The sequence below is a fragment of the Microbacterium hydrocarbonoxydans genome (assembly GCF_011752045.1).
In the GTDB taxonomy this organism is placed as follows: Bacteria; Actinomycetota; Actinomycetes; order Actinomycetales; family Microbacteriaceae; genus Microbacterium.
Genome location: NZ_JAAKXW010000001.1, coordinates 736,006 through 791,630, shown reverse-complemented (window position 1 = coordinate 791,630; position 55,625 = coordinate 736,006). Strand labels below are relative to the sequence as shown.

The 55,625-nt window shown below is 69.8% G+C and carries 56 protein-coding genes (2 of these 56 only partly in view); 38 read left to right on the top strand and 18 right to left on the bottom strand.

Annotated features, from left to right (window positions below):
* Together G6G98_RS03770 and G6G98_RS03765 are read left to right on the top strand one after the other, a co-directional pair.
* On the top strand, positions 1 to 596 hold the 3' portion of the coding sequence (locus G6G98_RS03770) for a phosphodiesterase (protein WP_067351069.1). The gene continues 328 nt to the left of window position 1, outside the view; the window shows 596 of its 924 coding nt (coding positions 329–924); the start codon falls outside the window, past its left edge; it ends in the stop codon at positions 594 to 596.
* Between the two features lie 81 nt (positions 597 to 677).
* On the top strand, positions 678 to 2,138 hold the full coding sequence (locus tag G6G98_RS03765; RefSeq protein ID WP_067351072.1) for an aspartate ammonia-lyase: 1,461 nt from the start codon (positions 678 to 680) through the stop codon (positions 2,136 to 2,138).
* A 70-nt stretch (positions 2,139 to 2,208) separates the two neighbouring features.
* Here G6G98_RS03765 and G6G98_RS03760 read toward each other — a convergent pair whose 3' ends face one another.
* Positions 2,209 to 3,078, bottom strand: a complete 870-nt coding sequence (locus tag G6G98_RS03760; RefSeq protein WP_164233662.1) for a fumarylacetoacetate hydrolase family protein — start codon at positions 3,076 to 3,078, stop codon at positions 2,209 to 2,211.
* An 88-nt stretch (positions 3,079 to 3,166) separates the two neighbouring features.
* Between G6G98_RS03760 and G6G98_RS03755 the strand changes: the two genes are divergently transcribed.
* The 3 genes from G6G98_RS03755 to G6G98_RS03745 all read left to right on the top strand — a co-directional run bounded on the left by G6G98_RS03755 (position 3,167) and on the right by G6G98_RS03745 (position 5,847).
* On the top strand, positions 3,167 to 4,525 hold the full coding sequence (locus tag G6G98_RS03755; protein ID WP_243841991.1) for a PrsW family intramembrane metalloprotease: 1,359 nt from the start codon (positions 3,167 to 3,169) through the stop codon (positions 4,523 to 4,525).
* 223 nt (positions 4,526 to 4,748) lie between these two features.
* Positions 4,749 to 5,117, top strand: a complete 369-nt coding sequence (locus G6G98_RS03750) for an FKBP-type peptidyl-prolyl cis-trans isomerase (RefSeq protein ID WP_067351080.1) — start codon at positions 4,749 to 4,751, stop codon at positions 5,115 to 5,117.
* A gap of 178 nt (positions 5,118 to 5,295) precedes the next feature.
* Entirely contained in the window at positions 5,296 to 5,847 is a 552-nt protein-coding gene (locus G6G98_RS03745) for a YceI family protein (protein WP_067351083.1), read from the top strand.
* Positions 5,848 to 5,877: 30 nt separating this feature from the next.
* On the opposite strand, the gene G6G98_RS03740 is transcribed toward G6G98_RS03745, so the two are convergent.
* Positions 5,878 to 7,104, bottom strand: a complete 1,227-nt coding sequence (locus tag G6G98_RS03740) for an MFS transporter (RefSeq protein WP_432207059.1) — start codon at positions 7,102 to 7,104, stop codon at positions 5,878 to 5,880.
* Between the two features lie 255 nt (positions 7,105 to 7,359).
* Here G6G98_RS03740 and rpsO point away from each other — a divergent pair, with 255 nt between their 5' ends.
* Positions 7,360 to 7,629, top strand: a complete 270-nt coding sequence (gene rpsO, locus G6G98_RS03735) for a 30S ribosomal protein S15 (RefSeq protein ID WP_055993247.1) — start codon at positions 7,360 to 7,362, stop codon at positions 7,627 to 7,629.
* Between the two features lie 74 nt (positions 7,630 to 7,703).
* Here the strand turns inward: rpsO and G6G98_RS03730 are convergent, their stop codons facing one another.
* The 7 genes from G6G98_RS03730 to G6G98_RS03700 all read right to left on the bottom strand — a co-directional run bounded on the left by G6G98_RS03730 (position 7,704) and on the right by G6G98_RS03700 (position 15,977).
* Positions 7,704 to 8,963, bottom strand: a complete 1,260-nt coding sequence (locus G6G98_RS03730; protein ID WP_164233664.1) for an MFS transporter — start codon at positions 8,961 to 8,963, stop codon at positions 7,704 to 7,706.
* Positions 8,899 to 10,110 (bottom strand): amidohydrolase family protein, encoded by a 1,212-nt coding sequence (locus G6G98_RS03725; protein WP_164233665.1) that lies wholly within the window; start codon positions 10,108 to 10,110, stop codon positions 8,899 to 8,901. The genes G6G98_RS03730 and G6G98_RS03725 overlap by 65 nt, the downstream gene beginning before the upstream one ends.
* Positions 10,097 to 11,122, bottom strand: a complete 1,026-nt coding sequence (locus G6G98_RS03720; protein WP_067351093.1) for an ABC transporter ATP-binding protein — start codon at positions 11,120 to 11,122, stop codon at positions 10,097 to 10,099. The genes G6G98_RS03725 and G6G98_RS03720 overlap by 14 nt, the downstream gene beginning before the upstream one ends.
* Positions 11,119 to 12,132, bottom strand: coding sequence for an ABC transporter ATP-binding protein (locus G6G98_RS03715; RefSeq protein WP_067351097.1), 1,014 nt, complete (start codon positions 12,130 to 12,132; stop codon positions 11,119 to 11,121). Before G6G98_RS03715 ends, G6G98_RS03720 begins: the two co-directional genes overlap by 4 nt.
* Positions 12,132 to 13,133, bottom strand: coding sequence for an ABC transporter permease (locus G6G98_RS03710; RefSeq protein WP_067351098.1), 1,002 nt, complete (start codon positions 13,131 to 13,133; stop codon positions 12,132 to 12,134). Before G6G98_RS03710 ends, G6G98_RS03715 begins: the two co-directional genes overlap by 1 nt.
* 68 nt (positions 13,134 to 13,201) lie before the next feature.
* Positions 13,202 to 14,923, bottom strand: a complete 1,722-nt coding sequence (locus tag G6G98_RS03705) for an ABC transporter substrate-binding protein (RefSeq protein WP_067351101.1) — start codon at positions 14,921 to 14,923, stop codon at positions 13,202 to 13,204.
* Between the two features lie 43 nt (positions 14,924 to 14,966).
* Positions 14,967 to 15,977, bottom strand: a complete 1,011-nt coding sequence (locus G6G98_RS03700; protein ID WP_243841990.1) for an ABC transporter permease — start codon at positions 15,975 to 15,977, stop codon at positions 14,967 to 14,969.
* 240 nt (positions 15,978 to 16,217) lie between these two features.
* On the opposite strand from G6G98_RS03700, the gene G6G98_RS03695 reads away from it, so the two are divergent.
* Together G6G98_RS03695 and G6G98_RS03690 are read left to right on the top strand one after the other, a co-directional pair.
* A complete protein-coding gene (locus tag G6G98_RS03695; protein ID WP_164233666.1) occupies positions 16,218 to 17,690 on the top strand; it encodes a chlorohydrolase family protein in 1,473 nt (490 codons plus the stop codon).
* 29 nt (positions 17,691 to 17,719) lie between these two features.
* Complete coding sequence (locus tag G6G98_RS03690) at positions 17,720 to 18,388, top strand: GntR family transcriptional regulator (RefSeq protein ID WP_084788252.1); 669 nt, start codon at positions 17,720 to 17,722, stop codon at positions 18,386 to 18,388.
* Positions 18,389 to 18,395: 7 nt separating this feature from the next.
* On the opposite strand, the gene G6G98_RS03685 is transcribed toward G6G98_RS03690, so the two are convergent.
* Both G6G98_RS03685 and G6G98_RS03680 read right to left on the bottom strand, forming a co-directional pair.
* The gene (locus G6G98_RS03685; RefSeq protein WP_067353629.1) at positions 18,396 to 19,394 is read right to left on the bottom strand and encodes an isopenicillin N synthase family dioxygenase; all 999 of its coding nucleotides are present in this window, start codon (positions 19,392 to 19,394) and stop codon (positions 18,396 to 18,398) included.
* Positions 19,395 to 19,484: 90 nt separating this feature from the next.
* On the bottom strand, positions 19,485 to 20,615 hold the full coding sequence (locus tag G6G98_RS03680) for an acyltransferase family protein (RefSeq protein ID WP_067351107.1): 1,131 nt from the start codon (positions 20,613 to 20,615) through the stop codon (positions 19,485 to 19,487).
* A 110-nt stretch (positions 20,616 to 20,725) separates the two neighbouring features.
* On the opposite strand from G6G98_RS03680, the gene G6G98_RS03675 reads away from it, so the two are divergent.
* From G6G98_RS03675 to G6G98_RS03660, 4 genes are all read left to right on the top strand, one after another.
* Positions 20,726 to 21,952, top strand: coding sequence for an LLM class flavin-dependent oxidoreductase (locus tag G6G98_RS03675; RefSeq protein WP_067351110.1), 1,227 nt, complete (start codon positions 20,726 to 20,728; stop codon positions 21,950 to 21,952).
* A 1-nt stretch (position 21,953) separates the two neighbouring features.
* Positions 21,954 to 22,598: an FMN reductase gene (locus G6G98_RS03670; protein WP_164233667.1), complete on the top strand. Its 645-nt coding sequence runs from the start codon at positions 21,954 to 21,956 to the stop codon at positions 22,596 to 22,598.
* A gap of 68 nt (positions 22,599 to 22,666) precedes the next feature.
* A complete protein-coding gene (locus G6G98_RS03665; RefSeq protein WP_067351118.1) occupies positions 22,667 to 24,019 on the top strand; it encodes an FAD-binding oxidoreductase in 1,353 nt (450 codons plus the stop codon).
* Positions 24,020 to 24,078: 59 nt separating this feature from the next.
* Entirely contained in the window at positions 24,079 to 24,828 is a 750-nt protein-coding gene (locus G6G98_RS03660) for an SDR family oxidoreductase (protein WP_067351122.1), read from the top strand.
* Between the two features lie 2 nt (positions 24,829 to 24,830).
* On the opposite strand, the gene G6G98_RS03655 is transcribed toward G6G98_RS03660, so the two are convergent.
* Together G6G98_RS03655 and G6G98_RS03650 are read right to left on the bottom strand one after the other, a co-directional pair.
* Complete coding sequence (locus G6G98_RS03655) at positions 24,831 to 25,523, bottom strand: response regulator (RefSeq protein WP_067351126.1); 693 nt, start codon at positions 25,521 to 25,523, stop codon at positions 24,831 to 24,833.
* Positions 25,520 to 26,797: a sensor histidine kinase gene (locus G6G98_RS03650; protein ID WP_067351129.1), complete on the bottom strand. Its 1,278-nt coding sequence runs from the start codon at positions 26,795 to 26,797 to the stop codon at positions 25,520 to 25,522. The genes G6G98_RS03655 and G6G98_RS03650 overlap by 4 nt, the downstream gene beginning before the upstream one ends.
* Positions 26,798 to 26,981: 184 nt before the next feature.
* Between G6G98_RS03650 and G6G98_RS03645 the strand changes: the two genes are divergently transcribed.
* Entirely contained in the window at positions 26,982 to 28,421 is a 1,440-nt protein-coding gene (locus G6G98_RS03645; protein WP_067351133.1) for a cation:dicarboxylate symporter family transporter, read from the top strand.
* 54 nt (positions 28,422 to 28,475) lie between these two features.
* Here G6G98_RS03645 and G6G98_RS03640 read toward each other — a convergent pair whose 3' ends face one another.
* Positions 28,476 to 28,652 carry a DUF5302 domain-containing protein gene (locus tag G6G98_RS03640; RefSeq protein ID WP_164233668.1) on the bottom strand — a complete coding sequence of 59 codons (177 nt, stop codon included), beginning with the start codon at positions 28,650 to 28,652 and terminating at the stop codon, positions 28,476 to 28,478.
* 38 nt (positions 28,653 to 28,690) lie between these two features.
* Positions 28,691 to 29,263 (bottom strand): DedA family protein, encoded by a 573-nt coding sequence (locus G6G98_RS03635; protein ID WP_243841989.1) that lies wholly within the window; start codon positions 29,261 to 29,263, stop codon positions 28,691 to 28,693.
* 154 nt (positions 29,264 to 29,417) lie between these two features.
* On the opposite strand from G6G98_RS03635, the gene G6G98_RS03630 reads away from it, so the two are divergent.
* From G6G98_RS03630 to G6G98_RS03605, 6 genes are all read left to right on the top strand, one after another.
* Positions 29,418 to 31,343, top strand: coding sequence for a GDSL-type esterase/lipase family protein (locus G6G98_RS03630; RefSeq protein WP_243841988.1), 1,926 nt, complete (start codon positions 29,418 to 29,420; stop codon positions 31,341 to 31,343).
* A 288-nt stretch (positions 31,344 to 31,631) separates the two neighbouring features.
* On the top strand, positions 31,632 to 33,908 hold the full coding sequence (locus tag G6G98_RS03625; RefSeq protein WP_067351137.1) for a polyribonucleotide nucleotidyltransferase: 2,277 nt from the start codon (positions 31,632 to 31,634) through the stop codon (positions 33,906 to 33,908).
* A 218-nt stretch (positions 33,909 to 34,126) separates the two neighbouring features.
* A complete protein-coding gene (locus tag G6G98_RS03620; RefSeq protein WP_067351139.1) occupies positions 34,127 to 35,155 on the top strand; it encodes an aldo/keto reductase in 1,029 nt (342 codons plus the stop codon).
* A gap of 79 nt (positions 35,156 to 35,234) precedes the next feature.
* Positions 35,235 to 35,837, top strand: a complete 603-nt coding sequence (locus G6G98_RS03615; RefSeq protein ID WP_067351143.1) for a histidine phosphatase family protein — start codon at positions 35,235 to 35,237, stop codon at positions 35,835 to 35,837.
* A gap of 51 nt (positions 35,838 to 35,888) precedes the next feature.
* On the top strand, positions 35,889 to 36,629 hold the full coding sequence (gene dapB / locus G6G98_RS03610; protein WP_067351146.1) for a 4-hydroxy-tetrahydrodipicolinate reductase: 741 nt from the start codon (positions 35,889 to 35,891) through the stop codon (positions 36,627 to 36,629).
* Complete coding sequence (locus tag G6G98_RS03605) at positions 36,626 to 37,063, top strand: hypothetical protein (protein WP_067351148.1); 438 nt, start codon at positions 36,626 to 36,628, stop codon at positions 37,061 to 37,063. Before dapB ends, G6G98_RS03605 begins: the two co-directional genes overlap by 4 nt.
* Here the strand turns inward: G6G98_RS03605 and G6G98_RS03600 are convergent, their stop codons facing one another.
* The 3 genes from G6G98_RS03600 to G6G98_RS03590 all read right to left on the bottom strand — a co-directional run bounded on the left by G6G98_RS03600 (position 37,064) and on the right by G6G98_RS03590 (position 38,506).
* Positions 37,064 to 37,486 carry an OsmC family peroxiredoxin gene (locus tag G6G98_RS03600; RefSeq protein ID WP_067351151.1) on the bottom strand — a complete coding sequence of 141 codons (423 nt, stop codon included), beginning with the start codon at positions 37,484 to 37,486 and terminating at the stop codon, positions 37,064 to 37,066.
* Between the two features lie 84 nt (positions 37,487 to 37,570).
* Positions 37,571 to 38,071, bottom strand: a complete 501-nt coding sequence (locus G6G98_RS03595) for a DUF4395 family protein (RefSeq protein ID WP_067351155.1) — start codon at positions 38,069 to 38,071, stop codon at positions 37,571 to 37,573.
* A 21-nt stretch (positions 38,072 to 38,092) separates the two neighbouring features.
* Entirely contained in the window at positions 38,093 to 38,506 is a 414-nt protein-coding gene (locus G6G98_RS03590) for a thioredoxin family protein (RefSeq protein WP_067351157.1), read from the bottom strand.
* A gap of 96 nt (positions 38,507 to 38,602) precedes the next feature.
* On the opposite strand from G6G98_RS03590, the gene G6G98_RS03585 reads away from it, so the two are divergent.
* The 19 genes from G6G98_RS03585 to G6G98_RS03495 all read left to right on the top strand — a co-directional run.
* Positions 38,603 to 39,412 carry a thymidylate synthase gene (locus tag G6G98_RS03585; RefSeq protein WP_067351161.1) on the top strand — a complete coding sequence of 270 codons (810 nt, stop codon included), beginning with the start codon at positions 38,603 to 38,605 and terminating at the stop codon, positions 39,410 to 39,412.
* 14 nt (positions 39,413 to 39,426) lie between these two features.
* On the top strand, positions 39,427 to 39,903 hold the full coding sequence (locus G6G98_RS03580) for a dihydrofolate reductase (RefSeq protein ID WP_067351164.1): 477 nt from the start codon (positions 39,427 to 39,429) through the stop codon (positions 39,901 to 39,903).
* A 1-nt stretch (position 39,904) separates the two neighbouring features.
* On the top strand, positions 39,905 to 40,666 hold the full coding sequence (locus tag G6G98_RS03575; protein ID WP_067351167.1) for an SDR family NAD(P)-dependent oxidoreductase: 762 nt from the start codon (positions 39,905 to 39,907) through the stop codon (positions 40,664 to 40,666).
* A gap of 60 nt (positions 40,667 to 40,726) precedes the next feature.
* Complete coding sequence (dapA, locus tag G6G98_RS03570; RefSeq protein ID WP_067351170.1) at positions 40,727 to 41,704, top strand: 4-hydroxy-tetrahydrodipicolinate synthase; 978 nt, start codon at positions 40,727 to 40,729, stop codon at positions 41,702 to 41,704.
* Positions 41,705 to 41,771: 67 nt separating this feature from the next.
* The gene (locus G6G98_RS03565) at positions 41,772 to 43,448 is read left to right on the top strand and encodes a ribonuclease J (RefSeq protein WP_067351175.1); all 1,677 of its coding nucleotides are present in this window, start codon (positions 41,772 to 41,774) and stop codon (positions 43,446 to 43,448) included.
* A 69-nt stretch (positions 43,449 to 43,517) separates the two neighbouring features.
* The gene (locus tag G6G98_RS03560; protein WP_067351179.1) at positions 43,518 to 44,012 is read left to right on the top strand and encodes a GNAT family N-acetyltransferase; all 495 of its coding nucleotides are present in this window, start codon (positions 43,518 to 43,520) and stop codon (positions 44,010 to 44,012) included.
* Positions 44,013 to 44,093: 81 nt separating this feature from the next.
* The gene (locus tag G6G98_RS03555; protein WP_164233669.1) at positions 44,094 to 46,814 is read left to right on the top strand and encodes a DNA translocase FtsK; all 2,721 of its coding nucleotides are present in this window, start codon (positions 44,094 to 44,096) and stop codon (positions 46,812 to 46,814) included.
* Positions 46,814 to 47,386, top strand: a complete 573-nt coding sequence (gene pgsA, locus G6G98_RS17125; protein WP_067351187.1) for a CDP-diacylglycerol--glycerol-3-phosphate 3-phosphatidyltransferase — start codon at positions 46,814 to 46,816, stop codon at positions 47,384 to 47,386. The genes G6G98_RS03555 and pgsA overlap by 1 nt, the downstream gene beginning before the upstream one ends.
* Complete coding sequence (locus G6G98_RS03545; RefSeq protein WP_067351191.1) at positions 47,383 to 47,865, top strand: CinA family protein; 483 nt, start codon at positions 47,383 to 47,385, stop codon at positions 47,863 to 47,865. Before pgsA ends, G6G98_RS03545 begins: the two co-directional genes overlap by 4 nt.
* A gap of 141 nt (positions 47,866 to 48,006) precedes the next feature.
* Positions 48,007 to 48,315, top strand: coding sequence for a helix-turn-helix domain-containing protein (locus G6G98_RS03540; RefSeq protein ID WP_067351193.1), 309 nt, complete (start codon positions 48,007 to 48,009; stop codon positions 48,313 to 48,315).
* An 18-nt stretch (positions 48,316 to 48,333) separates the two neighbouring features.
* Complete coding sequence (locus G6G98_RS03535) at positions 48,334 to 48,558, top strand: DUF3046 domain-containing protein (RefSeq protein WP_067351196.1); 225 nt, start codon at positions 48,334 to 48,336, stop codon at positions 48,556 to 48,558.
* Positions 48,559 to 48,825: 267 nt separating this feature from the next.
* On the top strand, positions 48,826 to 49,872 hold the full coding sequence (gene recA, locus G6G98_RS03530; protein WP_067351199.1) for a recombinase RecA: 1,047 nt from the start codon (positions 48,826 to 48,828) through the stop codon (positions 49,870 to 49,872).
* A gap of 33 nt (positions 49,873 to 49,905) precedes the next feature.
* Positions 49,906 to 50,748, top strand: coding sequence for a regulatory protein RecX (locus G6G98_RS03525; protein ID WP_067351202.1), 843 nt, complete (start codon positions 49,906 to 49,908; stop codon positions 50,746 to 50,748).
* 59 nt (positions 50,749 to 50,807) lie between these two features.
* Entirely contained in the window at positions 50,808 to 52,355 is a 1,548-nt protein-coding gene (gene miaB, locus G6G98_RS03520) for a tRNA (N6-isopentenyl adenosine(37)-C2)-methylthiotransferase MiaB (RefSeq protein WP_067351205.1), read from the top strand.
* Complete coding sequence (gene miaA, locus G6G98_RS03515; RefSeq protein ID WP_243841987.1) at positions 52,352 to 53,287, top strand: tRNA (adenosine(37)-N6)-dimethylallyltransferase MiaA; 936 nt, start codon at positions 52,352 to 52,354, stop codon at positions 53,285 to 53,287. Before miaB ends, miaA begins: the two co-directional genes overlap by 4 nt.
* A gap of 33 nt (positions 53,288 to 53,320) precedes the next feature.
* Complete coding sequence (locus G6G98_RS03510; protein WP_067351208.1) at positions 53,321 to 53,851, top strand: dihydrofolate reductase family protein; 531 nt, start codon at positions 53,321 to 53,323, stop codon at positions 53,849 to 53,851.
* 20 nt (positions 53,852 to 53,871) lie between these two features.
* Complete coding sequence (locus G6G98_RS03505; RefSeq protein ID WP_067351211.1) at positions 53,872 to 54,309, top strand: GNAT family acetyltransferase; 438 nt, start codon at positions 53,872 to 53,874, stop codon at positions 54,307 to 54,309.
* A 35-nt stretch (positions 54,310 to 54,344) separates the two neighbouring features.
* Positions 54,345 to 55,217: a diaminopimelate epimerase gene (gene dapF / locus G6G98_RS03500; RefSeq protein ID WP_067351214.1), complete on the top strand. Its 873-nt coding sequence runs from the start codon at positions 54,345 to 54,347 to the stop codon at positions 55,215 to 55,217.
* Positions 55,217 to 55,625, top strand: partial view of an HAD family hydrolase gene (locus tag G6G98_RS03495; protein ID WP_208321415.1) — the 5' portion only. The gene runs 257 nt beyond the window's last position; the window shows 409 of its 666 coding nt (coding positions 1–409); the start codon lies at positions 55,217 to 55,219; its stop codon lies beyond the right edge, outside the window. The genes dapF and G6G98_RS03495 overlap by 1 nt, the downstream gene beginning before the upstream one ends.

Genomic DNA, 55,625 nt, shown 5'->3' with positions numbered 1-55,625 from the left:
TGCGTGCGGAGCTCCTCGGGCTCGCCCCGACCGAGGATCCGGTGACCGGTGTGTGGGACCTCCACGGTCTGCGCCTGATCGCTCTGGACACGAGCGTTCCCGGCTGGCACCACGGCGACCTCGACGACGCCCAGCTCGAGTGGCTCGCCGGCGTGCTGGCCGAGCCGGCGCCGCACGGGACGCTCCTCGCGATGCATCATCCTCCGCTGCCGAGCCACCTGCCCCTGTTCGACATCCTCGAACTCCGGCATCAGGACGAGCTGGCGGAGATCGTCCGGGGCTCCGACGTCCGCGGCATCCTCGCCGGGCACCTGCACTACTCCGCCCACGGCACCTTCGCCGGCATCCCGGTGAGCGTGGCCTCGGCCACCTGCTACACGATGAACGTCGCGCGCCCGGCGGCCGAGGTCAACGGCATGGACGCGGCGCAGGCGTTCCAGCTCGTGCACGTGCATCCTGACACCATCACCCACACCGTCGTCCCTGTGACCGGGGCGGAGACAGGGGACTACTTCTCCGAAGCGTGGCTGCGGCGCATGGCGGCGCTCACTCCGGAGGAGCGGCTCGAGGCGTTCTCGCGCAAACCTGGGCGCTGAGATCAGAACGCGCAGTCCGCACGGCGTAGACTGTTCACATCCCCCATTCCACTCACTCGCCACCACCCACAAGGATGTGACATGGCTTCTGCCGCGCCCGCCCTCACCCGTACCGAGACCGATTCCCTGGGGAGCATGGAGATTCCCGCCGACGCGTACTGGGGGATCCACACCGCTCGCGCCGATGCGAACTTCCCGATCACGAAGCGACCCATCTCGGTCTACCCCGACCTCGTCATCGCGCTCGCGATGGTCAAGCAGGCCAGCGCCCGCGCCAACAGGGAGATCGGCGTCCTCGACGCCGAGCGCGCCGACCTCATCGACCGCGCCGCGCAGCGCGTGATCGACGGCGAGTTCCACGACCAGTTCACGGTCGGCGTCATCCAGGGCGGCGCCGGCACCTCGACGAACATGAACGCGAACGAGGTCATCACCAACATCGCGCTCGAGATGGCCGGCCGCGAGAAGGGCGACTACGAGTACCTCTCGCCGATCGACCACACCAACCGGAGCCAGTCCACGAACGACGTGTACCCGACGGCCGTGAAGATCGGCCTGTCGCTCACGCTGCGCTCGCTCCTCGAGGAGCTCGACCTGCTGCGCCAGTCGTTCCTCCGCAAGGCCGCCGAGTTCCACGACGTCCTCAAGGTCGGCCGCACCCAGCTGCAGGACGCCGTGCCGATGACCCTCGGCCAGGAGTTCCACGGCTTCGCGAGCACGCTCGGCTACGACCACACGCGCCTGACCGAGAACGCGTGGCTCATGTACGAGATCAACATGGGCGCGACCGCGATCGGCACCGGCATCACCACGCACCCGGACTACGCGCCGGCGGTGCTCAAGCACCTGCGCGAGATCTCCGGACTCGACCTCGCCACCGCCACCGACCTCGTCGAGGCCACCAGCGACACCGGCTCGTTCATGTCGTTCTCCTCGTCGCTCAAGCGCAACGCGATCAAGCTCTCGAAGATCTGCAACGACCTGCGTCTGCTCTCGTCGGGTCCGCAGGCGGGTCTCGGTGAGATCAACCTGCCCGCCATGCAGGCCGGCTCCAGCATCATGCCGGGCAAGGTGAACCCGGTCATTCCCGAGGTCGTCAACCAGGTGGCGTTCGCCGTCGTCGGCGCGGACATGACGGTGACCATGGCCGTCGAGGGCGGACAGCTCCAGCTGAACGCCTTCGAGCCGGTCATCGCGCACTCGATCTTCCAGTCGATCACGTGGATGCGCCAGGCCATGTGGACGCTGCGCGTCAACTGCGTCGACGGCATCACCGCCAACCGCGACCGCCTGGGCGCGATGGTCGGCGCCTCGGTCGGCGTGATCACCGCCCTGACCCCGTTCATCGGCTACGCGGCCGCGGCGGCGCTGGCGAAGACGGCCCTGCTGACCAACCGCAACGTCGCCGACCTCGTCGTCGAGGCCGGGCTGATGTCGCGCGAAGAGGTCACCAAGCAGCTCTCGCCGGCCCGCCTCTCGGGACTGGAGACGATCACCGCGGCGATCCCGGTCGTGGCGGCCGAGGACCTGCCGCAGGTCTGAGTCTCAGAACGCGGGAAGAGGCGGATGCTGTCGCAGTATCCGCCTCTTTCCGCGTCCGGGCCGCGGGCGCTCAGCCGAGGATGCGGCAGTGCGTGGTGAGCTCGCCGATGCCGTCGATGCCGACCGTGACGGTCGAGTGGTCGCGGAGGAAGATCTGCGGGTCGCGGGAGTAGCCGGCGCCGCCCGGGCTGCCGGTCGAGATCAGCGTTCCGGGGAGCAGCGTCAGCGACTGCGAGAGGTGGGCGATGAGCTTCGCGACCGAGCGCACCATCTGACCGGTGGTCGAGTCCTGCACGGTGTGCCCGTCGACGACGGTCCAGATGTGGAGGTCCTGCGGGTCGGGGATCTCATCGGCGGTGACGGCGAACGGCCCGGTCGGGGTGAAGCCGTCGAACGACTTGCAGCGCGACCACTGCGCCTCGGCGAACTGGATGTTGCGGGCGGTAATGTCGTTCACGACGGTGTAGCCCCACACGTGGCCGAGGGCGTCCGCCTCGTCGACGTCCTTCGCGTGCGTGCCGATCAGCACGCCCAGTTCGGCCTCGTAGTCGACGGCCTCGCTGAGTGCCCGCGGCCACGACGTCGTCTGTCCGTGCCCGGTGAGCGAGTTCGGCCACAGCGTGAAGACGGTCGGCGCCGCGTCCGTCTTCAGGCCCAGCTCGCTCGAGTGCGCTGCGTAGTTGAGGCCGACGGCGAGTACCGCGGGTGGGGCGATGACGGCGGAGGAGTACTCCCAGTCGCCCAGGGGATGCCGCGGCGCGGAGCCCTCGGAGAGGGCCGCGCGCAGCTCTGCGAGGAGCTCGTCACCGCCCTCGATGAGCTGCTGAAGGCTGGCAGGGGCGTCGGACAGGAGATCAGAGACGAGGATGGCGTCGGCATGCTCCACCACGGCGAGATTCGCAACAGGTGAGTCAGCACGGCGCAGATGAGCGAACCGCATACCTCTACGGTAGCCGGTGGCGCGGGCGAAAGGCTGGAGGAAGTCGCCAGAGCCCGGTCGACGCGATTGTGCCGCATATGCTGTCGCTATGAGTTCCGGAGGACCGTCCCAGCCATCGCCGTACACGCCGCCGCCGGCGCCGCCGCAGCATCAGGCCCCGCCGGCGACCGCTCCGCATCCGCACCATGCCGCGCAGCATCCGCCGGCATTGCAGCCTCCGGCACCGCAGTACTCGGCCCAGCAGTATGCGCAGTCCGCGTACATGCCGGCGCAGTTCACGCAGCAGCCGTACGCGTCAGTCCTCGCCCAGCCGGCCCGCTATGCGCCCCCGGCCCCGCCTGCGCCCGCTCCCGCACCGGGACTCCCGGCGCTGCCGGTGCCGAAGCGCACCGGGCGGGTCGCGATGATCTGGCTCTTCGGCTTCCTCGGCTTCCTGCTCTTCGCGCTGATCGCCTACTTCGGCCTCTTCCTCGGGCCGCTCGCCTCCGTCATCGGCCTCGTGCTCGCGCTCATCCCGCTCGCGATCGTGTTCTTCGTCGTGCGGATGATCGACCGCTGGGAGCCGGAGCCGAAGAGCCTGGTCTTCTTCGCGGTGGCCTGGGGTGCGATCGCGGCGATCGGCCTCACCCTGCTCGTCGACCTCGGGCTGACCTGGCTCTTCGGGCCGCTCGGCGACGCGGCGGGCGCGGTCGTGCAGGCGCCGATCGTCGAGGAGTTCTGGAAGGGCTTCGGCGTCTTCCTCGTCTTCCTCATCGCACGACGCTCCTTCGACGGCCCCGTCGACGGGGTCGTGTACGGCGCACTGGTCGGCGCGGGTTTCGCGTTCACGGAGAACATCCAGTACTTCGCGATCAGCCTCATCGAGGGCGGAGGAGCGCAGCTCACCGTGACCTTCATCGTCCGGGCGCTGCTGTCGCCGTTCGCGCACGCGATGTTCACCTCGCTCACCGGACTCGCCATCGGCCTGGCAGCGCGCCGCCACTCCTCAGCAGGTGCGGCGCTCGGCTACGGCGTCCTCGGGATGCTCGGGGCGATGCTGCTGCACGCGCTGTGGAACGGGTCCGCGACGTTCGCCGACTTCTTCCAGCTCTACATCACGGTGCAGGTCCCTCTGTTCATCGGCTTCATCCTGGGCATCATCGCTCTCCGCCGAGAGGAGGCCCGTCTGACCAGGGCACGACTCGGCGAGTACGCCGCAGCAGGCTGGTTCACGCCGGAGGAGGTCACGATGCTGGCCACTCCCGCCGGCCGCAAGGTCGGTCTCAACTGGGCGTCGCAGCTTCGCGGAGACCGCCGCCCGCTGATGCGCGAGTTCATCAAGGACGCGACGACGCTCGCGGCCGTGCGGCAGCGGGCGATCACCGGTCGCGACCCGATGGCGGGGGCGGACGAGCAGGCGCTGCTCGCGCGCACGCGGGCCGCGCGGGCCGCTCTGCTGGCCTACTGAGAACCGCATCACGAACAAGACTCAGCGCCCGGTGCTGCGGCGATGCCTGCGAGTCTACCGGGCGCTGAGTTGATCTATGAACAGGGTGCACCAGGCCCCCGCGGGTGTCAAGACTTTTCCGGACCTCGCTCTCCCGACCCGACGGCGCATGCGCGGCGAGGTGTTCGCTGTGAGCAGGTCCTGCCGCGTTGACCGCGGCGCGGGGCTCGGGTTGTATGGAGTCATGACTGATCGTACGAAGCCTGAGTTCGACGCCCCGACCGGCCCCGCTCCCGCGGAGCTCGTGATCCGCGACATCATCGAAGGTGACGGCGCCGAGGCGAAGCCCGGCGACACCGTGACCGTGCACTACGCCGGTGTCGAGTTCGAGTCCGGCGAGGAGTTCGACTCCTCCTGGGGACGCGGCGAGACCATCCAGTTCCCGCTGCGCGGCCTGATCCAGGGCTGGCAGGACGGCATCCCCGGCATGAAGGTCGGCGGCCGCCGTGAGCTCGTCATCCCGCCGCACCTCGCGTACGGCCCGGCCGGCGGAGGCCACTTCCTCTCCGGCAAGACGCTGATCTTCATCATCGACCTGGTCGCCGTCGGCTGACGCGATCCGCAGGCCGCGGGGCGCCCCGTTCCTCCGGGAACGGGGCGCCTTCTGCATCCCGGTCACATGATTCATTCTTGGGAATACATTCAGGCGCATGTAAGTTTGATCCTCTGATGCCGCACTCGCGGCCACGGCCAGCCGCAGCCCGCGGCCCCCTGATCTCTGAGGAGAGAACATGACCAGCATCGACATCCCCGGCTACCGTCCCGGCACCTGGGTCCTGGACCCCTCGCACAGCGAGGTCACCTTCAGCGTCCGCCACATGATGATCTCGAAGGTGCGCGGTTCCTTCGGCATCAAGAGCGCCACCCTCATCGCGCCGGAGAACCCGCTCGAGGCGAAGGTCGAGGCGAGCGTCGACGTCACCTCGATCGACACCAACGACGAGGGCCGCGACAACCACCTGCGCTCCGCCGACTTCTTCGACACGGAGAACTTCCCGACCATGGAGTTCGTCTCCACGGGCGCCCGGGTCGAGGGAGGCGACTTCTACGTCGACGGAGACCTCACCATCCGCGGCATCACCAAGCCGGTGAGCTTCGAGTTCGACTTCGGCGGCTTCGGCGCCGATCCGTGGGGCAACTACAAGGCCGGCGCCTCGGCGAAGACCGTCATCAACCGCGAGGACTTCGGGCTGACGTGGAACGCCGCGCTCGAGACCGGCGGTGTGCTCGTCGGCAAGGACGTCACCATCAGCCTCGACCTGCAGGGCGCTCTGCAGGCCTGAGGCCCTCCGTCTTCGAGAACCCCGGGTCCGTCAGGGCTCGGGGTTCTCCGCGTCGTAGTCGTGGAATCGCGGGCTCCGCCTGGCGAGGACCGCCACGAGCGCGATCACGAGGATGCCGCCGAGCAGCGGCGGGAACCAGAGCGCGGTGAGCGTGGCCAGGGTGCCGGCGTAGAGCGCGCCGACCCGGGGGCCGCCGGCGACGACGACGATGAAGACCCCCTGCAGCCGCCCGCGCATGGCATCCGGCACCGCTGCCTGCATCATCGTGTTGCGGTAGATGGAACTGACGTTGTCCGCGGCGCCCGAGAGGGCGAGCGCGATGCACGCGGCGACGATGAGACCGACGTTCGGCGTGTGCTCCGTCGCAGGTCTCGAGAGCGCCCCGATCAGCAGGACGACCCCGAACGCCGCGATCGTCGCGCCGTAGCCCTCCACTGCGCGGGCGATCCCGCGTCCGTGCCACCGGTACTGCACCACGCGGCCGGAGAGCAGGCTCGAGCCGACGGTGCCGACGGCGACGGCGGCGGTCAGGATGCCGGTGGTGACGGCGCCGCCACCCAGCAGCACGGTGCCCAGCGCGGGGAACAGAGCGAGCGGCTGTCCGAAGGTCATCGCGATCACGTCGATGACGTACTGCATCCGGATGTTCCCCGCGTGGCGCAGGAAGCGCCACCCGTCGGTGAGGGAGGCGAGCCCAGGGCGCACGGTCTCGCCCTCCGGGCGAAGCGACGGCAGCGTCCACAGGCCGAGGAACATCGACAGCATGAGCACCACGTCGATGGTGTACGTCCAGCCGTACCCGGTCAGCGCGACGAGCAGACCTGCCAGTGCCGGCCCGGCCATGACGGTCAGGCCGAACGCGACGCCGTTCAGCGCGGATGCCGCGGCCAGCATGTCGCGCGGGATGAGCCGCGGCACGATCGCGGTGCGAGTGGCCATCCCCACCGAGTTCGCGGCGGAGTTGATCATGCTCAGCGCGTACAGCCACCAGATCGTCTCCAGTCCCGTCCAGGTGAGCGTGGCCAGGAGGGCGGTCGAGACGAACGCGACGGTCGCGGCGATCAGCGCGACGCGCCGGCGGTCGAACGCGTCGGCCAGCATGCCGCCGTACAGGCCGGCGAGGATCATGGGGACGAGGCCGGCCACTGCGATCATCGAGACCGCGAACGTGCTGCCGGTGAGGGCGAAGACGTGCAGCATGACCGTGACGATCGTGAGCTGTCCGCCGATCCCGGCGAGAGTCGATCCCACCCACATGCGAGCGAAGGCCGGGCTTGTCCGGAGAGGGCTGAGATCGATCAGGTGGCCGCGCGCCGCGTTCACTCGAGGGCCCTGTCCTGCACCCTTCGAGCGTATCGGAGCGCGAGGTGCCGAGGGGCCGCCCTGCCGTGTCGCTCGGGGCGTGCGGGGGCTGGTAGACTCTTCAGGTTGCCGTTCGATCGGCCGCGGATAAAGAGAGCCCACGCATCAGGCGTCGGGCGCCGCGCAACAAGCAGAGAGGGGATCGAATCTATGGCACTGGAAGCAGACGTCAAGAAGGCGATCATCGAAGAGTACGCGACGCACCCCGGTGACACCGGATCCCCCGAGGTGCAGGTCGCAATGCTGACGCAGCGCATCAAGGACCTCACCGAGCACCTCAAGGAGCACAAGCACGACCACCACTCGCGTCGTGGCCTGTTCCTGCTCGTCGGTCAGCGCCGTCGTCTGCTCGGCTACCTCCAGGACATCGACATCGAGCGCTACCGCTCGCTGATCGAGCGCCTCGGACTTCGCCGATAAGGCAGAGCGAACCCAGCGTTCAATCGCGCAGAACATTCTTGAGAAGGCCGCCCTACGGTGTAGGGCGGCCTTCGTCATTCCGTCAGCAGTTCCGGAGTCGGCCGCGCAGACGCCACGAGGGAGACGGGCCGGCGACGGATCGCCAGCGCGACGCAGGCGCTGAGCGCGACCCCGCAGGCCGCCATGAGGAGCAGGCTGGCTGTCCAGTCTCCGGTGAGCTCGCGCATCGCGCCGAGGATGAGGCTTCCGCCGCCGGCGACGGCGTAGCCGACGCCCTGGGCCAGGGCGGAGAGCAGGCCTGCCGACGCCTCATCCGCCGCCAGGCTGACCAGGAGTCCCATCGCGAGGCCGAACCCCGCGTTCTGGACGACCCCCAGCAGCGTCACGACGAGCGGGTCGGAGCCGTGGTCCAGCGCGAGCCAGGCGAAGCCGACGGCCATCGCGAGCCCCAGGCCGGGGCCGAACCAGGTGAGGATGCGCCGGCGACGTGCGAGCACCGGTGCGACGAGGGTGGGGACCAGGCCGATCAGGCTGAACCACGCCAGCAGCCACCCGGCCTCGGCGGCGTCCGCCCCGTGCGAGGCGAGCATCAGGGGCAGCCAGGTCGTCACCGCGAAGTACAGCAGCGCCTGCAGTGAGAACACGGCCGTCATCAGGCCCACCGTGACGCGGGCTTTCGGTCCGATGCCCAACCGGGGCGCCCGCCCGCCCTGTGCGCCGGCCCGCGGCGCCACGGGAAGCAGCGCCGCGACGGCGAGCACGGTGAGCAGGACCCAGCTCGCCAGAGCGGGACCGGTGCCGCCGAGGATGCTCTCGAGCGGAACCGCGAGGCTCGCGCCGAGGGCGGCGCCGACGCCGAACGACATGCTGCTCAGGCCGATCCAGAGACCGCTCGCCTGGTGCGACTTCAGATAGGGCGGCAGCAGGGTGGCTGCCATCATGATCGCCGCGCCGACGACGAAGGTGCCCGGCAGCAGCATCCAGTCCGCCAGCACGCGCGCGATGAGGGCGGCGGCCAGGGTCGACATCGCCAGCAGCAGCGCGCGGGCGGTCCCGAGCCGCCGCGCCAGGATCGGTCCCACCGGGGCGGTCAGGCCGAACGCGATGATCGGCAGCGTCGCGAGCAGGCTCCGCTCGGCGCCGTCCAGGTGGAACGACGAGGCGGCCTGGTCGAGCAGAGCGGAGACCGAGGTGATCGCCGGGCGGAGGTTGACTCCGACCAGGAGGGCCGCGCCGAGCGCGAGAGCCCGGGCGGCGCCTCCGATCCGATCAGAACCCGACGACACGGAGACCGTCGGCGACGACTCTTCCGTCGTGGATGACGGTGCGATCATCGCCGCGGTCCATGACGGCGCTCGTCGGCGTCTCGCCGTCGACGAGGAGGAGATCGGCGCGGTCGCCCACCGCGACCCCGGGTCGGTCACCCACGCGGGTGAGCCGCGGGGACGAGTGGGACATGATGCTGGCGCCGCCCATCGTCCCCACGGCGAGTGCGAGCTCGACGAGGTCGTCGCGGCGGAAGCCGTTCACGAAGGCCAGCTGCCAGGTGCGGTCGAGCATGTCGCAGTTGCCGTACGGGCTCCAGTAGTCGCGCTGCCCGTCCTCGCCGAGTCCCACCCGGACTCCGGCCTCAGTCAGCTGCACGAGGGAGAGATGGTCGCTGGTGGACGGGGCGACCGTGGCCATCGAGATGTCGAGCTCCGCGAACGTGTCGATCAGCCGGCGGCTGGTCGCCTCGTCGACGGCCCCGAGGTCGTAGGCGTGCGACATCGTGACCTTGCCCTGCATGCCGAGCGCGCGGGTGCGCTCGATGACGAGATCCGTGCTGAACACGCCGAGCTCCCCGGGCTCGTGGAGGTGGATGTCGATCTCCACCTGATACTTCTCGGCCAGCCCGAACACGATGTCGAGGTGCTTCACCGGGTCGCGGTCGAGCATGCACGGATCGATGCCGCCCATCACGTCGGCGCCCTGCTTAAGGGATTCCTCGAGGAGTTCCACCGTGCCCTCCTCGCGGAGGATGCCAGCCTGCGGGAAGGTCATGATCTGCACGTCGGCGTGATCGGCGAACCTCTCCTTGGCTGCCACCACGGAGTCGAACTTCTCGAGCCTGCAGTCGACGTCGACCTGGGCGTAGGAGCGCACGCGCGTCGTGCCCCTGGCGATCATCCGCTCGAGGGTGCCGGCGACGATGTCGGCGTGCGGAACGTCGGTGTTGCGCCAGTTGCGGCGGTCGTTCATCATCATCGCCCACACGCCGGGGGCGCCCGTGTGCTCGCGGAACGGCAGCCCGATGCGGGACGAGTCCAGGTGCACGTGCACGTCGCTGAACGACGGGAGGAGAAGCCGGCCGCGACCGTCGACATCGCCGTCCAGGAGCGCGGCGGACTCATCGTGCGGCCGGATCTCGGAGATGCGACCGTCGGCGATCACGACATCGGCGGCGGCGGCACCCCACGGGCGGGCGTTACGGATGAGCATGGGAGTTCCTCTCTTCGGGGGCGCGGGCCGCGAATGCGGCCGCGTCGGACGGGTGGTGGCAGGCGACGGCGCCCGAGGGCACCCGCTCCACGCACATCCTCTGCTTCTCCTCGCTGAGAAGAGGACGGACGGGGCAGCGTGTGCGGAACACACAGCCGCTGGGCGGGTTCGACGGGTGCGGAAGGTCGCCGGTCAGGCGGATCCGCCCGCTGCGGTCGGCGTTCGGGTCGGGGGAGGGCACCGAGGACAGCAGCGACCGGGTGTACGGATGACGCGGATCGCCGAACACCTGATCACGCGTGCCGAGCTCCATGATCTTCCCGAGGTACATGACGGCGACGTCGTTCGCGAAGTGCTTCACGACCGAGAGGTCGTGCGCGATGAACACGTAGGAGATCCCGGTGTCCGCCTGGATGTCCTGGAGCAGGTTGATGACCTGCGCCTGCACCGACACGTCGAGCGCCGACACAGGCTCGTCGCAGATGACGACATCCGGTTCCAGAGCCAGTGCGCGGGCGATGCCCACGCGCTGCTTCTGGCCGCCGGAGAACTCGTGCGGGAAGCGGTTGTAGTGCTCGGGGCGCAGGCCCACGCGGTCCATCAGCGAGGCCACGCGGTTCTTCATGCCCTCCTTCGGCTTGATCCCCTGAGCCTGCATCGGGGCCGCGATCGCGGCGCCGACGCTCTGGCGGGGGTTGAGAGAGGACGACGGGTTCTGGAACACCATCTGCACGCGGCGGCGGAACTCCTGGAGCTCCTTGCCGCGCAGCGTGGAGACGTCGGCGCCGTCGAGCTCGATGCGGCCGGAGGTCGGCGTCAGCAGGCGCATGAGCAGCCGCCCGGTGGTCGACTTGCCGCACCCGGACTCACCGACCAGTCCCAGGGTCGAACCTCGCTCGAGCGTGAAGGAGACGCCGTCGACGGCCTTCACGTGGGAGTGGCCCCGGAGGAATCCCTTGCTGACGGCGAAGTGCTTGGTGAGGTCCTGGACGCTCAGCAGCGGCGCGCTCATCGGGTGGCCTCCACGGGGGTGGGAAGAGTGGCGGGAAGTTCCGCGAGATGGCAGCGGGAACGGTGGGTGCCGTCGCTGTGGAGCTCCGGCCGTTCGGTGCGGCAGCGGTCTCCGGGGACGAGGTGCGACACCGGGCACCGGTCCGCGAAGAGGCATCCGGTCGGAAGGTTCAGCAGGGAGGGCGGGAATCCGGGGATCGGAGTGAGTCGCCCCACCTCATCGGCCATCGACGGCATCGAGGCGAGCAGGCCCTTGGTGTACGGATGGCCGGTGCGGAAGAACGCGTCCTGCACGTCGGCCTCCTCCACGCACTGCCCGCCGTACATGACGACCACGCGCTTGCACACCTCTGCGACCACGCCGAGGTCGTGCGTCACGAAGATCACCGCTGAGCCGGTCTCAGCCTGCAGCGAGGAGATCAGATCCAGGATCTGCGCCTGCACGGTCACGTCCAGTGCGGTGGTCGGCTCGTCCGCGATGAGCAGCTCCGGCTCGCAGATGAGCGCCATGGCGATCATCGCGCGCTGACGCATTCCGCCGGAGAACTCGTGCGGGTAGGCGTCGTATCGCGACACCGGGTCGGGGATGCCGACGCGGTTGAGCATCTCGATCGCCTGCGCCTTGGCGGCCTTCGCGCTCACCCTGTTGTGGACGCGGTATGCCTCGGAGATCTGCTTTCCGACCGTGTAGAACGGGTGCATCGCGGACAGCGGGTCCTGGAAGATCATGCCGATCTTCCGACCGCGGTAGGGGCGCATCTCGCTCTCGCTGAGGGGCACCAGGTCGGTGCCCTCGAAGAGGATCCGGCCGGAGACCTTCGCGCTGGTGCCCTTGAGCAGCCCCATCAGGGTCTGGCTGGTGACGGTCTTGCCGGAACCGGACTCGCCGACGATGCCGACGGTCTCTCCGCGCTGCACGGTGAGGTCCATGCCGTTCACGGCGTGGACGAGGCCGTCGTCGGTGGGGAAGGTCACTCGCAGGTCGCGGATGTCGAGGATAGGGGTGGTCATCAGTTGACCCTCACTCTCGGGTCGACCGCCGCGTACACGAGGTCGACGATGACGTTCGCGGTGATGATGAAGAACGCAGCCAGCATCGTGATCGCCATGGTCACCGGCAGGTCGCCGGATGTGGCGGCGCGGACGGCGGTGAAGCCGAGTCCCGGCACCGAGAAGATCTGCTCGGTGAGCACGGCGCCGCCGAGCAGTGCGCCGATGTCGAGGCCGAGCATCGTGATGATCGGGGTGATGCCGGCGCGGACGCCGTGCGTGAACGTGATCTGGCGCCGGCCGAGCCCCTTCGCGCGGGCGGTCCGCATGAAGTCCTCGCCGAAGGTCTCGATCATGTTGTTGCGCGTGATCCGGATGTACTGGGCGCTGAACAGCACGGCCAGCGCGATCCAGGGGAGGAGGTAGTTCGTGAACCAGGCGGCGGGTCCGGCCGGGCCGAACGGCGTGTAGATCTGGTTGCTGGTGAACGGCAGCCAGTGCAGCGTGCTCACGAAGATCAGCAGGAGCATGAGGCCGGTGACCGGGATCGGCAGGGAGACGCCGACGGAGGCGATGCCGACGATGATCTTGTCGGCGGCCTTCCCCTTGCGGAGAGCGGCGAACAGTCCGAGTCCGACGCCGGCGATGGTCCAGAGGACGACGGCGCCGACGGCGAGCGAGACCGTGTAGGGAAGCGCGCGGGCGATCACGTCGGCGACATTCTCGTTGGTCTGGAACGACTTGCCGAGGCACGGCCAGGAGCACAGCTGCTCCGCGCCGGGCGCTCCGATGAGCCGGTCGGCGAAGAAGCCGCTCAGGTAGGTGAAGTACTGCACGAAGAAGGGCTTGTCCATGCCGAGGGCGACCCTGGCCTCCGCGATGCGCTCCGGCGTGCACTCCTGGCCGCAGGCGGCGGCCGCGGGGTCCGCAGGACCCACCTGGAAGAGGGCGAAGGTCACGAAGCTGACGACGAGGAGGAGGACGACCAGGGCGGCCAGTCGGCGGACGATGAATCCGAGCATTGCTGTCCCGTCTGGGGCCGGCCGTTCCCGGCCGGCCCCATCCTTTCAGGAGTGGTGTGTCGGAGTCGTCACTGCTCGACGCCGACGGTGGACAGGTCGATCGCTCCGAAGAAGTAGCCGACCTGCGCGTTGCGGATCTGCGAGCCGACGACGCTGTTGGTGAAGGTGCGGATCAGCGGAACCATCGGGTACTGCTCCAGCGCCTTGTTGTAGAGCTCGGTCCACTTGGTGTTGAGCTCCTCGGACGTGCCGTTGGTGTCGCGCAGCTCGTACATCGCGGTGGAGATCTCCGGGTCGTGGAACCGCGGGATGTTGCTGAAGCCGTATGTCGTGCCGTCCAGGCTCGGGCCGAGGTTGGGGTCGACCGTCGTGCGAGTCGAACCGGATGCGGCGCCGCCGCACCAGCCGGAGCGGGCGATGTCGGGCATCTGGTCGGTGGCGAGCGTCGTGTAGTAGTTCGGCGAAGGGATCGCGATGAGCTCGAGCTCGATGCCGAGCTCCTTGAAGTTCTGCTGCAGCACGGTGCCGAGGTTCTTGAAGCGCTCGGTGGCGTTCGCGTAGCCGTAGGTCAGGGTCGCCGGGACGTCCTTGCCCTCGAGCAGCTTCTTGGCCTCGTCGAGGTTCGGCTTGCCTGCCGGGTCGAGGTCGATCGTCGGCTCGATCCAGCCGACCTGCTGGTCGTTGAGGTACGAGTTGGTGAGCTTGCCGAAGCGCTGGCCGCCGTACTGCACCTGGATGGCCGCGCGGTCGATCGCGAGTGCGAGAGCGTGGCGCACGTCCGGGTCGGTGAGCGACTCGGTGTTGAAGTTCAGCACGTCGGTGCAGCCCAGCAGGCCGGATGCCGTGCGCTCGGCGATCGCGGGGTCGGTGAGACGCGAGGTGTCGGACGCCTGCAGCGCACCGTTCGTGTCCAGCGTGATCGCGGTCGGGTCGGAGTCGCTCAGCAGCTGCTGGGAGATCGTCGCCTGAGCGGTCGACAGGGAGAACGTGAAGGTGTCGGGAAGCGCCGTACGGTTCTCGTCCGTCGCCGGATCCCAGTGCGGGTTGCGGACGAGCTTCAGCTCGCGGCCGCGCTCGTAGCTCTCGATCATGTACGGGCCCGAGGAGATCGGGTGGTTCGTGTAGTCGAGCTTCGTGTCCTTGGCGGCGGGCACCGGGGCCGAGTTCGACCGGGACGCCAACGCGGGGAAGTCGGGGTACGGCTGCTTGAGGTGGAAGACGACGGTCTTGTCGTCCGGTGCCTCCACGGCGGCGAGTTCGCCGCCCGAGTACGGGCCCTTGTAGGTGTCGGCGTCCAGCACCGCGTTCAGCTCCTGCGGAGCCTGAGTGTAGACGTCGCGGGCGAACGTGCGCTCGATGCCGTACTTGATGTCGGCGGCGACGATCGGGGTGCCGTCCTCGTACTTGAGGCCGTCCTTGAGCGTGTAGGTCCAGGTGAGGCCGTCCTCGGAGACCTTGCCGAGGTCCGTGGCGAGGTCGGGGACGATCTCGGGCGGCTGGCCCGCGGTCTCCTTCGCCATGGTCAGCGTGCGGTAGTAGAGCTGGCCGACGTTCGCGGTCTGCACGTAGTTGCTGTTGCCCGGGTCGAGCGTCTGGAAGTCGCTCGACATCAGGACGTTGACGTTGCCGCCGGGCTCGTCGAAGTCGGGTGCGACGACGTGGGCGGCGTACGGGTCGTTCGACGGCTGGGGCTTGGAGCCGTCGGGTGCGGCGGTGCTCGTGCAGCCGGTGACGACCAGGGCGGCGATGGCCACGGTCGCGACGGCGAGCAGGGGACTGCGGTGTCTCATTACTCGTTCTCTTTCGGTGAGGGTGGGTGTTCGGAAGGGAGGGTCAGTGGCGCGATGCCTTGGGGTCGAGGGCATCGCGGACGGCGTCGCCGAGGAGGTTGAAGGCGAGCACGGTGATGATGAGCGCGGTGCCGGGGACGATCAGGAACCACGGGTCGCTGAGGTACCAGTTGCCGGCCTGCGCGGCGTTGAGCATCTGCCCCCACGACGGCGTGGGGTCCTTGACGCCGACGCCGAGGAAGGACAGGGCGGCTTCGGCGGAGATGTTCGCGGGGATCATCATGGTGCCGTAGACCAGCACCACGCCGAGCACGTTCGGGATCACCTGGCGGAAGATGATCGTGGCGTGCGAGGCGCCGTACGACTTCGCCGCCTCGATGTACTCCTGCTCGCGGATGCTGAGCACCTGCCCGCGAACGACCCGGGCGAGGTACGCCCAGCCGAAGAAGCCGAGGATCAGCACGAGCGACGCGATGGGGACGAAGCTGCCCTGCCCGAGCGGGGTGTCGCGGAGACGCGACTGCAGGATCGGCGTGAGCGACAGCACCAGCAGCAGGTGCGGGAAGGCGAGGAACAGGTCGATGATGCGGCTGATCACCATGTCGACCTTGCCGCCGAAGTACCCGGCGGCGGCTCCCAGCACCGTGCCGAGGACGACGGAGACGACGGTGGAGAGCAGAGCGATCAGCAGGGAGACCTGGGCGCCGTAGGCGATGCGTGCGAAGATGTCGCGGCCCAGGCCCGGCTCCACGCCCAGCCAGTGCTCCTGAGAGGGGAACATGTACGCCGGGAGCGGGAGGCCAGGGGTCATGAAGTTGTCCAGGACCTCGGGGCCGGTGTTCGTCGTGTACGGGTCCTGCCCCTCGATCGCGACGAGGACCGGAGCGAGCAGCGCGAACAGGATGATCGCGACCACGACGCCGAACGAGACGAGGGCGACGGGGCTCCGCCTGATGCGGAGCCATGCGGTGCCGAGCAGCGATCGGCCGGTGGCGATCTTCGGCACTGCGGCGACCGCCTCGGTCTTGGGTGGGAGCGTCTGGGTGTCCGTCACGATCTTCCTTGATGGTTCGGGTCGGCAGGTGCTCAGAATTGTATACCAGCTCATCGCGTTTGGTGTACCGAAATGTCAAATGGTCTGCCAAACACGGGCCCACGCCAGCGTGTCCGTGGATGATCGCGCTGCTTTTCCGCGATCTTCCGGCGATCTGTCGCGGGTGACGCGCTTGCCCCCGGCATCCGACCTCGCTAGATTTTGGATACCAAACACTGTTCCGAGATCATCGAGGCTCTCTTGCGCACACTCCTGACCGCTGACCACGTGCTCGCCTACGACGGCGCCGCGCACGTCGAGCTCCGTGACGCGGCCGTCCTCGTCGCCGACGGCGTCATCGCCTACGTCGGCCCCGCATCCGAGGCTCCGGCAGACGTCGACGACCGCATCGAGCTGGGCGAGAGCCTCCTCATGCCCGGACTCATCGACCTCGATGCGCTCACGGACGTCGACCACCTGATCCTGGATTCGTGGTGGGGCGCCGAGCACGGTCGCCGTCTGCAGTGGTCGGCCGACTGGTTCGACCGCCGCGAGCACGTGTTCACCGCCGAGGAGCGCGCGCGCATCCGCGAGGTCTCCCTCGTCCAGCTCGCCCTGCACGGCATCACGAGCTACATGCCGATCGCCTCCGAGGTGCACTCCCGATGGGCCGAGACCGCCGATGACTTCCGTGCCATGGCCGCCTTCTCGAGCCGGCTAGGCCTGCGGGGCTTCCTCGGCCCGTCGTACCGATCGGGCGTCAACGTCGTCACGGACGCGGGCGAGCGGACCGTCCGATTCGATGAGGCGGAGGGGGAAGCCGGCCTCGCCGACGCCATCGCCTTCCACGATGAGCTCGCCGCCCTCGGCGACCCGCTGCTCACACCCGTGTTCCTGCCCGGCCGGATCGAGACCCTGACGCCGGAGCTGCTCGCCGCGACCGCCGCCGCGGCGACCGAGCGCGATGCGCTCGTGCGCCTGCACGCGCTGCAGGGTGACTTCGAGCGCGACCACATCCTCGCCGTCCACGGTCGCACGCCGCTCGACCTCATCGAGTCCCAGGATCTGCTGAACGACCGTCTCATCGTGCCCCATGGCGTCTTCCTCGATGTCAACCCCCGTGTCCACGGCGAGGACCGCGGCGACCTCGCGCGTCTCATCGCCGCCGGGGTGTCGATCGTGCACTGTCCGCTCACCAACGCGCGCTACGGCTCGGAGCTGGAGACCTTCAAGCTGTACAAGGACGCCGGGCTGAACATCTCCCTCGGCACGGACTCGTTCCCGCCGGACCTCATCCGCGGCATCGACACCGGGGTGTCCGTGGCGAAGGTGCAGAATCGGGACCTCTCCGCCGGCGACCTGGCCGGATACATCGACGCGGTCACGCTCGGCGGCGCCAAGGCTCTCCACCGGCCGGATCTCGGCCGCATCCAGGTCGGTGCTCAGGCCGACCTCACCGCGTTCCGTCTGGACGATGTCCGCACCGGGGCGGTCGACGACCCTCTGCGCACCCTGGTGCTCAACGGCACCGCGCGTGACGCCTGCCTGACCATGGTCTCCGGCCGCGTCGTGATGCGCGACGGCCTGATCGACGGCATCGACCTCGACGCCGTCCGTGCCGACACCCAGGAGCTGTTCGCGAAGATGCGCGCCGCCTACCCGCGTCGCGCCTATCGTGAGAGCACGGCCGACGAGCTGTTCCCGCCGGTGTTCCCGGTGCGGGAGCGCGTCTGACGACGGCCGGAACCGAGGAAGGAGCCCCGATGGGCGCGATGACGACGACCGCGGACGGGGCTCCCGTCGCGGATCGCGTGTACCGCGATCTGCTGCGCACGATCATCGCGGGCGATCTCAAGCCGGGGGAGTGGCTCAAGGAGCGCGAGCTCTCCGAGCGCTTCGAGGTCTCGCGCGTCCCGGTGCGTCAGGCGCTCCAGCGCCTCGAGGTCGAGGGGTTCGTGCTCATCTCTCGGAACCGCGGGGCCACGCTGACGCCGATCACGCGTGCCGACGTCGAGGAGATCTTCGACGCCCGGCTCTGCATCGAGCCGTACGCGGCGCGAAGGGCGGCGCAGCGCGTGCACGGCGGACTGGAGGACCCAGGCCGACTCCGCGACATCCTCGACCGCGTGCTCGAGCCGCCGATCGCCGGCGAGCTCGGCGAGTCCAACCTCGCCTTCCACCTGGAGATCGTGCGGCTGTCGGGCAACCGCATCCTGGAGCGGAGCCTCCGGCCGATGCTGGGCCGCATGGAGTGGATCTTCCACCTGACGCAGAGCACGAGGGCGACCGAGCACGCCGAGGAGCACCAGCAGCTGCTCGATGCCATCTTCGCCGGTCGCGGCGAGGTCGCCGCTGCGCAGTCCTACGCCCACATCGATCAGGCCCGCATCTCGATCCTCGAGGCGCTGGCGGCCGAGTTCGCCTGGGACTAGCCCCCGATCAGGCGCCGACCAGGTCGGGGTGGTGGATGGCGGCGACGTCCGGGTGCGCCCGCAGCCGCGACTTGAGCGCGTTCTCTCCGTAGAGGGCGTGGATCGGATTGCGCGGGTCCTCGGTGACCCCGGTCGCCGCGGCCGCCAGCTCCGCGGGCAGGTCGATGAGCGGCAGCCGCTTGTCGAGGGCGGGGTTGAAGAAGAACGGGATCGAGATGCGCTCGTCCGGCGCCTTGGGCGAGACGACCCTGTGATTTGTCGCCTTGAGGTAGCCGCCGGTCGCGTACTCGAGCAGCTCGCCGATGTTCACGACGAACGCGCCGGGGACGGGTGGGGCGTCCACCCAGCTGCCGTCCCGCTCGACCTGGAGGCCGCCCTTGCCCGGTTCGACCCAGAGCAGGGTGAGCACGCCGGAGTCCTTGTGCGCGCCGACGCCCTGCTGCGGCTCGGGGGCGCTGGTCCCGGGGTAGCGCACGATCTTGATGAGGGTCGACGGCTCACCGAAGTGCTCGTCGAAGTACGACTCCTCGGCTCCGAGCGCGAGGGCCCACGCCCGGAGCAGCCGTCGGGCGACGTCCGAGAGCGTGGCGTGCCACTCGGCGACGATCTCCTGCAGCTCCGGCTGGGCCGCGGGCCAGAGATTCGGCCCGATGAGACGGTTGAACGCCGGTCCGCCCTCGACCGGCGCGCGCTCCGGGCCGATGTCGATCTGCTCGCGCCAGTCGACCTCGCCCTGCGTGCGCTCGCCCCCGATGCGCGTGTAGCCGCGGAAGTGCGGGCTGTTGACGTTCTCGATCGCCAGCTTCTCGGCCTCGGGGAGGGCGAAGAAGTCGAGCGCGGCGCGGTGCAGGCGGGCCTCGAGATCAGCGGAGACGCCGGTGCCGGTGAGGTAGAAGAACCCCACGTCGTGCGTCGCCGCCCTGAGGTCCTCGCGGAATCGTGCGGCGGCCTCGGGGCCGGCGTCGAGCTGGGACAGGTCGAGGATGGGGAGCGAGAGTTCAGCCATGCCCCGAGGGTAGATCGGCATCCCGGCGGCGCGGTCGAGTGTTGCGCAGGGTTACCCCGGGTGCATGAAGATGGCGCGGGTGGGCCTGAGTCAGCGGGGCCGCCGCGATCCGGTGGGGTCGCTGCGATGTCCTTCGCGGCCGGCGAGCTGCGGGTCGGCGAACAGCCACTTCGGCCGCGGCTCGACCAGTGGCCGGAACAGGGTCCGCACGGGTTTCGTCGCGAGCGCGAGCGCGACGACCACCGAGAGGACCGTCACCAGCGGCAGCCAGATCCAGGTCGGCTCCGCGTCCCGCAGGATGCCGGTCTCACGGAAGGGGTACAACACGAACGAGTGCAGCAGGAAGACGTACATCGTGTACTGGCCGAAGACGGTCCACCAGTGCGTCCCGCGCGGGATGAGCGCGAAGAACGCGGCGGCCAGCACGACGGCGAGCAGCATCAGCGCGATGCGCACCCCGCCGGCCCACCACTCCTCGCCGCCGAGGTCGGCATAGGAGTCCTCGTAGAACAGCCAGTGACGCAGATCGATCGCCTTCCACAGCTCCAGCCAGTTCCAGGCGGCCCACCCGGCGGCGCCCAGGACGGCCACCGCGATCACGCGGAGCCACCAGGGGCGGAAGTCGAGGAGCCGCAGGCGGGCGACGATGTCGTGCTCGCGAAGCCACCAGCCCAGGGTGAAGAACGGAAGCAGGCCCAGGGTGCGCGAGAGTGAGAACGTGCTGTCGACGTTCGGCAGGTAGCCGGCGCCGATCGAGATCGCGACGGTCCACAGCAGCGGCCATCGCAGGAGAGCGAGGTAGGGGAGCACCAGGCGGAAGATGCCGAGGGCGAGCAGGAACCAGAGCGTCCACGACGGCTTGGTGATGTTCGGGTTCGCCTGCCCTTCGACCAGCCACTTGGTGAGCGTCCAGAGGATCTCGAAGATCACATAGGGCAGCAGGATGTCGGTGATCACGCGGGCCATCTGGGTCTTCGTCGGCGACGAGGACTTGGAGAAGTAGCCGGAGATGATCGCGAACGCCGGCATGTGGAACGCGTACAGGGCGAGGTAGAAGGCGAACGAGATGTCCGAGTCGTAGATGAGCCGCTGGATCGCATGGCCGAGGACCACGAGGACGATGCAGGCGTAGCGCGCGTTGTCCCAGAAGGGGACCCGCCGTCGAGGCCGCGCGACGGCTCCGGTGGCGGGGGACGTCGCATCGGCTCCGGCGCTGTTCATCCTGTCAGGCTACTCCGGGGAATAAAGTTGCTCCCGCCGCGTTGACTCAGATACATTCAAATGAATAGAAACGGATGCCGAGTCGTCCGGTTCGGAAAGCACGGAGAATCATGAGCGAGCAGTCAGGCGCGCCGGCCATTCAGTTCGGAATCATGTCGGTCAGCGACATCACGCAGGACCCCACCACCGGCATCACGCCGAGCGAGCGCGAGCGCATCCAGGCCACCGCCGAGATCGCCAGGCACGCCGAAGAGGTCGGTCTCGACGTCTTCGCCATCGGCGAGCACCACAACCCGCCGTTCTGGTCGTCCAGCCCCACCACCTTCCTCGCGTACATCGCCGCGCAGACCGAGCGCCTCATCGTCTCGACCTCGACGACGCTGATCACCACCAACGACCCTGTCCGCATCGCCGAGGAGTACGCGATGCTGCAGCACGTCTCCGGCGGCCGGATGGACCTCATGCTGGGCCGCGGCAACACCGGCCCCGTGTACCCCTGGTTCGGCCAGGACATCCGCCAGGGACTCCCTCTCGCGATCGAGAACTACGCCCTCCTGCGCAAGCTCTGGACCGAGGACGTCGTGGACTGGGAGGGCAAGTTCCGCACTCCGCTGCAGGGCTTCACCGCCACTCCGCGCCCCCTGGACGGCGTCGCGCCGTTCGTCTGGCACGGCTCCATCCGCACGCCGGAGATCGCGGAGCAGGCCGCCTACTACGGCGACGGATTCTTCGCGAACAACATCTTCTGGCCGAAGGAGCACTACCAGCGCCTCATCGAGCTGTACCGCCAGCGCTACGCCCACTACGGGCACGGCACTCCCGAGGAGGCCGTCGTCGGCATCGGCGGGCAGGTCTTCATGGCGGCGAAGTCGCAGGATGCCGTCACGCAGTTCCGCCCGTACTTCGACAACGCCCCCGTGTACGGCCACGGTCCGAGCATGGAGGACTTCACCGAGATGACGCCGCTCACCGTCGGCTCTCCGCAGCAGGTCATCGACCGGTACGCGTCGATGCGCGAGACCTTCGGCGACTTCCAGCGTCAGCTGTTCCTCATCGACCACGCCGGTCTCCCGCTGAAGACGGTGCTCGAGCAGCTCGACATCCTCGGCGGTGAGGTCGTTCCGGTGCTCCGCAAGGAGCTCGCGAAGGGTCGACCGGCGAACGTCCCCGACGGCCCGACGCACGCGGCCCGCGTCAAGGCGGTCTACGGCGACGGTCCCGCCCGCGAGGCCCGTCCCGGTGCGAACCGCGGCGACAACCTCACCGCGGGCTCCCCGTATCAGGATGCACCGGCCCCGGCCGGCGCCGCGTTCGGCCTCGGCCGTCAGGAGGCGTGACATGAGCGAGCGCCGCATTGCCGTGATCTCCTCCGGCCTGTCCAACCCGTCGTCCACCCGGATGCTCGCCGACCGCCTGGTCGCCGAGACCGCGAAGGCGCTGCTCGAGCGCGGCATCCGCGTGCAGGCGGACGTGATCGAGCTGCGTGATCTCGCGCACGACATCACGAACAACCTGCTCACCGGCTTCGCGCCGGCGCCGCTGGAGGAGGCGATCAACAGGGTCGTCTCCGCCGACGCGGTCATCGCGGTGACGCCGATCTTCTCCACCAGCTACGCCGGGCTCTTCAAGTCCTTCATCGACGTGCTCGACCCCGACGCCCTCACCGGCAAGCCGGTGCTCATCGGCGCCAACGCCGGCACGGCACGGCACTCGCTGGCGATCGACTACGCGATCCGCCCGCTGTTCACCTATCTGCATGCCGAGCCGGTGTCCACCGGGGTGTTCGCGGCGTCGAGCGACTGGGGCGCGAACGCCGACGACGTCGCACCGCTGAGCGCCCGCGTCGAGCGCGGCGCTCGCGAGCTCGCCGAGGCCGTCGCCCGCCGCGAGCCCGTGTCGGACGCAGATCCGTTCGACCCCGACACCTACCTCGGCAAGGGGAAGTCGTTCGGGCACCTCCTCGGAGGACTCGCCGGAGAGTGAGCTGAGACCGTCCCACCAGGGGGCATGACTCCATCGACAATGTCCGCGGGGCATCGTACGGTGGCGTCATGCCCCCTGTCTCTGCGCTCGACTCTGCCCGCGCCACCCTCGCCGGCTCTCTCCTGCTGCCCGCCGACGACGCCTTCGACGGGGCGCGCCGACCGTGGAACCTCGCCGTCGAGCAGCAGCCTGCCGCCGTGGCGGCGCCGGCGGGCGTCGGCGATCTGCGCGTCCTTCTCGACGCCGCTCGCGACACCGGTGCGACCCTCGCCGTCCAGCCCTCAGGGCACGGGGCTTCGGGTGACCTGACCGGTGCCGTGCTCATCCGCATGACGGCGTTCGACGAGCTCGCAGTGGACACCGAGGCCGGCATCCTGCGCGTGGGCAGCGGCGTCCGCTGGGGCGCCGTCGTCCAGGCCCTGGAGGGGACGGGGTGGGCGGCGCCGGCCGGAACCAGCCCGGTGGTCAGCGTCGCCGGCTACACCCTGGGCGGCGGCCACTCGTGGTTCAGCCGGACGGCCGGCCTCGGCTCCGACAACCTCCGCGCGGCCTGGCTGCTGCGCGCCGACGGCACCCACGAGCGCGTCGACGACGACAGCGACCCGGAGCTGATGTGGGCGCTGCGCGGCGCCGGCGGCATCGTCGGCATCGTCACCGCGCTGGAGATCGATCTGGTCCGCACGCCCTCGCTGCACGGCTGGGGGCTCACCTTCGACGTGGCCGACGCGACGGCGGTGATCCGCGCCGTGCGCGATCTCGCAGCGGACGCGCCCTCGTCGCTGAACGTCTTCATGAACTCGATGCGGATGCCCGACGCGCCGCAGCTGCCCGAGGAGATCCGCGGGCGCAGCTTCCTCACCGTACAGGCGCTCTCCGTCGACGGCTCCGCAGACGCACTCGTGGACCGGGTGCGGCGCGCCGGCGCCGTGCGCAGGGAGATCGCCGGCGCCACTTCGCCCGCTGCTCTCGCCGCGGCGTCGAACGAGCCGACCGAGCCGACCGCTGGACGCGGCGCATCGATGGCGCTCTCCGCTCTCGACGACGCCACGATCGACGCGCTCGTCGGCTTCCGCGACGCTCCCGAGCAGTGGCCGATCGTGGGCATCGACATCCGGATGCTCGGCGGCGCACTGGACGCGCCCCGTCGCCAGGGACTCGCCTCTCTGCGGTCTGCGGGCTGGCTGCTGCACGCTCTCTCCCCGATGATCCCCGGCGCACCCGTCGAGCTCGGCGATGCGAGCCTGGCCGGATTCCGGGCGCTGCTGACCCCGGCCAGGGCCGCACGGACGATCCCGACGTTCCTCGGTCCCGGGAAGACGCTGGAGGACTGCGGATCGACGGACGACCTCGGGCGACTGCGGGCGCTGCGGGCGGTCGTCGATCCCGACGGCGTTCTGCATGAGGGCCGATTGCCCCGCTGAACCGCAGGGCGACCACGGTAGCGTCGACAGCACACGCCCACCGTCCCGGATGGAGAGTCATGGAGATCGCAGTCGCAGGCGGAACCGGCATCGCCGGAACGGAGGTGGTCCGCGTCGCGCAGCAGCGCGGGCACCGGGTGCGCGTGCTCAGCCGGGGGAACGGCGTGGACGTCCGCTCCGGTGAGGGACTCGACGACGCCCTGGACGGCACGGATGTCGTGATCGACGTGCTCAGCACGTCCACGCAGAGCGCACGGGTGTCGACCGAGTTCTTCACGGGCACCACCTCGCACCTTCTCGCAGCCGGCCGCCGGGTCGGCGTCGGGCATCACCTCGCCCTCTCGATCGTCGGCGTCGACCGCGCCCCGCACGGGTACTACGCGGGCAAGCTCGCGCAGGAGCAGGCCGTGCAGTCGGGGCAGGTGGAGTGGACCATCCAGCGGGCGACTCAGTTCCACGACTTCGCCGCACAGATGTTCCGCAATGCGGCTGTGGGGCCGATCCACCTCGCACCGCGGATGCGCACACAGCCGATCTCCATCGTCGAGGTCGCCACGCGGCTCGTCGACCTCGCCGAGTCCGGTCCAGCAGGCCGGGTCCGCGACATCGCTGGGCCGCGTGAGGAGCAGCTCGCGGACATGGTGCGGGCGTGGGCGGTGCATTCAGGGCATCGGGGCTGGATGCCGGAGATCTCGCTGCCCGGCGCGTTCGGACGGGCGCTCCGCGACGGCAGCGTCCTGCCGGAGCCTGACGCCGATCTCGGCACCGTGGCGTTCTCCGATTGGCTGAACGCCCAGCCGCGCGGTTGAACTCAACCCGCCGGGGTCTGCCGGTTCCAGCTGTACTCCGTCTCCGGCCGGCCGCGGGCGCCGTAGCGGGCGCCCCGGGTGATGACACCGTCGGCGGCGAGATGCTCGAGGTAGCGGCGGACCGCCACGCGGGACATGCCCAGATGCTCCGCCGCCTCGCTCGCCGACAGGGGCCCGGCGGCGCGCAGTGCGGCGGCCACCCGGTCGAGCGAGGCGGCGGACAGCCCCTTCGGGAGCGGGATGCTGCCGGTCGCGCGGCCGAGCAGGGCGTCGATCTCGGCCTGCGTCGCCTCGCCGTCGGTGGCACGGGCCTGTTCCCTGTGCTCCCGGTACGCGGTGAGGCGGTCCCGGAACACCGCGAACGGGAACGGCTTGACGAGGTACTGGTACACCCCGAGCGCGGCCATCTGGCGGACGGTGTCCGCGTCGCGCACGCCGGTGATCGCGATGACGTCCACCGCCGCAGCGCGGGCGCGCAGCGTGCGCAGCACGTCGATGCCGGAGCCGTCGGGCATCGTGATGTCCAGCAGCACGAGGTCGAACGCCCGCGTCGCGGGCTGGTCCAGCACGGCGGCGACGGCGGCGCGGGCGCCGGTGCACTCGCCGGCGACCTCGAAGCCGTCCAGCCGCTCCAGGTACGAGCGGTGCAGCTCCAGTGTCAGCGCGTCGTCGTCGACGAGCAGCGTGCGGATCACGGTCGCCCCCTTCCCGCGGCCGGGAGCGTGACGCGGAACGTCGTGGGATCGTCGAGGATCTCCACGGACCCTCCCGCCTCGGCGACGACCGAGCGCACCAGGGCGAGCCCCACGCCGCGGCCCTGCGCCCCGGCCGGCTTGGTGGAGAAGCCGTGCTCGAAGATCTTCTCCCTGAGCGCCGCGGGGACGCCGGCGCCGCTGTCCGCGACGTCCAGGATCACGCCGCCGCTCGGCGACCGCCGCAGCACGACCTCGACCCAGCGGTCCTCGACCGCGCCGGCGGCGTCCATCGCGTTGTCGATGAGGTTGCCGAGCACCGAAACGCTGTCGACCGCCGAGAGCGCGGAGCGCGGGGCCTCCGGATCGATCCGCAGGCGCCAGTCGATGCCGCGCTCCTTCGCCTGAGCGGACTTCCCGAGCAGCAGCGCCCCGACGGCCGGATCGCCGTGGCGCCGGGCGGTGACCTGGTCGACGAGCGACTGGCTCTGCCGCGAGGTCTCGGTGAGGATCTCGATGGCCTCCGGCGTGCGGCCGAGCTCCAGCAGGGCGACGGCGGTGTGCATCCGATTCCCGTGTTCGTGGGTCTGGGCGCGCAGAGCCTCGCCGAGCGTGCGGATCGATTCGTAGGAGGAGACCGCGTCACGCACCTGGCCGGGCGGGAGATCTCCCGCGATGCGCCGCGTGATCCGGCCGGCGAACCAGGCGCCGAGCGCCCCGAGCGCCACGAGCACCGCGGTGATGACGAGCGACAGCGGCAGCCGCCGCAGCAGGGTGTCGGTGATGGACTCCGTGGTGACGCCGGCCGCGACCCAGCCGACCGCGGCGCCCGCGGCATCCGGCACCGGCACGATGGTGCGCACCGAGGGCCCGAGCGTGCCGGTGAACACCTCGGTGAGCGGACGCGGCTCGTCGGGGATGGTCCCGAGGTACCTCTCACCGATCTGCGACCCGTCCGGATGCGTGACGCGGATGCCGTCGAGCGTCATGATCGTCACGAAGTCGAGACCGGCATCCTCGATGACCGAGAGGGCGTACGGCTCGAGAGTCAGGGTCGCCGCATCCCGATCCCCTGTGGACAGAGCGGATGCCACGCCGGGAGCGCTCGCGATCGCCACGGCGGCGGCCGACGTGACGCGCTCCGCTTCGGCACGCACCGCCCGCTGCGCCTCGACGACGAGGAACGCGGCGACCAGTGCGGCGATCATCAGTGAGGCGGCGATCAGCACCACGAAGACGCGCGAGGCGGTGCTGCGCGCGCGGGGAGTGCTGGTCATGGCGTCCGGGTCCTCTCTCGTGCGCCGGAAGCTCCGCCGGCGGAGGCAAGCGCCGGCGCTCACCGGGCCGACGACCAATACGACCACAAATCGCGCCCGTCCGGGAAGTCGGGGAGCGTGGATCCATCGGCGGCGAGGCAGCCGCCCGTCATGACACGACGACGTTCATGTACAAGGAGGAACGATGGCCATCACGACAGGGTTCACACTTCCGGGGTTCCACTGGCGGCGGGGCAAGCAGGCCTGGGACCGGCACACCTGGCTCTACGTCTCGGTGCTCATCGCCGTGGTGCTCGGCGCCGCGGTCGGGCTGATCTGGCCCGAGGTCGGCCAGGGCTTCGAGGCGCTCGGAAAGGGCTTCGTCGCCCTCATCAAGATGATGATCGCCCCGATCATCTTCTGCACCATCGTGGTCGGGGTCGGCTCGATCGCGAAGGCGGCGACGGTCGGCCGGATCGGCGGGCTCGCGCTGCTCTACTTCATGATCATGTCGACCTTCGCCCTCGCGATCGGCCTCCTCGTGGGGAACGTCATCCACCCGGGGTCCGGGCTCGACATGGCCGGCGCGACCTACGACACCAGCGCCGCCGGCGAGGCGAAGACCACCCAGGAGTTCGTGCTGGGCATCATCCCGGCGACCTTCTTCTCGGCGTTCACCGGTGAGAGCGTCCTCCAGGTGCTGTTCATCGCGCTGCTGGTCGGCTTCGCGCTGCAGGGGCTCGGCGAGCGCGGCGCGCCCATCATGGAGGCCGTCAAGCATCTCCAGAAGCTGGTCTTCCGCATCCTCGGCATGATCCTCTGGCTCGCTCCGCTGGGAGCGTTCGGCGCCATCGCCGCCGTCGTCGGGAAGACGGGCGTCGCCGCGATTTGGAGCCTCGGCATCCTCATGGTCGCTTTCTACATCACCTGCATCGTCTTCATCGTCCTGGTCCTGGGCGGTCTGCTCTGGGCGGTGACCCGGGTGAACATCTTCAGCCTGATGCGCTACCTCGGCCGGGAGTACCTGCTCATCGTCGGCACCTCGTCCTCCGAGTCCGCGCTGCCCCGGCTCATCGCGAAGATGGAGCATGTCGGCGTCTCCAAGCCGGTCGTCGGCATCACCGTCCCCACCGGATACTCCTTCAACCTGGACGGGACCGCGATCTACCTGACCATGGCCTCGCTGTTCATCGCCACCGGCATGGGGCAGCCGATGTCGATCGGCGAGCAGATCGGCCTCCTCGTCTTCATGATCATCGCGAGCAAGGGCGCGGCCGGGGTCACCGGCGCCGGTCTCGCGACCCTGGCCGGCGGCCTGCAGGCCTATCGTCCCGACCTCGTCGACGGCGTCGGCGTGATCGTCGGCATCGACCGGTTCATGTCCGAGGGGCGCGCGCTGACCAACTTCACCGGGAACGCCGTGGCCACGCTCCTGATCGGCACCTGGACCCGGCAGATCGACCGGGACCGTGTGCGCGAGGTGCTCGGCGGTCGGCTGCCGTTCGACGAGTCGCAGCTCGACGGCGTCGACGACCACGGCGGCAGCGCGCCCCAGGTCGAGGGCGTCCAGGAGCTGGGGGACGCCGCCCTCGCCGAGATGTCGGCGAAGCAGGAGCGGGCGCGAGAGCGCGCCGGCATGATCTGAGCGGGATGCTGAGGGATGCGGGGGCCGGCGCGACAGGCCCCCGCATCCGTGCGGTCAACCGCTCTTGCGTCGGAACTCGCGTCGCGTCTGCGGGGCGTGCGTGCCGTGGACGGCGGAATCGCCGTCCAGGTGGGCCTCGCCCGTGCGGTGGTGCGCGTTCTTCTTCTCGAGCGCTTCCTTGAACTTGCGCTTCATCTCCTCGGCGGAGGCGGCGCCTTCTTCGGTGCTCATGACCGTCAGCCTATGGCACGCTCACTGCGGCCGGACGGTCACCCTCGGCTCCTGCGTGTCAGCAGGTCGATGCACGCCCCGAGGGCGAGCGCGACGCCGATCGACACGATGACCGCCACCGCAGGACCGCCGGGCAGGATCGCCGCGATGAGCGCGCCGAGCGAGGCCTGGTACGCGGCCCATCCGACGGCGGCGGCCGAGACGAGCGCCAGATAGCGCGGCGGATGGATCCTGGATGCACCGGCGACGAGATTGATCGCGAGCCGGGCGAAGGGGACGAAGCGCGCCGTGAACAGCACGGTCGCCGTCCCGGTGTCCAGCCGGCCGCGCGCCCACTCCAGGGCCCGGCGCACCGCGGCGGTCCGCATCCAGCGCCAGCGTTCGGTGCCCACCGTCCTCCCGACCAGGTAGCAGGCCGCGTCCCCCGCTGCCGCGGCGGCACCGGCGCACGCGATCACGGCCCAGAGCGGGGGAGCGCCGGAGGAGACCGCCAGCGCCCCCAGCGCCGTCACCGCGATCTCGCCGGGGACGACCACGAAGAAGGCGTCGCCGAGCACCAGGAGGCTCATCACGGCGAGAGCCCATGGCGTGGCGAGCACGTCGGTCAGCACGGCTCCAGCATGCGCGCCGGAGGTGAACGGCAACCAAAGAACGGATAGCCGGTGACCGGCACTCCAGCATCCGGTGAACATCTGGTTGACCCGGCCGATTCCGGTGATCGGCGTGACGCGGCGCCGTCATCCTGAGGGGGTGAGAGTCGCGATCGTGACCGAATCCTTCCTTCCGCACATGAACGGCGTCACCGGATCCGTCTTGCAGATCCTGCGGCACCTCGAACGCCGCGGTCACGAGGCGCACGTGATCGCCCCCGACGCCGCCGGCATCCCCGAGCGGATCCACGGGTCCGCGATCGAGGCGATCCCCAGCATCGCGCTCCCCGGGTACCGGAACGTGCGCGTGGGCACCTCGCCGGCGCATCGCGTCGCCGCCGGGATGCGCCGGTTCCGCCCCGACGTCGTGCACCTCGCCTCGCCGTTCGCACTCGGGTGGCGCGGGGTGCTCGCCGCGGACCGCCTCGGCGTGGCGTCTGTCGCCGCCTACCAGACCGACGTCGCCGCGTACACGGAGCGATACCGGGTCGCGGCGACGACGGGGATCGCACAGGCCCACATCGCCCGGCTGCACCGCCGCGCCACCCTCACCCTCGCACCGTCCGCCGAGTCCGAGCAGCAGCTGCGGGCGCTCGGCGTCGACCGGCTGCGCAGATGGGGCAGGGGCGTGGATGCCGAGCGCTTCCAGCCGGCGCGGCGCAGTGCGGAGCTCCGCGCGACCTGGGGCGGCGATGTCGTGATCGGCTACGTCGGCCGGCTGGCGCCCGAGAAGCAGGTGGAGGACCTCTCCGTCCTGCAGGACATCCCCGGAACGCGCCTGGTGATCGTCGGGGGCGGTCCGAGCAGAGCACGCCTGGAGGCGCTGCTGCCGCGCGCGCTGTTCCTCGGCCATCTCGACGGCGACGCGCTCGCCGCAGCCATGGCCTCGTTCGATCTGTTCGTGCATCCGGGGGAGAGCGAGACGTTCGGTCAGACCCTGCAGGAGGCGCACGCGAGCGGAGTGCCGGTCGTCGCCACCGGACGCGGCGGCCCGCTCGACCTCGTGCGCATGGGGATCGACGGCTGGCTGTACCGGCCGGGCGACCTCCAGGATCTCCGGATGCGCGTCGCCGACCTCGCCGGCGACGCCCGCAAGCGCCGCGCCCTCGGCGAGGCGGGACGGGAAGCCGTGCAGGGGCGGAGCTGGGCGAGCGTCTGCGATCAGCTCCTGGAGCATTTCGAGGAGGCCAGGGCGCTCCGCGGCGTCGACGGGATGCTCCGCGCTCGCCGCGGCATCCGCCCCGAGCCCTCCGTCGCCGTCGGGCCGCGGCGCTGGCACCGTTACGTCGCCCTCGGGGACTCCCTCACTGAGGGGCTGTGCGACCCGGCTCCGGACGGGGCTCTCCGGGGATGGGCAGATCGTCTCGCGCTCCTCCTCGCGGCCAGGGGAGGCCTCCGTTACGCCAACCTCGCGATCCGCTCCAAGCGGGTCTCGGACGTCTGCGGAACCCAGCTGGATCGTGCGCTGGAGCTGCGACCGGACCTCGCCTCGATCCTCATCGGCGCGAACGATCTGGTGAAGCGCCGTGTCGACGTCCCGTCGCTGGCTGCCCGCGTGGAGGAGGCCGTCGTGCGGCTGCGCGGGATCGGCGCCGACGTCGTGCTGGTCACGCCCTTCCTCCCGGGACGTCGCGCGGCCTGGATCTACACGCGTCGCTTCTCGGAGTTCGCGACGGCGCTCGCCGGCGTGGCAGAGCGCACCGGAGCGATCCTCATCGACACCGACCTGCATCCGTCGCTGCGGGAGCGGGCGAACTGGGGCGAGGATCTCGTGCACCTCAGCAGCCGAGGGCACCGGTTCCTCGCGTACCGGGCCGGGGAGGTCCTCGGCGTGCCGCACGCGGACGCCCTCGGCGCGCTGGATGCGGCTCTGCACGAGCACGAGCAGATCAGCGCCGGGCTCTGGTGGCGGCGCCACGCCCTCCCGTGGGTCTGGCGTCGTCTGCACGGACGCACCGCCGGCGACGGCCGCGCCGCCAAGCACGAGGACTACGTCTACCTGGGACGCACGCCCAGCCGGAGCGGCGCCGAGGTGCGGTGAGACCCGATGCCGCTTCCGCTCCTCGTAATCGGGGTGCGCTGGTAGGCTGATCCGGGTCGGCCTGTGCCGACCTGACAATTTCACATCGACTCACGGAGCGATCGGCGGAGAAGCTGGTCCCCTGTGGTGGGTTCCTCGGCAGGCGATGTCGGGTGGCTTTCTACTGGTGGCCAGCGCAGGCGAGATTCGCGGGAGTGCCCGCGCGCCCGAACCCTGCCGTCCCGCTCCTTCTGAACACGCTCGCGCGTCATACGGACTCGCGAGTCTAAACAAAGAAGGAGAGACCTCTTGGAAGGTCCTGAAATCACCGCCACCGAGGCCGTTCTCGACAACGGCCGCTTCGGCACCCGCACCGTCCGCTTCGAGACCGGCCGCCTCGCGCAGCAGGCTCAGGGCGCCGTCGCCGCCTACCTGGACGGCGAGACCATGCTTCTCTCGGCCACGAGCGCGAGCAAGAGCCCGCGCGAAGGCTTCGACTTCTTCCCGCTGACCGTCGACGTCGAGGAGCGCTCCTACGCCGCCGGCAAGATCCCCGGTTCGTTCTTCCGTCGCGAGGGCCGCCCCTCCACGGAGGCCATCCTCGTCTGCCGCCTGATCGACCGTCCGCTGCGCCCGTCGTTCGTCGACGGCCTGCGCAACGAGGTCCAGATCGTCATCACCGTCCTGTCGATCGCTCCGGGCGAGTTCTACGACGCCCTCGCGATCAACGCGGCCTCCGCCTCCACCCAGATCTCGGGTCTGCCGTTCTCCGGCCCGATCGCCGGCGTCCGCCTGGCGTTCATCCCGGGTCACGGCGAGCACGCCGACCAGTGGGTCGCGTTCCCGAACGTGGAGCAGGTCGAGCAGGCCGTCTTCGACCTCGTCGTCGCCGGTCGCGTCGTGACCAAGGCCGACGGCACCGAGGACGTCGCGATCATGATGGTCGAGGCCGAGGCGACCGAGGGCAGCTGGAACCTGATCAAGGCCGGCGCCACCAAGCCGAACGAGGAGATCGTGGCCCAGGGCCTCGAGGCCTCGAAGCCGTTCATCGCCCAGCTCGTCAAGGCTCAGGCCGAGCTCGCGGCCACCGCGTCGAAGGAGCCGGGCGTGTACCCGGTCTTCCTGCCCTACAGCGAAGAGGTCTACGACTTCGTCGCCGGGCGCGCGTACGACGAGCTCGTCGGCGTCTACCAGATCGCCGACAAGGCCGAGCGCCAGAACGCCGACGACGCGATCAAGGACCGCGTCAAGGCCGAGCTCATCGCCGCCGTCGAGGCCGGCGAGCTGCCCGCCGGCGCGCCGATCGAGTTCTCCGCCGCCTACAAGTCGGTCACCAAGAAGATCGTCCGCGGACGCATCCTCACCGAGGGCGCTCGCATCGACGGACGCGGCCTGGCGGACATCCGCCCGCTCGACGCCGAGGTGCAGGTCATCCCGCGCGTGCACGGCTCCGCGATCTTCCAGCGCGGCGAGACCCAGATCATGGGCGTCACCACGCTGAACATGCTCAAGATGGAGCAGCAGATCGACTCGCTGTCTCCGACCACGAGCAAGCGCTACATGCACCACTACAACTTCCCGCCCTACTCGACCGGTGAGACCGGTCGTGTCGGTTCGCCGAAGCGTCGCGAGATCGGGCACGGCTTCCTCGCCGAGCGCGCCCTCGTGCCGGTGCTGCCGAGCCGCGAGGAGTTCCCCTACGCGATCCGTCAGGTGTCCGAGGCGCTCGGCTCCAACGGCTCGACCTCGATGGGCTCCGTCTGCGCATCCACCCTGTCGCTGCTGAACGCCGGTGTGCCGCTGCGCGCACCCGTCGCCGGCATCGCGATGGGCCTGGTGTCCGACGAGGTCGACGGCGAGACCCGCTACGCGGCGCTCACCGACATCCTCGGCGCCGAGGACGCGCTGGGCGACATGGACTTCAAGGTCGCCGGCACGAGCGAGTTCGTCACGGCCATCCAGCTCGACACGAAGCTCGACGGCATCCCGTCGTCGGTGCTCGCCGGCGCGCTGACCCAGGCCCGCGACGCCCGTCTGACGATCCTCAACGTGCTGAACGCCGCGATCGACGCTCCCGACGAGATGGCGCCGACCGCGCCGCGCGTCATCAGCGTGCAGATCCCGGTCGACAAGATCGGCGAGCTGATCGGCCCGAAGGGCAAGACGATCAACGCGATCCAGGACGAGACCGGCGCGCAGATCTCCATCGAGGAGGACGGCACCGTCTACATCGGCGCGACCGACGGTCCGTCGGCCGAGGCCGCCCGCGCCCAGGTCAACGCGATCGCCAACCCGACCAACCCCGAGGTCGGCGAGCAGTTCCTCGGCACCGTCGTGAAGATCGCCACCTTCGGTGCGTTCATCTCGCTGCTGCCCGGCAAGGACGGTCTGCTGCACGTCACCGAGGTGCGCAAGCTCGCCGGTGGCAAGCGCGTCGAGAACGTCGAGGACGTGCTCTCGGTCGGCCAGAAGATCCTCGTGAAGATCACGAAGATCGACGACCGCGGCAAGCTGTCGCTCGAGCCCGTGCTCGATGACGCACCGGCTGCCGACGCAGCTCCCGTCGAGGAAGTCGTCGCCGAGTAATCAGCGCTCTCGCACCGGAACCCGGGTCCGTCCGCACTGGACGGGCCCGGGTTCCGTCGTATCCGATGTGACCAAACTGTTACGGGAAGTTTCCGCGCCGTTCCCGGTATTGGCCGGACCGTTCGCGGATGTCCCTTACCCTCGAAGTACGCACCGGGGGGTGCAGTTGGCAGCAGTGACGCGGATCGGGACGCACCGATCGACGCGGGGGTGAAGAGATGCGGTTGTTCGGCGTAGGCGCAGGAGCGTCGGCTGAGCGTGCGCAGAGCGAGGCTGCGGAGCATCCGTCGGCCCCCATCCCCATCGTCGGCCCCGGCGTGGGGGAGAGCATCCGAGTGTCCCTGGGCGAGACCGGATTCGAGACCTTCCCGCTGATGCTCGGCGCCGCGGAGTTCGGCTGGAACGTCGACCTCGAGACGAGCCATGGCATCCTGGACCGCTACGTAGAGTTCGGCGGCAACGCCATCCACACCGCGGACGGCTTCTCCGGCGGGCGCAGCGAGCACATCATCGGCCAGTGGCTGCGCTCCCGCGGGCACCGCGACCGCACGGTCCTCAGCGTCAGGGTCGGTGCGCACGCGGACAACCCCGGCCTGGGCTCAGTGAATCTCGTCCGCGCCGTCGAGGGCTCGCTCACGCGACTCGGCGTCGATCGGATCGACGTGCTGTACCTGGACGCGACCTTGGACGCGACGACGAACCTCGAAGACACCCTCGCCACCGTGGAGTGGCTGGTCGAGGCCGGGAAGATCCGCTCCGTCGGCGCTTTCGGGTTCGCCCCGGAGCGTCTCGTCGAGGCGCGCATCCTCGCCTCCGCGGGCTATCCGCGCATCGAGGTGATCGATGCGCCGTACAACCTCATCCGCCGTCAGCCGTTCGAGGGCGACCTGCGACTGGTCGCCGGTGCGCAGAACCTCGCCGTCACCCCGTCGCATGCGCTCGAGCACGGGTTCCTCTCCGGACGGCACCGGAGCAAGGCGCTCACCTCTCCCGGCGTGCGCGGCGAGCAGCTCCGCGGACACCTCAACCGCCGGGGCATCAAGATCCTCCGTGCGCTCGACCATGTGGCCAGCGAGCTGTCCGTGCCGGTTGCGGCGGTCTCGATCGCCTGGCTGCTGGCGCAGCGCACGATCGCCGCGCCGATCGTGAACACCTTCGCGACCGAGCATGTCGACGAGCTCATGCAGGGCGCCGGCGTCTCGCTCTCGCGTGCCCAGATCGCCGATCTCACTCGCGCCGGCAACTGAGCGTCGTCGCATCCCTGCCGTCCACCTGTCATAGGGTGGAGGGGAGCCCGGCAGATGCTGGCGATGAAGCGAGCGAGTTGTGACGCACTACATATATCTGGTCAGACATGGTGAACATCAGGATGCCGAGCACGGCCTCGCCGACGGACCCCTCTCGCCGCGGGGGCAGCGCCAGGCCGAGCTGATTGCCGACCGCCTCTCCGGCCTCCCGCTGGACGCCGTCTGGCATTCCCCGCTGCTGCGGGCCAACGAGACCGCGCGTGCGATCTCGGCGCGGCTCCCCTCGGTCGACCCCGAGCCGACGGCGCTGCTGTTCGACTGCGTGCCGACCGGCATGACCGAGGAGACGCCGGCCGCCTTCGAGCCGTTCTTCGGCTCCGTCACCGATGCCGAGATCGAGGCAGGGCGGGCGCAGATGTCCGACGCGGTGAACGAGTTCCTGGTGCGGAAGACCGGGGAGGTGCACGAGGTGCTCATCACGCACAACTTCGTGATCTCGTGGTTCGTGCGCGAGGTGCTCGGCGCACCGGAGTGGCGCTGGATGACGCTCAACCAGGCGCACTGCGGGCTCACGGTCATCGCGCAGAAGCAGGGGCGTCCCTGGACGCTGCTCACCCACAACGACACCGGTCACCTGCCCGTGGAGCTGCGCACCGGCGTGCCCGACGCGCTGCCGGTCTGAGGCGGGCGACTCGCGGCGTCTCGGCCTCCGCCTGCTGAATAGACTGGTTCCATGACCACGCAGGTAGCACTCGTCGGCGGCACCGGGAAGCTCGGTACGATCATCCACGCGGTGATCGACGAGCTCGAAGGATTCGAGGTGAGCCGCGTCCTCGGGTCTGCGAACGACCTCTCCGAGATCGAGGGCGCCGACCTCGTCGTCGACGCGAGCACGCCGCAGATCAGCATCGACGTGGTCCGCGCGGCAGTCGAGCGCGGCATCAACGTGCTCGTCGCGACATCCGGCTGGTCGGCGGAGCGGATCGCGCTCGTGCGTCCGCTCGTCGAAGCGGCCGGCACCGGCGCGGTCTTCATCCCGAACTTCTCCCTGGGCTCGGTCCTGGGGTCTGCGCTGGCGGCCGCCGCTGCGCCGTTCTTCGGTTCGGCCGAGATCGTCGAGGCGCACACCGACACCAAGATCGACTCCCCGAGCGGCACCGCGGTGCGCACCGCCGAGCTCATCGCCGCGGCGCGCGCGGAGCAGGGGCCGGTGAGCGCTCCGCACGCGGATCAGCGCGCCCGCGGCCAGCAGGTCGGCAGCGTGCCGATCCACTCTCTGCGCCGTCCCGGCGTGGTGGCGAAGCAGGAGGTCATCCTGTCGGGGCCGGGGGAGTCCCTGACCTTCACGCACGACACGGTCGTGCCCGCGCTCGCCTACGCGCCCGGCATCCGCCTCGCCGTGCCGTACGCTCTGAACGCGACGGGCATCGTCATCGGCCTGGAGAACATGATCGACATCGGCATCCGCGCATGATGTCGCGCATCGGCGTCGGCGTCATGGGCGCCTGCCTCGCGCTGTACCTCATCGTCGTCGGGCAGCGGGCCGTGCTCATGATCGGGACGGGCGAGCCGATCGCCGTGGGCATCGGGGTGGCGCTCATCGTGATGCCGCTCATCGGCGCTTGGGCTCTCTACCGCGAGCTGAGATTCGGCCTCGCCGCCGATCGTCTCGGCCGCTCTCTCGACGCGGAGGGCGGCATGCCGGTCGCGGAGACGGAGCTCACGCCGAGCGGACGGATCGCCAAGGCCGACGCCGATCCGCTGATCGCCCGGTATGCGCAGGAGGCCGATGCGGCGCCCGCGGACTGGCGTGCACGCTACCGTCTGGGTGTGGTGCAGGATGCGGCGGGGCGTCGCAAGGACGCCCGCGCCAGCATCCGTGAGGCGATCCGCCTCTCGCAGGGCTGATCAGGCGAGCGTGGCCTCGATGGTGATCTCGATGCTCAGCGCCTGAGACACCGGGCAGCCGGCCTTGGCGTCGTTCGCGATCTCCTGGAACCTCTCCGGCGTGATCCCGGGAACCACGGCGTTGACGTTGAGGTGGCTGCCGGTGATCCCGGTGCCGGGCTTGAACGTCACGGACGCGGTGGTGTTCACGCTCTCCGGCGGGGTGCCGTTCTCGGCCAGCGCCAGGGAGAACGCCATGTTGAAGCACGAGGCGTGCGCGGCGGCGATCAGCTCCTCGGGGGTCGTGGTGGTGTCGCTGCCCTCGCTGCGCGCCTTCCAGTTCACGGGGAAGGTGCCGAGGTTGGAGGAGGAGAAGGCGACGGTGCCGGAGCCCTCGAAGAGCGAGCCTGCCCAGGTGCTGTGGGCTTCGCTGGTGACAGTCATTGTTCCTCCGGTTCTCGCGCTGCCCTGGCGGCAGCGTCGCGTCCTGGCAAGCCTATCCAGCGGCGGGATGCGAAGGAACAGCGATCAGGACGCGGAGGCTGTGCGGCCGAGGAGACCCGCCCGCTGCAGGAGCAGGTAGAGCTGGCAGCCCAGGCAGAACGCGAAGGCGGCGTTGAGGAAGGCGGCGAGGAATGCGGCGGCGGTCGCGATCGGCAGCGCCCACGGCACACCGAGGAGGTGCAGCACCAGGCCGACACCGACGACGACGAGCCCGACGACCTGCGAGAAGCGCGGCGGGCGCGGGTCCTCGAGCTCGGCCGGGGGAGTCAGTCGCGGCTGCACGGCGCTGCGGAACAGCGCACCCCAGGGTGCGGTGCGCGGGGAGAGCGCGCTCCAGAGGAACAGCAGCGCGATCACGACGGAGAGCAGGAAGGCAGGATCGGCCACGCGCTGCGCGAGCGAGGCGGATGCCGCCGCCGGCGCGGTGCCGATCAGGCCGAGGAACGTCGCGACCAGTGCGAGGACGGCCGTGATCGCGGCGGCGAACCGCGGACCGCGGGGGTCGATTCCGGCGGGAGAGGACATGTCTGCTCCTGTCTTCGCGCCTCAGACGGCGGCGAGGGCCTCGGTGAGCGCGTGCCGGTGCGGCACGCCGTGGAAGCGGGCGCGGACGGCGCCGGTGCCGTCGACGACGAAGGTGGTCGGGGTCTGCAGCACGTGATAGCGGGCCGAGAGGTCGGGGCGGTGGGTGAGGTCGACCTCGACGTGGTCGAGCCCGTCGTGACCGGCGGCGAAGCCGCTCAGCATCCGCCGCACCTGCGGGCAGCGCGCGCACATCTCGGTGCTGAACTGCACCAGGGTCGCCCTCGTGCCCAGGGCCGCCAGGTCGGCGTCGGCCGGATCGAACCGGAGGTGACCGCCGCCCCGGCGCCGGCCGTCGAGGAGCCGCAGCAGCAGGCCGACGACCACCGCGAGCGCGAGCAGCGCTCCGGCGATGGAGAGGGCCAGGACGGGCGACATGGGACGAGGTTACGTCCGCTCCGGGGGTGGAGGGGCCGATGTTTCCGAGCATGACGGAAAGCGCCGGCGCGTGGCGGGGCGGGTAGTCTGGCAGACATGAGCGCAGCCGTCCCGACGCCGTATGAAGACCTGCTCCGCGACGTGCTGGAGACCGGCACGCACAAGTCGGACCGCACCGGGACGGGGACCACCAGCGTCTTCGGCCGCCAGATCCGCTTCGACCTGTCTCAGGGGTTCCCCCTCATCACGACGAAGCGCGTGCACTTCAAGTCGATCGCCTACGAGCTGCTCTGGTTCCTGCGCGGCGACTCCAACGTGCGCTGGCTCCAGGAGCACGGTGTCACCATCTGGGACGAATGGGCGGATGCCGAGGGCGACCTCGGGCCCGTCTACGGCGTGCAGTGGCGCAGCTGGCCCACTCCCGACGGCGAGAGCATCGACCAGCTCTCGCAGGTCATCGACCAGATCCGGCGGACCCCCGACTCGCGTCGGCTCATCGTGTCGGCCTGGAACCCCGCCGACATCCCCGACATGGCCCTCGCCCCGTGCCACGCGCTGTTCCAGTTCTACGTCGCCGACGGCCGTCTCTCCTGCCAGCTCTACCAGCGCAGCGCCGACCTCTTCCTCGGCGTGCCGTTCAACATCGCCTCGTATGCGCTGCTGACGCTGATGATCGCGCAGCAGGTCGGTCTCGAACCCGGCGACTTCGTCTGGACCGGCGGCGACTGCCACATCTACGACAACCACGTCGAGCAGGTGCGGGAGCAGCTGAGCCGCGAGGCGTACCCCTACCCGACGCTGCGCTTCGCCCGGAAGCCGGAGTCGATCCTGGACTACCGCTACGAGGACTTCGTCGTCGAGGACTACCAGCACCACGCACCGATCCGCGCGGCGGTGGCAGTATGAGCGCGGCTCCCGGGATGCCCACGGTCGGTCTCATCTGGGCCGAGGCGCACGGCGGCGTCATCGGCGCCGAGGGCGGAATGCCGTGGCATGTGCCCGAGGACCTCGCGCACTTCAAGGAGGTCACGCTCGGCGCGCCCGTCGTGATGGGGCGCAAGACCTGGGACTCGCTGCCAGACCGCTTCCGTCCCCTCGCCGGCCGGGAGAACATCGTCATCACCCGCCAGCAGGACTGGGCAGCCGACGGTGCACGGCGCGCCGCCACGGTCGCGGACGCCGTCCGCGGGCTCGAGCGGGTGTGGATCATCGGCGGCGCCGAGATCTTCCGGCAGGTGATCGGCGATGCCGACCGCCTCGAGGTGACCGAGCTCGATCTGGACGTCGCCGGCGACGCCTACGCCCCGTCGAAGGCGGGCTGGCGCCTGGTCGACGAGGGGGAGTGGCAGACCTCCCGCACCGGCATCCGCTACCGCTTCCTCGGATACGTGCGCTGAGATGCCCACCGCGCTGATCACCGGGGCCAGTGCAGGCCTCGGCGCGGAGTTCGCGCGCCAGCTCGCCCGCCGCGGCGCCGACCTCGTGCTGGTGGCGCGCTCGACGGCCGCGCTCGACGAGGTCGCCGCGGAGCTGCGGAGCGCGCACGGCGTGGCCGTCGAGGTGCTGACCGCCGACCTCGCCGCCGAGAGCGGGGTGGAGAAGGTCGCCGTTCGCCTCCGTGACACGACCGACCCGATCGATCTGCTCGTGAACAACGCCGGCTTCGGACTGCCGCTGCGGTTCGCGGACAACGACATCGACGACGAGGTGCATCACCTGCGCGTGCACGTCGAGGCGCCGATGCGCCTGATGCACGCGGCACTGGGGGCGATGCGGGGCAGAGGCGGGCGGATCGTCAACGTCGCCTCGGTGGCGGGCTTCATCTCCCGCTCGACGTACTCGGCCTGCAAGAGCTGGATCATCGGCTTCAGCCGCTGGGCGAACGCCGAGTACGCACGTGACGGCGTGACGGTCACCGCCGTGTGCCCCGGCTTCACCCACACGAGCTTCCACGAGCGGATGGGCCTCGCCCCCGGACATGAGGGCGTTCCGTCGATCATGTGGCTCAACGCCGCGGACGTCGTGCGCGAGGGGCTGCGCGACGCCGCGCGCGGGAGGGCCGTATCGGTCCCCGCGTTCCGCTACAAGGTCATCGTGGCGATGGCGGGCATCCTCCCCGCGGCGCTCACCTCGCGCGTCGCGCGGCGCGGACGCGTCTGAGCGGACGCCATCGGGGCCGCCCGTCAGCGTGAGCGGCATCCGAACCGATACGCTGGATGCATGACGCACTCGGGCAATCCTTTCGGACAGGTTCTCGTCGCGCTCGTCACTCCGATGACGGCCGACGGCGAAGTCGACTGGCCCGCCGTCGAGAAGCACATCGACGACGTCATCACCGCGGGTGCTGACGGCGTCGTCGTGACGGGGACGACCGGCGAGACCTCGACCCTGACGGACCCCGAGAAGCTCAAGCTCGTCGAGGTCGGCAAGTCCGTCTCCGCGGGTCGCGCGAAGATCATCACCGGCGGCGGGTCCAACGAGACCGCCCACGCGATCGAGCTCTACAAGGCGAGCGAGAAGCTCGGCGCCGACGGCATCATGATCGTCACGCCGTACTACAACAAGCCGACCCAGGCCGGAATCCTCACGCACTTCCGCCTCGTCGCCGACGCCACGGACCTCCCGGTGATCCTGTACGACATCCCCGGACGCACGGGCGTGCCGATCAAGTACGAGACGATCCTGCGCCTCGCCAAGCACCCGAACATCCTCGCCGTGAAAGACGCCAAGGGCGACTTCTCCGAGGTGAGCCGGGTGCTCAACCAGACCGATCTGATGTACTTCTCGGGCGACGACGCGAACGTGCTGCCGCACCTGTCGATCGGGGCCACCGGCCTCATCGGCGTCACCGCGAACATCACCGCCACGCCGTACCGGACGATCGTGGACGCGGTGAACCGCGGAGACCTCGCGACCGCGACCGCCGAGCACAAGCGCCTCGAGCCGCTCGTCAGGGCGGCCATGACCCACGTGCCCGGCACTGTGGCGGCGAAGTACATCCTGCACGGCCTCGGCCGCATCTCGAGCCCGCGCGTGCGTCTTCCGCTGGTCGGCCCGGAGGAGTGGGAGGCCGCCCTCATCGAGGACGAGCTCGCGCTCGTCAAGGACGTCCCCGGCGCCGACTTCTCCAACTTCCGCCCCGACCGCAACGCGGCCGCCGGCGGCGCACTTCCGAAGGTGCACGGCACGACGCGCTGAGCACGGCGCGGCCGGCCGCGCCACCATGAACGAACGGACGCTCGACGCGTCCGACTGAGGAGACAGCATGTCCATCCCCATCGCAGATCCGGCAGCGCTCGACGAGGGGACCCTGCGCGTCACGCCGCTCGGCGGCCTCGGCGAGGTCGGCCGGAACATGACCATCTTCGAGTACGAGGGCAAGATCCTCATCGTGGACTGCGGTGTGCTCTTCCCCGAGGAGCACCAGCCCGGCGTCGACCTGATCCTGCCGGACTTCGAGCCGATCAAGGACCGTCTCGACGACATCGTGGGCGTCGTGCTGACCCACGGCCACGAGGACCACATCGGCGCGGTGCCCTACCTGCTGCGCCTGAAGAGCGACATCCCGCTGATCGGCTCCGGGCTGACCCTGGCGCTCGTCGAGGCGAAGCTCAAGGAGCACCGGATCAAGGCCTTCACCCTCACGGTCCGCGAGGGCCAGCAGGAGAAGGTCGGTCCGTTCGATCTCGAGTTCGTCGCGGTGAACCACTCGATCCCGGATGCTCTGGCCGTCGCGATCCGCACCCCCGCAGGCATGGTGCTCGCCACCGGCGACTTCAAGATGGACCAGCTCCCGCTGGACGGCCGCATCACCGACCTCCGGGCGTTCTCCCGCCTCGGCGAGGAGGGCGTCGACCTCTTCCTCGTCGACTCCACCAACGCCGACGTCCCCGGGTTCACCCCCACGGAGCGATCGATCGGCCCGGTGCTGGACCAGGTGATCGGGAAGGCGCCGCGCCGCGTCATCGTCGCCAGCTTCTCCAGCCATGTGCACCGCGTGCAGCAGGTCATCGACGCGGCTCACGCCCACGGACGCCGCGTGGCCTTCCTCGGACGCAGCATGGTGCGCAACATGACCATCGCCGAGCAGCTCGGCTACCTGAAGGTGCCGGACGGAGTCCTCATCGACTTCAAGAAGGCGCGCGACCTCCCCGACGAGCAGGTCGTCTACATGTCCACGGGTTCGCAGGGCGAGCCGATGGCCGTGCTCAGCCGGATGGCGAACATGGACCACGCGATCGAGATCAGCGAGGGCGACACGGTCATCCTGGCGTCCAGCCTGATCCCGGGCAACGAGAACGCCGTCTACCGCGTCATCGACGGTCTCACCAAGCTCGGCGCGAACGTCGTGCACAAGGCCAACGCGCGCGTCCACGTCTCCGGTCACGCGGCCGCCGGCGAGCTGCTGTACTGCTACAACATCCTCAAGCCGAAGAACGTGCTCCCCGTCCACGGCGAGTACCGGCACCTGATGGCGAACGCGAAGCTCGCTCAGGACACGGGCATCCCCGAACAGCGGACGATCATCGCCTCCAACGGCACCGTGATCGACCTCAAGGACGGAGACGCGCGCGTCGTCGGACAGCTGGACCTCGGCTTCGTCTACGTCGACGGATCGACGGTCGGCGAGATCACCGACGCGGACCTCAAGGACCGCAGGATCCTCGGCGAGGAGGGCTTCGTCTCCGTCATCGTCGTGGTGGATGCCGGCACCGGCCGGATCATCACCGGGCCTGAGATCCACGCCCGGGGCATCGCCGAGGACGACGCCGTGTTCGACGACGTCGTGCCGAAGATCGTCGCCGCGCTCAAGGAGGCCTCCGGCAACGGCGTCCGCGACACCCATGCCCTCTCGCAGGTCGTCCGGCGGACCATCGGACGCTGGGTGAACCAGAAGCTGCGCCGCCGCCCGATGATCGTGCCGCTCGTCATCGAGGCGTAGACCGCGCGCGAGCGCCGTTCCCAGACGTCCGTCATCCGGCCGTAATACGCGGCCTCTACGCTGATCGCCATGACGGCGGCGTACTCGATCCGGCCCGCGGTGCAGGCGGACGGGAGCTTCCTCGGCGACATGGTCGTCGAGGCGGCCAACTGGCGCATGGGCGGGGCCAGGGCGAGGCACGAGATCCTCGCGGCCGACGAGCACCGTCGGTACCTCGCGGGATGGATGCGTCCGGCGGATGCCGGAGTCGTGGCGGTCGACGACGGCGGCCGGCCGGTGGGTGCGGCCTGGTACCGGATGCTGCCGCGCGACCAGCCGGGGTTCGGCTTCGCCGGCACCGCGGTTCCCGAGCTCGTGATCGGCGTGCTCCCGATCTGGCGGGCGCACGGCATGGGCCGCACCCTGCTGCGCCGGCTGCTCGCCGAGGCGAGGGAACAGGGGCATGCGCGGATCAGCCTCAGCGTCGAGCGCGGGAACTTCGCGCAGGCGCTCTACCGCTCGGAGGGTTTCGTCGTCGCGCAGACCGGGCCGGCACGCGACACGATGGTCCGCAGCCTCGCCTGAGACCGCCTCCCGCGCCTGCCGGATCGGCGGAAAGCCGCGTCATTACGGGGCGATGTCGGGCCCGGGCCGTAACGTGTGAGCATGGCCAGGAGCACCACGAAGTCCGCGCGCGCGTCCGAGAGCGCCACGCCTCGCGCGAAGAGGCAGGCCGCTCCGAAGGCTCAGGCTGCGCCGAAGAAGTACATCGACGACGTCGAGAAGCCCCCCGTGGCCGTCCGCGCCTGGGGCGGCCTCGCCCACGGCGTCGGCGGGCTGTTCCGCGCGTTCGGCCCGGAGACCCTCGAGAAGGACGACCGCCGTGACGGCTTCCCGTTCCTGCTCGTGCTCCTTGCCGTCGCGGGCGCGGTCAACGAATGGTTCTTCATCGGCAACGAGGTCGCCGCGAACATCAGCGCCTTCTCCGTCGGCGCCCTGGTCGGCCGCGTCGCCTTCGTCATGCCGGTGCTGCTCCTGCTGCTCGCGGGCTGGCTGTTCCGGCATCCGTCCTCCGTGCACGACAACGGCCGCATCGGCATCGGCTTCGGGCTGTTCGTCCTGTCCCTCGCGGGGTTCTGCCACATCGCCGCCGGCCGCCCCGACAAGCTCGGCGTGATCGAACGCGCGCAGCCGAAGGAGGGCATGCGCGCGATCAGCGAGGCGGGCGGCCTGTTCGGATGGATGGTCGGCGAGCCGCTGTCCTACCTCACGCCCGTCGGCGCCTGCATCGTCCTCGCGCTCCTCGCTGCGCTCAGCGTCCTCATCCTCACGAAGACGCCGCCGAACCGCATCGGCCAGCGCCTGGGCGACCTCTACGCGTGGATGTTCGACGCCGAGCGGCCGGAGCGGCCGGCGAAGGATGCCGCGGCGATCGACGAATCGGACAAGGTCGACGACCCCGACGTCCTGCCCTGGTGGCGCCGCAACAAGACCGGCCGGGAGGAGGACCCCGACGAGGGGACCCTCGGCTCGGACGACATCACCGCGCTCCTCACCACGCCCGACCCCACTCCCGCGTACGACAAGGCGGTCGTGGTGGAGGACCCGTACGACGCCGCGACCGAGGTGCTGTCCGACGTGCGATCGGTCACGGACGCGCTGGCGGGGCAGCAGAACACCGCGCTTCTCGACGACGACTCCGACACCGGCGAGATGCCGGAGCTCCCGGGACTCGACGGCTTCGGCACCGAGGGGCCGGGGGAGCGGGGCCCGCAGGCTCCGGTCGCCCCCTACATCCTCCCGTCGCCCGGCCTGCTCACCGAGGGGCCGCCGCCGGTCGCGCGCTCCGAGGCGACCGACAAGGTCATCGAGCAGATCACCAGCGTGCTGACGCAGTTCAAGGTCGACGCGAAGGTCACCGGGTTCTCCCGCGGTCCGACGGTGACCCAGTACGAGGTCGAGGTCGGGCACGGCGTCAAGGTCGAGAAGATCCTGCAGCTGAGCAACAACTTCGCCTATGCGGTCGCGTCGAACGACGTGCGCATCCTGTCGCCGATCCCCGGCAAGAGCGCCATCGGCATCGAGATCCCGAATGCCGACAAGGAGATGGTCGCGCTCGGCGACGTGCTCCGGTCCCCGGCGGCGCAGAAGAGCACACACCCGATGACCATCGGCGTCGGCAAGGACGTGGGCGGCAACATCGTGATCGCCAACCTGGCCAAGATGCCGCACCTCCTGGTCGCCGGCTCCACCGGCTCCGGAAAGTCCAGCTTCGTGAACTCGATGATCACGAGCCTGCTGATGCGCGCCCGGCCGTCCGACGTGCGCATGGTCCTCATCGACCCGAAGCGCGTCGAGCTGACCAGCTACGCGGGCGTGCCGCACCTCATCACGCCCATCATCACGAACCCGAAGAAGGCGGCCGAGGCGCTGCAGTGGGTCGTGAAGGAGATGGACATGCGGTACGACGACCTCGCCTCGTTCGGGTTCCGTCACATCGACGACTTCAACCGCGCCGTCCGCGCCGGCGAGGTGGAGGTGCCGGTGGGCAGCGAGCGCGTGCTCAAGCCCTACCCGTACCTGCTCGTGGTCGTCGACGAGCTCGCCGACCTCATGATGGTCGCCCCACGCGACGTGGAGGACTCGATCGTCCGCATCACCCAGCTCGCCCGCGCGTCCGGAATCCACCTGGTGCTCGCGACGCAGCGTCCGAGCGTCGACGTCGTCACCGGCCTGATCAAGGCCAACGTGCCCTCCCGGCTCGCCTTCGCCGTGACCAGCGTCACCGACAGCCGCGTCATCCTGGACAGCCCCGGCGCCGACAAGCTCATCGGTCAGGGCGACGCGCTCTTCTCGCCGATGGGCTCCTCGAAGCCGTTCCGCCTGCAGGGAGCCTGGGTGGACGAGAAGGAGATCGACGCCGTCGTCAAGCACGTCACCCGCCAGGCGCGTCCGGAGTACCGCTCCGACGTGCAGGAGGCGATGGAGCCGAGCCGGAAGAAGGAGGTCGACGAGGACATCGGCGATGACCTCGAGCTCCTGCTCGCAGCGGCCGAGCTCATCGTCTCCTCGCAGTTCGGATCGACATCGATGCTGCAGCGGAAGCTGCGCGTCGGCTTCGCGAAGGCCGGTCGCCTGATGGACCTGCTCGAATCGCGCGAGGTGGTCGGACCCTCGGAGGGGTCGAAGGCCCGCGACGTGCTCGCCACACCCGAGCAGCTGCCGCAGGTGCTCGCCAAGCTCCGCGGCGAGGACGTCCCGGCGGCTGCGTCGGCGCCGTCGCCCGGCGCCACCGAGCGCGACCCGGTCGAGGCGCAGTTCGACGGCCTTCCCGTCGTCGAGGCCGAGGGCGACGAGGACGCCTGGGGCCTGACGGGGCGCGACTGATGGCGATCCCACGGCAGCTTCCGAACGCGATCACGGTCGCACGCATCCCGCTCGCCGTCGTCTTCTTCGTGCTGCTCCTCCTCGGCGGCGCCTACGGACTGCAGAGCGAGCCGCTGCGCTGGGCCGCCGCGATCATCTTCATCGTCGGGATCTCGACCGACTGGGTCGACGGATACCTCGCGCGCCGCCACGACATCGTGAGCGACTTCGGGAAGCTGTGGGATCCGATCGCCGACAAGATGCTCACCGGGGCCGGCTTCATCGGCCTCGCCGTGCTCGGAGAGCTGAACTGGTGGCTGGTCGCCATCGTGCTCGTCCGCGAATGGGGCATCACGGTCCACCGCCTCATGGTCCGGAAGGAGCACGTCGTCGCGGCCGCCTGGATGGGCAAGATCAAGACGGCCGTGCAGGGCGTCGCGCTCTCCTGGGCGCTGCTGCCGCTGCACGTCCTGATCGGCATGGAGCCGTGGACGCTCATCACGGCGGTCCTCATGATCGCGGTGCTCGTGCTGACCGTCGCGAGCGGCATCGACTACATCGCGGCCCAGGTTCGCGGGTCCCGCAGGCCGTGAGCGCGGCAGCCGCGGTGATCCACGGGCTCGAGGCCCGTGGCTGGACGCTCGGCGTCGCGGAGTCGCTGACCGGCGGCGCGGTCAGCGCGGATCTGGTCTCGGTCCCCGGCGCATCGGCTGTGCTGCTCGGCGGCGTGGTCGCCTATGCGACTCCCGTGAAGCACACTCTCCTCGGGGTGGATGCCGAGCTGCTGGCCGCGTACGGACCGGTGCACCCGGAGGTCGCGCTGCAGATGGCATCCGGCATCCGGTCGGCGGTGGCCGTGGACGGGCGGCCTGCGGATGCCGGCGTGTCGACCACCGGGATCGCCGGACCCGACTCGCCCGATGGACAGCCCGTGGGCACCGTGCACGTCGCCGCGGTCACCCCGGAGGGGGCGCTCTGCCGTTCGTTCCGCTTCGTGGGCGATCGTCCGGCGATCCGCAGGCGATCGGTGGATGCCGCGCTCGCCACTCTCCTCGAACTGATTGGGGAATAGTCCGGAGAGGCGCCCCGTTGTCATGGATGTGCTCACATCGGAAGCACAGAGTGAAGAGGTAGATTTTTTGAAGGTCGTCGGTATTAGACTGGCCATCTCATCGGGGGAGACCCCGGGGGGAACAACTGGGAGGAGGTTCCGATGATTCTCGTACGACAGGAGATCGGCGATGTCCTGAGGGACTTCCGACTTCAGAAGGGGCGCACGCTCCGCCAGGTGGCGAGCAAGGCTTCCGTCGCACTCGGCTATCTCAGCGAGGTGGAGCGCGGCCAGAAGGAGGCGTCGAGCGAGATCCTCGCGTCCGTCGCGGATGCTCTCGATGTCCCGATCTCGACGATCATGCGCGAGGTGGGCGACCGCATCTCCGTGCTCGAGGGCCTGCAGGTGTTCCCGGACCTCGTCCCCGACGATCTCGTGGCCTCCATCGAGCCCGAGCTCTCCCTGCACTGACGCGCGTCGAGCAGCTCTATGCGACGCAGTGAGTTCCTCCGCGCCGTCGACGCGGAGTTCGGCGGCCGAGCGGCCGCACTGGTCAGCGATCTCGTCCTGACCGAGATCGGCGGGCGGACCGCGGCCGAAGCCCTGGAAGCGGGCGTGCCGCCTCGCGACATCTGGCTGGCGCTGTGCGCGGAGACCGACGTTCCCGTGTCTCGCAGGCACGGCGTCGGACGTCTGGAGCCTCGCCGGCGCTGAGCGGCATCCGTTCGAGGATATCCGTGTTCGGACACGCCGCATCCGGCGTGTCATCGAAGATGTGTTCGACTTCGGCGTAGTCTTCTGCACAAGTGGTTCAGCGTTCCTGATCTGCACAGTCAGCGGGACCGACGACGCGATGTCGGAGGCTCCCCCTACGGTGAAGAACAGGCCGAAGAGCCACACGCCTTGTCGGAGAGTTCCGCCCACCCGGGAGGACCGCGACAGCCTACAGGCGGCAGAACCGACAACACGAAGGAGCACGTCATGCCCTCTCCAGACGACCGCGACAAGGCCCTGGACTCCGCCCTCGCCCAGATCGAACGCCAGTTCGGCAAGGGCTCGATCATGCGACTGGGCAGCGACGAGCGCGCCCCCGTCGAGGTCATCCCGACCGGCTCCATCGCCCTCGACGTCGCCCTCGGCATCGGCGGCCTGCCCCGGGGCCGCATCATCGAGATCTACGGACCGGAGTCCTCCGGTAAGACGACGCTCACCCTGCACGCGATCGCGAACGTGCAGCGCGCCGGAGGCATCGCCGCCTTCGTCGATGCCGAGCACGCCCTCGACCCCGACTACGCCGCCAAGCTCGGCGTCGACATCGACCAGCTCCTCGTCTCGCAGCCCGACACGGGTGAGCAGGCGCTCGAGATCGCCGACATGCTGATCCGCTCCGGTGCGATCGACCTCGTCGTCATCGACTCCGTCGCGGCGCTCGTCCCGGAGGCCGAGATCAAGGGCGAGATGGGCGACTCGCACGTCGGTCTGCAGGCGCGCCTCATGTCGCAGGCGCTCCGCAAGCTCACCGGTGGACTGAACCAGACGAAGACCACCGCCATCTTCATCAACCAGCTGCGTGAGAAGATCGGCGTCTTCTTCGGCTCGCCGGAGACCACCGCCGGTGGTAAGGCGCTGAAGTTCTACGCCTCGGTGCGACTCGACATCCGTCGTATCGAGACGCTGAAGGACGGCGCCGAGGCCGTCGGAAACCGCACCCGCGTGAAGGTCGTCAAGAACAAGATGGCGCCGCCCTTCAAGCAGGCCGAGTTCGACATCCTCTACGGCATCGGCATCTCCCGCGAGGGCAGCCTGATCGACTTCGGCGTCGAGCACGGCATCGTGAAGAAGTCCGGCTCCTGGTACACCTACGACGGCGACCAGCTCGGTCAGGGCAAGGAGAACGCGCGCACGTTCCTCCTCAGCAACCCCGACGTCGCCGAGGCGATCGAGTCGCAGATCAAGCAGAAGCTCAGTATCGGCACGGCCGCTGCGGCTGCTCCTGCCGACGAGCTCGCCGAGCGCCGCCCGGCCTGATGCGTCGACGTCGCTCAGCAACCGGGGTGAACCGTGTCTGAGAAGAACGGGGGCGAGACCGAGCGCCTCGCCCCCGTCATCCCCCTCTTCGGCGGGAACGCATCGGCTTCCGATTCCGGTGCGCCGGCACGCCGGCTGGACGCCGAGCACGTCGTACCACGGCGTACGGGCGAGAGCGGTCTGTGGCGGTCGACCTGGGATGCCGTGGAGACCTCGGACGCCGGGACTCCGAGCGATCGCCATCCCGCACGGGGAGTCGCCGCGAGGGATGCCGGCGACAGGGCGGCTCCCCGGCTCAGGGCATTGCGCGCAGACGCCGGCACAGCAGGCGAGGAGCCCGGTGCGCCCGATCCGGCGCGCCTCAGGGAGGCCGCCGAGGATCTCCTGGTGCGCAAGCTGCGGTCCAAGTCGCTCTCGGTCTCCGAGGCGCGCCTCGTGCTGCGCGGTTTCGAAGCCGACGGTCATCGGCTCGACGGTGCGCAGATCGAGGACGTCATCGAGGACTACTGCGCGCGCGCGTACCTCGACGACGCGACGCTCGCCTGGCATCTCGTCACCTCCGGCGTGGAGCGGAAGGGGCAGGGACGCGTGGCTCTGTCGCGTTCGCTGGCGCAGCGGGGAATCCCTCGCGACGTCATCGAAGAGGCTCTGGCAGAGCTCCCAGACGACGACGCGGATCGTGCCCTGGAGTTCGCCCGTTCGAAGGCGCGAGCGATGTCGAAGCTCGACGAGGACACGGCGCTGCGGCGCCTGGTCGGGCAGCTCTCCCGGCGCGGCTACAACGGCTCCGTCGCGATGAAGGCGGCGAAGACTGCTCTCTCCGAGGTGTCGAACGGCGGACCGGCTCACGGCGTGCGCTTCGTGGACTCGGACTGATCCTGATCGGCGTTCCTCGTCACCGGGGGCTGGATCGCCGCTCGTACAATGGGAGGATCATGACTATCCCGCGCAGTGAACCGACGATCATCAGCGCCTCGTCGGCAGCAGTCGACGTCGACGGGCGCCAGCGATCCTACGAAGTGCGCACCTTCGGGTGCCAGATGAACGTGCACGACTCCGAGCGCCTCTCCGGGTCGCTCGAGAGCGCGGGCTATGTGCGCGCCGGCGAGGGCGACGAAGCCGATGTCGTGATCATCAACACGTGCGCCGTGCGCGACAACGCCGCGGGCAAGCTGTACGGCACGCTCGGTCACCTCGCCGCGGTGAAGCGTCGCAAGGAGGGCATGCAGATCGCCGTCGGCGGTTGCCTGGCCCAGATGGACAAGCAGGCCGTGCTCGACAAGGCCCCGTGGGTCGACGTCGTCTTCGGCACGCACAACATGGGCTCTCTGCCCGGCCTCCTGGAGCGCGCGCGTCACAACGGCGAGGCCGAACTGGAGATCCTCGAATCGCTCGAGGTGTTCCCGTCCACCCTTCCCACCAAGCGCGACTCGGCGCACAGCGGCTGGGTGTCGATCTCGGTCGGCTGCAACAACACGTGCACCTTCTGCATCGTCCCGAGCCTGCGGGGCAAGGAGAAGGACCGTCGCCCCGGCGACATCCTGAACGAGATCCGCCTGCTCGTGGAGGACGGGGCCATCGAGGTCACTCTCCTCGGCCAGAACGTGAACTCCTACGGCGTCGAGTTCGGCGACCGCCAGGCTTTCGGCAAGCTGCTGCGCGCCGCCGGCGAGATCGAAGGACTCGAGCGCATCCGCTTCACCAGCCCGCACCCCGCAGCGTTCACCGACGATGTGATCGACGCGATGGCGGAGACCCCGAGCGTGATGCCGCAGCTGCACATGCCGCTCCAGTCCGGCAGCGACCGCATCCTCAAGGCGATGCGCCGCTCGTACCGGAGCGAGCGCTTCCTCGGCATCCTGGATCGCGTCCGCGAGCGCATCCCGCACGCGGCGATCACCACCGACATCATCGTCGGCTTCCCCGGCGAGACCGACGAGGACTTCGAGGACACCATGCGGGTCGTCGAGCTGTCCCGGTTCTCCGGCGCCTTCACCTTCCAGTACTCGATCCGCGAGGGCACCCCTGCCGCGACGATGGCGGACCAGGTTCCCAAGGAGGTCGTCCAGGAGCGGTACAACCGTCTGATCGCCCTGCAGGAGCGGATCTCCCTGGAGGAGAACCAGAAGCAGGTCGGTCGCGAGGTCGAGGTGATCGTGTCGACGGGCGAGGGCAAGAAGGATGCCGAGACCCACCGCCTCACCGGGCGCGCTCAGGACAACCGCCTCGTCCACTTCGAAGTGACGCCGGGCTCCGACATTCCGCGGCCCGGCGACGCCGTGACCGTCACCGTCACGCATGCGGCGCCTTTCCACCTCCTCGCCGACGATCCGACAGGTCAGCCGCTGCGCATCCGCCGGACCCGTGGCGGCGACGCATGGGATCGGGCGCAGGCGGAGTCCTGCGCTGTGCCTGCGCCGTCCTCGGACGGCGGGCCGCGAGCCGTCTCCCTCGGTCTTCCGACCCTTCGCGTCGGCGTGTGACCATCACCGCAGCGACGACCGGCCGGACGCCGCGCCTGTGGGCCGTCGTCGGCGCGACCGGAACCGGCAAGAGCGACCTCGCGCTGGACCTCGCCGAGGCGCTGCGAGCCCGTGGCAACCCCGCGGAGATCATCAACGCCGACGCGATGCAGCTGTATCGCGGCATGGACATCGGCACCGCAAAGCTCGCCCCGGCGGAACGGCGCGGCATCCCGCATCATCTCTTCGACGTCCGCGAGGTCACAGAGGAGGCGGCCGTCGCCTGGTATCAGCCCCTGGCGCGGGGTGCGGCGGCCGACATCCTCGCCCGCGGAGGCGACGCGATCCTCGTCGGAGGATCCGGTCTCTACGTCTCCAGTGTCGTCTTCGACTTCAACTTCCCGCCGCGCGACACGGAGATCAGGGAGCGGCTGGAACGTGAGCTGGAGACGGCGGGACCGGCTGCGCTGCTGGAGCGTCTCCGCGTCGTGGACCCGGAGACGGCATCACGAGTCGACCCGCACAACGGCCGGAGGATCGTCCGCGCTCTCGAGGTGATCGAGCAGGGGAGCAGCACGCACGGCGCAGCCCTCCCGGCTGCGCCGGTGCTCTGGCATCCGGACACGCGCCTGATCGGCCTGCACGTCGAGCGCGCGGAGCTCGTCGCGCGGCTCGACGCCCGGGTGCACCGGATGTGGGACGCCGGACTGGTCGACGAGGTCGCAGCGCTCCGCGACCGCGGTCTGGAGACGGGGGTGACCGCGCGCCGGGCGATCGGGTACGCGCAGGCGCTCGCGGAACTCGAGGGAACGCTGACCCGGGACGAGGCGATCGCCGAGACGCAGGCCCTGACCCGCCGCTACGCCCGCCGGCAGGTGTCCTGGTTCCGCCGGTATCCGGAACTCGAATGGCTCGAGCATCCGGTCGACGTGGGATCGCTGCTCGACGGCTGAGCCGATGTCGGCGGGCGGTGCGAGCATGAGTCCATGGCCACTCACTTCTTCACCGCGTCCAGCCTCGACGGCTTCATCGCCACCGCCGATCATTCCCTCGACTGGCTGCTGAAGCAGGACTTCGATGCTGAGGGTCCGATGGCCTATCCGGCCTTCGAGAAGACGATCGGAGCTCTGGCGATGGGCGCTTCGACCTACGAATGGGTGATGCGCCACGAAGAAGGCCGCTGGGGATACACCCAGCCGACCTGGGTGTTCACGCACCGCGCCCTCGAGGCGCCTGAGGGCGCCGACATCCGCTTCACTCGCGAGGACATCGCGACCGTGCACGCCGAGATGACCGAGGCGGCGCAGGGGCGTGACCTCTGGGTCGTCGGCGGCGGAGACCTCGCCGGGCAGTTCGCCGACGCCGGCCTGCTCGACGAGGTCTGGGTGCAGTATGCGCCGGTGACGCTGGGGGCAGGCGCGCCCTTGCTTCCCCGAGCCCTCGACCTCGAACTGCTCGACGTCGCCCGCAACCGGAACTTCCTGTGCGGGCGATACCGGGTCGTCGGCCGGCTCTAGTCGGTGCTAGCGTCCTCAGGATGGAGATCAGAACCTTCGCCGCCGGAGACATCGACGCCGTCATCGCGCTGTGGAAGGAGGCCGGGCTCACGCGGCCGTGGAACGATCCGCGCGCAGACATCGATCGGATGCGCGCGGTGTGGCCGGACCTGCTGATCGTCGCTGCGGACGGCGGAAGCATCGTCGGCTCGGTCATGGCGGGGTACGACGGGCATCGCGGCTGGCTCTACTACTTGGCCACGGCCGCCGCTCGTCGCGGCGAGGGGATCGCCAGTGCGCTGGTACGAGAAGCGGAACATCGACTGCTCGAACTCGGCTGTCCGAAGGTCCAACTGATGGTGCGCCCAGGGAACGAGATCGTCTTCGCCTTCTACGACCGAGTCGGCTACGAGCGGTTCGACATCGGCATGAGCGGGAAGAGGCTCATCGTCGACAGTCCGGCCGAGGGCGTCGCCTGACTCTGCGCCGATCCGGAGTTCTCTAGACTGGACGCATGGTCGCATTCACCAAGGGGCACGGCACCGGCAACGACTTCGTCATCATCGCCGACCCCGACGGCGCGCTGGATCTCAGCCCCGATCAGGTCGCCGCGCTCTGCGATCGTCACTTCGGCATCGGCGGCGACGGCGTGCTGCGCGTCGTCCGATCGGCGAACCTCCCTGAAGGCGGTGCGGCCCTCGCGGAGGAGCCTGACGCCGAGTGGTTCATGGACTACCGCAACGCCGACGGCTCGATCGCGGAGATGTGCGGAAACGGCATCCGCGTGTTCGCCCACTACCTGGTGCGTGCCGGGCTCGCGACGATCGAACCGGGATCCACGCTCCCCATCGGCACTCGAGCCGGGGTCCGTGATGTCACGCGCAGCGAGACCGGCTATCAGGTCGACCTCGGGCGCTGGAAGCTCTCCGGGGACGACCCGCTGGTGAAGGCCGACGGGCTCACGGTCACGCGCCCCGGGCTCGGCATCGATGTGGGCAACCCGCACGTGGTGGTCGCGCTCGCGTCGGAGCAGGAGCTGGCGTCCCTCGAGCTGCATCGCACGCCGGAGCTGGAGCCCGCGCTCCCGGCGGGCGCGAACATCGAGTTCGTCGTGCCGGGGGAGCCGCTGGTCCGCGACGGCATCGGCCATGTCCGGATGCGCGTCTCCGAGCGCGGCGTCGGCGAGACCCTGAGCTGCGGCACCGGCGTGGCCGCGACGGCGCTTGCCGTCCGCTACTGGGCGGGTGAGCAGGCCCCGGACAACTGGCGCGTCGAAGTGCCTGGCGGCACCCTCGGCGTGCGGATGTTCCCTGCGGAGGACGGCGAGCACGTCGCCCTCTCCGGCCCCGCGCAGCTGGTGTTCAGCGGCGAGGTCGACCTCGCCTGATGGCAGCCGGCCGCGCGATCGAGCTGGTGATCTTCGACTGCGACGGCGTGCTCGTCGACAGTGAGAGACTGTCGGTGAAGATCGACCAGCGTGTGCTCGCCGAACTCGGCTGGGAGCTCACCGTCGACGAGATCGTGCACCGGTTCGTCGGGCGCACTGCAGAGCACTTCCGATCGGAGATCGAGGGGCACCTCGGCAGAAGCCTCGCCGACGACTGGGAGGAGCCGTATCAGAACTGGTACACGGAAGCGTTCGAGCGCGACCTGGCTCCGGTCCCGGGGATCATCGAGGCGCTCCGAGGCATCGATACGGACATCTGCGTCGCCTCGAGCGGAACGCACGCCAAGATCCGGCGGTCGCTCGCGCTGACGGGGATGCTGGCGACGTTCGAGGGACGGATCTTCAGCG

Coding starts and splice junctions, on each gene's coding strand:
- G6G98_RS03535 (WP_067351196.1), top strand. CDS start 48,334: ATGCGACGCAGTGAGTTCCTCCGCGCCGTCGACGCGGAGTTCGGCGGC.
- G6G98_RS03505 (WP_067351211.1), top strand. CDS start 53,872: ATGGAGATCAGAACCTTCGCCGCCGGAGACATCGACGCCGTCATCGCG.
- recA (WP_067351199.1), top strand. CDS start 48,826: ATGCCCTCTCCAGACGACCGCGACAAGGCCCTGGACTCCGCCCTCGCC.
- G6G98_RS03755 (WP_243841991.1), top strand. CDS start 3,167: ATGAGTTCCGGAGGACCGTCCCAGCCATCGCCGTACACGCCGCCGCCG.
- G6G98_RS03730 (WP_164233664.1), bottom strand. CDS start 8,963: ATGATCGCACCGTCATCCACGACGGAAGAGTCGTCGCCGACGGTCTCC.
- G6G98_RS03710 (WP_067351098.1), bottom strand. CDS start 13,133: ATGCTCGGATTCATCGTCCGCCGACTGGCCGCCCTGGTCGTCCTCCTC.
- G6G98_RS03575 (WP_067351167.1), top strand. CDS start 39,905: ATGCCCACCGCGCTGATCACCGGGGCCAGTGCAGGCCTCGGCGCGGAG.
- G6G98_RS03685 (WP_067353629.1), bottom strand. CDS start 19,394: ATGGCTGAACTCTCGCTCCCCATCCTCGACCTGTCCCAGCTCGACGCC.
- dapA (WP_067351170.1), top strand. CDS start 40,727: ATGACGCACTCGGGCAATCCTTTCGGACAGGTTCTCGTCGCGCTCGTC.
- miaB (WP_067351205.1), top strand. CDS start 50,808: ATGACTATCCCGCGCAGTGAACCGACGATCATCAGCGCCTCGTCGGCA.
- rpsO (WP_055993247.1), top strand. CDS start 7,360: ATGGCACTGGAAGCAGACGTCAAGAAGGCGATCATCGAAGAGTACGCG.
- G6G98_RS03765 (WP_067351072.1), top strand. CDS start 678: ATGGCTTCTGCCGCGCCCGCCCTCACCCGTACCGAGACCGATTCCCTG.
- G6G98_RS03555 (WP_164233669.1), top strand. CDS start 44,094: ATGGCCAGGAGCACCACGAAGTCCGCGCGCGCGTCCGAGAGCGCCACG.
- G6G98_RS03605 (WP_067351148.1), top strand. CDS start 36,626: ATGATGTCGCGCATCGGCGTCGGCGTCATGGGCGCCTGCCTCGCGCTG.
- G6G98_RS03585 (WP_067351161.1), top strand. CDS start 38,603: ATGAGCGCAGCCGTCCCGACGCCGTATGAAGACCTGCTCCGCGACGTG.
- G6G98_RS03660 (WP_067351122.1), top strand. CDS start 24,079: ATGGAGATCGCAGTCGCAGGCGGAACCGGCATCGCCGGAACGGAGGTG.
- dapF (WP_067351214.1), top strand. CDS start 54,345: ATGGTCGCATTCACCAAGGGGCACGGCACCGGCAACGACTTCGTCATC.
- G6G98_RS03560 (WP_067351179.1), top strand. CDS start 43,518: ATGACGGCGGCGTACTCGATCCGGCCCGCGGTGCAGGCGGACGGGAGC.
- G6G98_RS03595 (WP_067351155.1), bottom strand. CDS start 38,071: ATGTCCTCTCCCGCCGGAATCGACCCCCGCGGTCCGCGGTTCGCCGCC.
- G6G98_RS03540 (WP_067351193.1), top strand. CDS start 48,007: ATGATTCTCGTACGACAGGAGATCGGCGATGTCCTGAGGGACTTCCGA.
- dapB (WP_067351146.1), top strand. CDS start 35,889: ATGACCACGCAGGTAGCACTCGTCGGCGGCACCGGGAAGCTCGGTACG.
- G6G98_RS03650 (WP_067351129.1), bottom strand. CDS start 26,797: ATGACCAGCACTCCCCGCGCGCGCAGCACCGCCTCGCGCGTCTTCGTG.
- G6G98_RS03745 (WP_067351083.1), top strand. CDS start 5,296: ATGACCAGCATCGACATCCCCGGCTACCGTCCCGGCACCTGGGTCCTG.
- pgsA (WP_067351187.1), top strand. CDS start 46,814: ATGGCGATCCCACGGCAGCTTCCGAACGCGATCACGGTCGCACGCATC.
- G6G98_RS03760 (WP_164233662.1), bottom strand. CDS start 3,078: ATGCGGTTCGCTCATCTGCGCCGTGCTGACTCACCTGTTGCGAATCTC.
- G6G98_RS03640 (WP_164233668.1), bottom strand. CDS start 28,652: ATGAGCACCGAAGAAGGCGCCGCCTCCGCCGAGGAGATGAAGCGCAAG.
- G6G98_RS03740 (WP_432207059.1), bottom strand. CDS start 7,104: ATGTGGGTGGGATCGACTCTCGCCGGGATCGGCGGACAGCTCACGATC.
- G6G98_RS03750 (WP_067351080.1), top strand. CDS start 4,749: ATGACTGATCGTACGAAGCCTGAGTTCGACGCCCCGACCGGCCCCGCT.
- G6G98_RS03580 (WP_067351164.1), top strand. CDS start 39,427: ATGCCCACGGTCGGTCTCATCTGGGCCGAGGCGCACGGCGGCGTCATC.
- G6G98_RS03510 (WP_067351208.1), top strand. CDS start 53,321: ATGGCCACTCACTTCTTCACCGCGTCCAGCCTCGACGGCTTCATCGCC.
- G6G98_RS03620 (WP_067351139.1), top strand. CDS start 34,127: ATGCGGTTGTTCGGCGTAGGCGCAGGAGCGTCGGCTGAGCGTGCGCAG.
- G6G98_RS03565 (WP_067351175.1), top strand. CDS start 41,772: ATGTCCATCCCCATCGCAGATCCGGCAGCGCTCGACGAGGGGACCCTG.
- G6G98_RS03600 (WP_067351151.1), bottom strand. CDS start 37,486: ATGACTGTCACCAGCGAAGCCCACAGCACCTGGGCAGGCTCGCTCTTC.
- G6G98_RS03590 (WP_067351157.1), bottom strand. CDS start 38,506: ATGTCGCCCGTCCTGGCCCTCTCCATCGCCGGAGCGCTGCTCGCGCTC.
- G6G98_RS03690 (WP_084788252.1), top strand. CDS start 17,720: ATGGGCGCGATGACGACGACCGCGGACGGGGCTCCCGTCGCGGATCGC.
- G6G98_RS03720 (WP_067351093.1), bottom strand. CDS start 11,122: ATGAGCGCGCCGCTGCTGAGCGTCCAGGACCTCACCAAGCACTTCGCC.
- G6G98_RS03725 (WP_164233665.1), bottom strand. CDS start 10,110: ATGCTCATCCGTAACGCCCGCCCGTGGGGTGCCGCCGCCGCCGATGTC.
- G6G98_RS03675 (WP_067351110.1), top strand. CDS start 20,726: ATGAGCGAGCAGTCAGGCGCGCCGGCCATTCAGTTCGGAATCATGTCG.
- G6G98_RS03715 (WP_067351097.1), bottom strand. CDS start 12,132: ATGACCACCCCTATCCTCGACATCCGCGACCTGCGAGTGACCTTCCCC.
- G6G98_RS03670 (WP_164233667.1), top strand. CDS start 21,954: ATGAGCGAGCGCCGCATTGCCGTGATCTCCTCCGGCCTGTCCAACCCG.
- G6G98_RS03645 (WP_067351133.1), top strand. CDS start 26,982: ATGGCCATCACGACAGGGTTCACACTTCCGGGGTTCCACTGGCGGCGG.
- G6G98_RS03665 (WP_067351118.1), top strand. CDS start 22,667: ATGCCCCCTGTCTCTGCGCTCGACTCTGCCCGCGCCACCCTCGCCGGC.
- G6G98_RS03705 (WP_067351101.1), bottom strand. CDS start 14,923: ATGAGACACCGCAGTCCCCTGCTCGCCGTCGCGACCGTGGCCATCGCC.
- G6G98_RS03680 (WP_067351107.1), bottom strand. CDS start 20,615: ATGAACAGCGCCGGAGCCGATGCGACGTCCCCCGCCACCGGAGCCGTC.